Origin of the sequence: Xanthobacter sp. NM-59 (genome assembly GCF_021401125.1) — a bacterium.
Taxonomy (GTDB): Bacteria; Pseudomonadota; Alphaproteobacteria; order Rhizobiales; family Xanthobacteraceae; genus Xanthobacter.
This window is the reverse complement of sequence record NZ_JACBFQ010000001.1, coordinates 1,022,733-1,080,403: the sequence shown is the minus strand read 5'-3', so window position 1 is coordinate 1,080,403 and position 57,671 is coordinate 1,022,733. Positions and strand designations below refer to the sequence as shown.

The following is a 57,671-nucleotide window of genomic DNA, read 5'->3' as shown; positions in this document are numbered from 1 at the left end:
CGGAGGGGGCGGCAGCTTATCTCCGGCGGCAATATCTCACCATCGGCGCGGTGGGTGTCGTCATCTTCGTGCTGGTCGGCGTGTTCCTGGGCTGGCTGGTGGCGGCGGGCTTCGCCATTGGCGCGGTGCTCTCGGCGGCGGCCGGCTTCATCGGCATGAACGTTTCGGTGCGGGCCAATGTGCGCACCGCCCAGGCGGCGATGCGCTCCCTCGGCGGTGGGCTGGATCTCGCCTTCAAGGCCGGCGCGGTCACCGGCCTGCTGGTGGCGGGCCTCGCGCTGCTGGGGGTGAGCGTCTACTTCCTGGTGCTCACGGCGGGCCTGGGCTTCGCCCCCAACAGCCGCACGGTGGTGGACGCGCTGGTGGCGCTGGGCTTCGGCGCCTCGCTCATCTCCATCTTCGCGCGGCTCGGCGGCGGCATCTTCACCAAGGGAGCGGACGTGGGCGGCGACCTCGTGGGCAAGGTGGAGGTGGGCATTCCCGAGGACGACCCACGCAACCCCGCCACCATCGCCGACAATGTGGGCGACAATGTCGGCGATTGCGCCGGCATGGCGGCGGACCTGTTCGAGACCTATGCGGTGACGGTGGTGGCCACCATGGTGCTCGCCGCCATCTTCTTCGCCGCCACCCCGGCCACGCTCCACGTGATGCAGATCTATCCGCTGGCCATCGGCGCGGCCTGCATCCTCACCTCCATCGCCGGCACCTTCTTCGTGAAGCTGGGGCCCAACTCCTCCATCATGGGCGCGCTCTATCGCGGGCTTCTGGCAACCGCCGGGCTCTCGGTGTTCGCTCTGGCGGCGGTCACCTGGCTGCTGCCGGGCTTCGGCGCCATCGAGGGGGCGGCCTTCACCGGCACGGCCCTGTTCCTGTGCGGCATTGTCGGGCTGCTGGTGACGGCGGCCATCGTGGTCATCACCGAATATTACACGGGCACCGGCCATCGGCCCGTGGTGTCCATCGCCCAGGCTTCGGTGACGGGGCACGGCACCAACATCATCCAGGGCCTCGCGGTCTCGTTGGAGGCGACGGCGCTGCCGACCCTCGTGATCATTGCCGGCATTCTGGCGGCTTATGGCTTTGCCGGCCTGTTCGGCATCGCCATCGCGGCCACCACCATGCTGGCGCTGGCCGGCATGATCGTGGCGCTCGACGCCTTCGGCCCGGTCACCGACAATGCGGGCGGCATCGCCGAGATGAGCGGCCTGCCCAAGGAGGTGCGCCAGTCCACCGATGCCCTCGACGCGGTGGGCAACACCACCAAGGCAGTCACCAAGGGCTATGCCATCGGCTCGGCGGGCCTCGGTGCCCTGGTGCTGTTCGCGGCTTATAACCAGGACCTGAAATATTTCATCTCCCAGGCGGGGGAGGGCACCTATTTCGCGGGCGTCACGCCCAATTTCTCCCTCGACAACCCCTATGTGGTGGTGGGCCTGCTGTTCGGCGGGCTGCTGCCCTTCCTGTTCGCGGCCATGGGCATGACGGCGGTGGGCCGCGCCGCCTCCGCCATCGTGGAAGAGGTGCGCCGGCAGTTCCGCGAGAAGCCGGGAATCATGGCCGGCCGCGAAAAGCCCGATTATTCCCGCGCTGTGGACATGCTCACCCGCGCCGCCATCAAGGAGATGATCGTACCCTCGCTGCTGCCGGTGCTCTCGCCGGTGGTGTGTTTCTTCGCCATTTATGTCGTGGCGGGCGGCGGGGTGGCCGGCAAGTCGGCGGCCTTCTCGGCGGTGGGGGCCATGCTGCTGGGCGTCATCGTCACCGGCCTGTTCGTGGCCATCTCCATGACCTCCGGCGGCGGTGCCTGGGACAATGCCAAGAAGTCGTTCGAGGACGGCTTCGTGGACAAGGACGGCGTGCGCCACGAAAAGGGGTCCGAAGCGCACAAGGCGGCCGTCACCGGCGACACCGTGGGTGATCCCTATAAGGACACGGCGGGCCCGGCGGTGAATCCCATGATCAAGATCACCAACATCGTGGCCCTGCTGCTGCTCGCCGTGCTCGGGCACTGACGCCGGGCGTTCTTCCCGCCGCCCCTCTCCCGGTTGCGGGGGAGGGGATGCCCGCGACGAACGCGGGACGCAAGGACGCGAAAGGGCGGGGTCTCGAAGCACCACTGCGCTTGAAGGCTGTGTTTCGCGGAAGGGGCGGTCTTGCTGCCCCTCCCTGATCCTCTCCCGTATGCGGGAAGGGAATGTGCGTTCGACGGATCCCCGTTCCTTGAATGTCCGTCCACAAATGTCGCTGTGTCCGGGGCTCAAGGCCTCGCGTCAGATGCGAGGGGCCGGGATGACGGGCGCGGGGCGGCTGCGCGACCTGCAGGGTTGTTCGGAAGTCGGGCGTGGGGCATCGTGCGCGGCGCTTTGCCCCGCGCCGCCCGGCGCCACGACGGATTCCTGCCATGTCCCCTTCGCCCCGCCCCATTCAGCCCGGAGACCATGTGTTCCTGGTGGATGGCTCTTCCTTCGTGTTCCGGGCCTATTTCCAGTCCATCAACCAGGACCGGAAGTATAATTTCCGCTCCGACCGGCTGCCCACGGGGGCGGTGCGCCTGTTCTGCACCAAGCTGTTCCAGTTTGTGCGCGACGGTGCGGTGGGCATCAAACCCACTCATCTCGCCATCATCTTCGACAAGTCGGAAGACTCCTTCCGCAAGGCACTCTACCCCGCTTATAAGGCCAACCGTTCCGATCCGCCGGACGAGCTCATTCCCCAGTTCCCGCTGATGCGCGAGGCGGTGCGCGCCTTCGGCCTGGTGCCGGTGGAGCAGGCGCGCTACGAGGCCGACGACCTCATCGCCACCTATGCCGACCAGGCCGTGAAGGCGGGGGCGGAAGTGCTCATCGTCTCTGCCGACAAGGATTTGATGCAGCTCATCGGCCCCCATGTGGCCATGTATGACCCCGCATCCGGCGAGAGCGGCGGGCGCGGCGCGCGGCCGGAACGGCGCATCGGCGAGGCGGAGGTGCTGGAATATTTCGGCGTGCCACCGGAAAAGGTGGTGGACGTGCAGGCCCTGGCCGGCGATTCCACTGACAATGTGCCCGGCGTGCCCGGCATCGGCATCAAGACCGCCGCCCAGCTGATCAATGAATATGGCGACCTTGACACGCTGCTCGCCCGCGCCGGTGAGATCAAGCAGCCCAAGCGCCGCCAGTCGCTGATGGAGAACGAGGAATCCGCCCGCGTCTCCAAGCAGCTGGTGGAGCTGGTGCGGGACGTGGCGGTGGAAGTGCCGCTTGAGGACCTGGTGCTGGAGCAGCCGGAGGCCAAGCCCCTGGTCGCCTTCCTGAAGGCCATGGAATTCACCACCATTACCCGCCGTGTGGCCGAGGCCTATGGCATTGACGCGAGCCTCATCGACCCGGACCCCAAGCTTGCTCCCCAGGGCCTGTTCACCCCCGGCGAGGCGCAAGAGGATGCCGAGCCGGAGACGGGCAAGGCCGCCCGAGCAAAGGCTGCCAGCGCGCAGCCCAAGGATGCCGGCGGCGATTCCATTCTGAAGCCCGCCGATCTCGCCCGCGCCCGGGCCGAGGCCGCCCGCGCCACGCCGGTGGACCGCAGCGCCTACAAGTGCGTGACCGATGCGGCCGAGCTTGAGGCGTGGTGCGCCAAGGCCATGGATCAGGGCTTCGTCGCCTTCGACACGGAAACCACCTCGCTCGATCCCATGTCGGCGGATCTGGTGGGCGTGTCCCTGGCGCTTTCGCCCAACGAGGCCTGCTATATTCCTCTCGCCCATGTGGGCGCGGGGGAGGGGCTGTTCAGCGAGCCGCTGGCCGGGCAGATCCCTCTTCAGGCCGCCATCGCCATCCTCAAGCCCATGCTGGAGGACAAGGGCACCCTCAAGATTGGCCACAACGCCAAATATGACGTGCTGATGCTGTCGCGCTACGGCATCACAGTGGCGCCCATCGACTGCACCATGTGCATTTCCTATGCGCTCGATGCCGGCCTCAATGGCCACGGCATGGACGAGCTTTCCGTGCGCCACCTGGGTCACACGCCCATCGCCTTCACCGAGGTGGTGGGCAAGGGCAAGGCGCAGGTGACCTTCGACAAGATCGCCCTGGAGCCCGCCACCCAATACGCCGCCGAGGATGCGGACGTGACCCTGCGCCTGTGGCTGGCGCTGAAGCCGCGCCTCGTCTCGGACGCCAAGACCACGGTCTATGAGACCCTGGAGCGGCCGTTGATCCCCGTGCTCACGCGCATGGAGGCGCGGGGCATCTCCATCGACAAGGCCCTTTTGGCGCGCCTTTCGTCCGAGTTCGCCCAGGGCGCGGCGCGGGTGGAGGATGAGATCGGCGAGATCGCGGGCGAGAAGATCAATGTGGGCAGCCCCAAGCAGATTGGGGACATCCTGTTTGGCAAGATGGGCCTGCCGGGCGGCTCCAAGACCCCGACGGGGGCCTGGTCCACCAAGGCCAATGTGCTGGAGGAGCTGGCGGAATCGGGCCACCCGCTGCCGCAGAAGATCCTGCAATGGCGCCAGCTCTCCAAGCTGCGCTCCACTTACACGGACGCGCTGCCCAATTTCGTGAACCGTGACACGCATCGCGTTCACACCTCCTACGCCCTGGCGGCCACCACCACGGGGCGGCTGTCGTCCTCCGATCCGAACCTGCAGAACATCCCGGTGCGAACGGAGGAGGGCCGGCGCATCCGCCGTGCGTTCGTGGCGGAGGCGGGCAACAAGCTGGTTTCCGCCGACTATTCGCAGATCGAGCTGCGCCTATTGGCGGAGATCGCGGAAATTCCCGCGCTCCGGCAGGCGTTTCAGGACGGGCTTGACATCCATGCCATGACCGCCTCCGAAATGTTCGGCGTGCCGGTGAAGGACATGCCCAGCGAGGTGCGCCGCCGGGCCAAGGCCATCAATTTCGGCATTATCTACGGCATTTCCGCTTTCGGCCTCGCCAACCAGCTGGGTATCCCGCGCGAGGAGGCGAGCCAGTATATCAAGCGCTATTTCGAGCGCTTCCCGGGTATTCGCGACTATATGGAGGTGACCAAGGCCTTCTGCCGCGAGCACGGGTATGTGGAAACCCTGTTCGGCCGGCAATGCCACTATCCGGACATCGCCGCCAAGAATCCCTCCATCCGCGCCTTCAACGAGCGCGCGGCCATTAATGCCCGCCTGCAAGGCACGGCCGCGGACATCATCCGCCGCGCCATGATCCGCATGGAACCGGCCTTGGACGAGGCGAAGCTCTCCGCCCGTATGCTGCTGCAGGTGCACGACGAACTGGTGTTCGAGGTGCCCGAGGGCGAGGTGGAAAAAACCCTGCCTCTGGTGCGTGAGGTGATGGAGACAGCCGCCGCCCCAGCCGTGCAGCTCGCCGTGCCGCTGAAGGTGGATGCGCGGGCCGCAGCCAACTGGGATGAGGCTCATTAAACGACATAATATTGTGAATTATAAAATTCACTTCGTTATGTGTTGAATAATATCTGGTGCTCACATATGCTGTGAAATGTGCCGGCATGGGCCGGTGCGTTTCATGGAGTTGAGAGCCCATGGCCGTGTCCGGCCTCATCCGCAGCCCTCGCGTCACCGCCGCGGCCCACATGGCGCCGTTGGCGCGGTTGCCGCTCTTCTTTGGTCTTCAGGACCGGCGCGTGGTGGTGGCGGGCGAAGGGCCCGGCATGACCTGGAAGGTGGAACTGCTCTCGGCCGCCGGCGCCCGCGTGGAGGTGTATGCGCCGGCGCCGGAAGACTCGCTTCAGGCCCTTGTGGAGGAGCCTCCCCGTGGTCCGATCATCCTCCACCCGCGCGCCTGGACGGCGGAGGATCTGGCGGGCGCGGCCCTCGCGGTGGGCGCTTTTCAGGATCAGGCGCAAGCCGGGCATTTTGCCCAGGCTGCACGCGCGGCGGGCGCACCGGTGAATGTGGTGGACAAGCCGAAGGTGAGCGATTTCACCTTTGGGGCGGTGGTCAATCGCTCGCCGCTGGTGGTCGGCATCTCCACCGATGGCGCCGCGCCCGTGTTTGCTCAGGCTGTGCGGGCGAAGATCGAGGCGCTGCTGCCGCTGGGGTTCCGTGTCTGGGCGGAAGCGGCGCGCTCCTGGCGCGGCTTCATCGCGGGGAAGGGGCTTGCGGCACCCGCGCGCCGCAGCTTCTGGGAGCGCTTCAGCGCCCTTGCACTGATGGAGCCCAACCGGGCCCCCGATGAGGCCGACCGCGAAGCATTGCTACACGCTGCTGCGCCGACGTTCGGCGGATCGGTGGTGCTGGTGGGGGCGGGGCCGGGTGATCCGGAGCTGCTCACGCTGAAGGCGGTGCGCGCGCTGCAATCCGCCGACGTAGTGCTCTATGATGACCTCGTTTCCGGGGCGGTGCTCGATTTCGCCCGGCGCGAGGCCCGGAAGATGCTGGTGGGCAAGACCGGCTATGGTCCCTCCTGCAAGCAGGACGACATCAACGCGCTGATGGTGAGCCTCGCGCGCGAGGGCCGTCGGGTGGTGCGCCTCAAGGGCGGCGAGCCCATGATCTTCGGCCGCGCCGGAGAGGAGATCGCGGCCTGCCGCGCCGCGGGCATTCCGGTGGAGGTGGTTCCGGGCATCTCGTCCGCCCAGGGCGCGGCGAGCCGGCTGGCCGCCTCGCTCACCCATCGCGATCATGCGCGGCGGCTTCAGTTCGTCACGGCCCATGCGCGCAATGGGCGCCTGCCGGAGGATCTCGACCTTAAGGCCCTCAGCGATCCGGTGGCCACCACCGTCATCTATATGCCGCGTCACACGCTGCGGGAGCTGGTGGGGCGCCTGGTGCCTGCGGGGCTCGACCCCGCCACGCCGGCGGTGGCGGTGTTTGCCGCCACACGGCCCGAGGAGCGCATGGTCACCGCCTCCATCGGGACCCTGGCGGAGGCGGTGGAAAGCGCGGTGGCCGAGGGCGCGAGCGGACCGTGCATCGTGCTGTATGGCCACGCGCTTTCGGAAGCCAAGGCATGGAACACTGCAGACGTGGCTGAGGCGCGGCGGGCCACGGCTTGAGGGCCGTGGGCGCCATGTGCACGCCACCCCTTCACTCTGGCGCTCCCAGTCGAGGGGGCAGGGGCGCCATTGCCGGCGGCATTTGCCTACGCCTGCAGCTCGCGTTCGCCGCCCCGCGATGGCGCCCGTGCCCGCCGATGGTGGTGGCGCGGCCAAACTGAGGTGGAGCACAAAAAGGCCGCGCCCGGAGCGCGGCCTTTGTCTTCTTTACCCGGGCCGGCCGATCGAAGGTTGGCTTGAGGCGTCACTGAATCTCGCTCGCATGCGTCATTGGCGCATTGCCCTAATTACGGCGCGCGCCACCTGATAACCGCCGCATTGACCGCTTTCGCAAATAACGTGGCTATCTGGCGCGTCCACGGCGACGAGGATGCAAGGCTTGAGCTCAAGATCAAAGATCTCTTCTCGCATCTGACTGAATATCGGAGGCCTCTTCTTCTATGTCAGACCTGCCCCTTCGGTCCCAGCCCGACGCAGCAACCAACGTGACAGCCTGATCTCCCTCCGCTCCCCATACCGGTGATGCGGCAGAGCCAAACATATCCCCACGGTAGATGGAGCTTTCGGAAAACAACCTTGCGAGCGGAGGTGGGCCTTGTTACCTCTTGCCTCGGTTGTGTCAGGGCGGTCACACATGAAAAGCGAGCGAGATGCGGGCTCCGGGCCGGATTCGGGTCTCGGCGCCCTGCTGCTTATGTTGCGTTTTCACGGCGTAGCGGCCGAAACTCGGCAGTTGCGTCATCAATGCGGTGGCGCAACCGTCGGCCCCGTGGAGATGCTGCGTTGCGCACGAGCATTCGGGCTCAAGGCGCGGGCGGTTTCGTCTTCATGGCGCAAGCTCAGCGGCACACCGCTGCCGGCGATCGCGGCGCGCCGCGATGGCACATTCGTTATTCTCGCGAAGGTGGCAGGGGATTTGGCGCTGGTGCACGACCCGGTGTCAGGCCAGCCGCTGCAAGTTGAGAGAGAGGCGTTCGAGGCGCAGTGGAGCGGACGGCTGGTTCTGGTCGCGCGCCGCGCTCGTTTTTCCGACTTCGCGCGGCGGTTCGACATATCCTGGTTCATGAGGGCGATGCACAAGTATCGCGCCTTATTCGGAGAAGTTCTAGCGGCCTCTCTTTTTCTCCAGGTCTTGGCGCTGATCTCACCATTGTTTTTTCAGGTGATCATCGACAAGGTGCTGGTGCATCGCGGTTTGACAACACTCGACATCCTCGTGCTTGGGCTCGTGATGGTTTCGGTGTTCGAAGCGGTGCTTGGTGCTTTGCGTACGCATGTCTTCGCGCATACCACAAATCGAATCGACGTCGAGTTAGGGGCGCGATTGTACAAGCACCTCATGGGTTTACCCATCGCATACTTCGAGGCCCGTCGGGCGGGGGATTCTGTCGCACGCGTGCGAGAATTGGAAAACATCCGCAATTTTCTGACCGGATCATCTCTAACACTTGTGGTGGATCTTCTGTTCGCCTTCGTCTTCGTAGCCGTGATGTTCATATATTCGGCGACATTGACCTTTATCGTTCTAGCATCATTCCCGATCTCTATCGGCATTTCGGCGGGCGTGACTCCCCTGTTTCGCCGGAGGCGGGAGGACAAGTTCAATAAAGGCGCGGAGAACCAGGCTCTGCTGGTGGAGAGCGTCACGGGTGTCGAGACTCTGAAGGCGATGGCGGTCGAGCCGCAGATGCAGCGTCGCTGGGAGGAGCAGCTAGCGGCCTATGTGAGCGCCAGCTTCAAGGTGCAGAACCTGGGCAATTGGGCGAGCCAGGCGGTGCAGCTGACCGCCAAGCTGGTGACCGTCGGAACCCTCTATTTCGGCGCCCGGCTGGTGATGGAGGGTTCGCTCACGGTGGGCGAGCTGGTCGCCTTCAACATGCTGGCCTCGCGGGTGTCGCAGCCGGTGTTGCGCTTGGCGCAGGTGTGGCAGGACTTCCACCAGACACGCATTTCCATCGAGCGCCTCGGCGACATTCTGAATACGGCGCCCGAGCCCTCCCACCAGCCGGGGCGCTCCGCATTGCCGGCGCTCCGTGGCGCCATCCGCTTCGATCACGTGGCCTTCCGCTATCGCGCAGGCGGCCCCACGGTGCTCCCCGATCTCAGTTTTGAGGTCGGTGCTGGGCAGGTTGTGGGCATTGTCGGTCCGTCGGGATCGGGCAAGTCAACCGTCGCGAAGCTGGTGCAGCGGCTCTATGTGCCGGAAAGCGGGCGGGTCCTGATCGACGGCGTGGATCTCGCCATGGTGGACGTGGCGTGGCTCCGGCAGCAAATCGGCGTGGTTCTGCAAGAAAATGTGCTGTTCAACCGCTCCGTGCGGGAGAATATCGCGCTTGCCGATCCGGCAATGTCGATGGAGCTGGTGGTTGAGGCCGCGCGGCTGGCGGGCGCGCACGATTTCATCCTGGAGCTGCCGCAGGGGTATGACACGCCGGTGGGTGAGCGCGGCAGCGGGCTTTCGGGCGGGCAGCGCCAGAGAATCGCCATCGCCAGGGCACTCGTCGGCAATCCGCGGATCCTGATCTTCGACGAGGCGACCAGCGCCCTCGACTATGAGAGCGAGCGCGCGGTGCAGCAGAACATGGCGCGCATCTGCCAGGGGCGGACCGTCATCATCATCGCCCACCGGCTGTCGACGGTGCGCCATGCGGACCGCATCCTCACCCTGGAGCGCGGCCGGCTGGTGGAGGACGGCAGCCATGATGTGCTGGTGCGCGCGGGCGGTCGCTATGCCACCCTGCACCGGCTTCAGTCGGGAGAAGCATGATGGGAGCCGACACATCGTCCCCCATGGTGCCGCACAAGGAGGCTGCCCGTGGGCGGCAGGAGCTTGAGTTCCTGCCTGCCGCGTTGGAGATCCTGGAAACGCCGCCTTCGCCCGTGGGGCGGGCGATTGGCGCCAGCATCATCGGCTTTTCAATGATCGCCTTGGCGTGGAGCTGGTTCGGCACCATCGACATCATCGCCTCCGCGGAAGGCCGTTTCGTGCCGGCCGGCCGCACCAAGGTGATCCAGCCGCTGGAGACGGGCGTGGTCCGCGCGATCCGGGTGAGCGACGGCATGCGGGTGAAGGCCGGGGACGTGCTGGTGGAGATCGACCCGACGGCGAGCGAGGCCGATGCGCGACGGTTGACCCATGATTTGGCGCAGGACCGGCTCGATATGGCCCGGCTGTCGGCGCTTCTGGCCGACGATCCGGCTTCTTTCACGCCCCCTGAGGGCGTGTCTGTCGACCTCGTGAACACCGCGCGGCGGCAGATGGAGGCGCAGCGGGCGGAGCAGCAGGCGCGGCTCGCCGGGCTTGAGCGGCAGATTGCCCAAAGGGCGGCGGAGCGGCGCTCGGTGGAGGCCACCATCGCCAAGGGGGAGGCATTGTTGCCCCTGCTCAGGGACCAGCGGGATATGCGTGAAGCCTTGATGCAGAAGGGCTACGGCACCAAGGTGCTGTATCTGGAAGCGCAGCAGCGGGTGGTCGAGCAGGAGCAGCAATTGATCGTGGACGGCCATCGCGCCGAGGAAGCGGCGGCGGCGATCGAAGCCCTGGAGCGGCAGCGGGCGGAGGCGGCGAGCGAATATCGCAAGGGTCTTCTCTCGGACCTTGCCAAGGCGCAGATGCAGGCCGTGGAGCATGGCGAGGAAAAGGTGAAGGCGGCGCGCCGGCGGGCGGACCAGACCCTGACCTCGCCGGTGGACGGCACGGTGCAGCAATTGGCCGTGCACACCATTGGCGGGGTGGTGACACCCGCGCAGCAGCTGATGGTGGTGGTGCCGGGCGACGGGCGGCTGGAGATCGAGGCGGAACTGATGAACCGGGATGTGGGCTTCGTGCATGCGGGCCAGGCGGCCGAGGTGAAGGTGGAGGCTTTCACCTTTACCCGCTACGGCCTGCTGCACGCGGTCGTGGAGAGCGTGAGCCGGGACACTGTGGGCGGATCCTCAGCGCCTTCGGGCGCCGGACCCTCCGGCGACGAGGCCCGCCAGGCGCGCCAGCCGGCCTATGTGGCTCGGCTTTCGGTTCAGGAAACGGGGCTGGAGACGGAACAGGGCTTTCGTCCGATCGAGGCGGGCATGGCGGTGACGGCGGAGATCAAGACCGGCCGCCGCCGCATCCTCGACTTCCTCCTCTCTCCACTGCTCAGATATGCGCATGAAGGAGGACGGGAGAGATGAAGCAGAAGAATATAGTTTTCACGAGCGCCGGCGGAGCACGCTACTGCGCAGCGTTGTTCATAATAGCATCTATAATTATAGTAATAAATTTATATATTCGATACGAATGTATATTGTGTTCAATTAAAAATATGTCATTTAAATGTACGCGCGCTGAATGTAATGTATATTCATTTATATATCAGATATTTTGCTTTTGTCTATTTTTTTGTTTTGTTTTTTTCGCAAAAATTGAAAAAAATGTTGAAGTTGGCAGGAGTGGCATCGGCGCTGGCCCGATGGATCCGGAGCAACTAAAATTATTCGTCCGCGTCACTGCGAGCTCTATGGCCTTTTTACTAATAATAATCTCATCTTTTATGTGAAGTAAGCTGACCGTCGGAACTAAATAGAATCAAATGAGCTCTCGGAGGCGAAAATGTCAAATATGGTCATTTCTTTCCAGGCCGGCCGTGGTGCGGTATATGGTTTGCCAGGTTTTTTTGGTATTTCAGGAGCGGTCGGCAAGCAGTTTGATATAAATATTTCGACAGCTGATGTGTGGACCAGCTCATCAAGTTTCGCAGGCGGGTAGTTTAACTATTGGGTCGTTGCGACACAGGGCGCTGTAGGTGACCTCGCTAGCGGGCAATCGCTTTCGTACGATGTCGCTGGAGGTTTGGGTGCTGCCTTGGGCGCTGGAGGAGGTATTGCTGGATTCGCGGGCTTTGGCGTGAATTCGGATCAAGGGCCGGGCCTGTATCTCAGTGCGGCTGCAGCAGTCCCTGGCAATTTGGAAGGAGGGTTTGTGTCAGGAGGAGTATTTATACCTAATGCGTTCATCGAAGAATTTGTAGATGCGCTTAATCCACAAATTTTGTGGGAGAATAAATATTATTATAAGAAATACATGGATGTAGATATCGGAATTAACGGAAGCTCTAATATATCATTTAATAAAAATATTAACAATAAACTTATATCGGATGTAGAGTTATATAAAAAGTTCTCTGTTGTAGAATATGAGTATATAGTACCTGGATATAATTATTCACTTGCAGATAAAACAAATGCGAATTATGATGCGCTTAGCGGATTTATATACATTATTTCCGATGTAATGACATTTAATACATCATCTAATGTAGATATGCCGCTTTCCAAGGCTGTGTACGATTCATATGATTCGCTATTCAATGACGTTATCTCATGGAGCAACGGGCATTATTTTAATAATTCGGTAATTATTGGGTACGATAATTTTAAGAATAATATTTCTTTCTTTGTCGATTCGGCAGATCAGTTTGCGTATGCAGCGGATAGCGCCTCGTATGTCGGGCTTGATGGCCTCTCTCCTGTGGTTTCGGATGCGTCGAAGTTGAGCTTCTGGAGCCCGTTAGGCAACGAGGTGACGAGCAGCATCGACTGGTCGACGCCTGATGTCACCTCCTACATTTCGCAGGACCTCATCAGTTCGGGCCTCGGCTACGGCTCCTTCGCGGACCTCGCCGGTGCGAGCTTCGTCGGGCCGAGCCTGGGGGGCTATATCCCGCCGGCTGTGCCGTCGTTTGGGTATGGCAGTGGTGTGAGCGGATGGGGCTATTTCGACTATGGCTCCGGTGGTGGTTTCAGCGTGTCGGGGGGCGTCAGCTTCTCATTCCCGGTGGTGCTCGACCTCAATGGCGACGGTGTGAGCATTGTCGAAAGCACAGATTCCGACACCTACATGGACATGGAAGGCGACGGCACCGTGCATCGTACCGCATGGGCGGGTGCGGGAGACGGTGTGCTGGTCTATGACCGCACGGGTTCTGGCGATGTGGAGAATCCGCAGGCCTTCCAGTTCACGCAATACAGCCCCGGCGCCGAGAGCGACATGGAGGCTCTCGCCGACGTCTTCGATAGCAATGGCGACGGTAAGCTGAGCGCGGCTGATGACGCGTGGGCTAAGTTCAAGGTGTTGCTGACGACCAGCCGGGGCGGCAGGCAGCTCATGACCCTGGACGAGCTCGGCATCACCGAGATCTTGCTCAGCCCGGACGACAATGAGCAGAATTTTTCCGACGGCTCCCAGATCTTGGGCTCAGCGAATTTCGTGCGCAACGGCAAGACTTATGCCGCAGCGGACACGGTACTCGCCTATGACAGTGAGGGAGATCTTATCCGGCGCACGTCTACCCGGCAGTCGGATGGTTCTACGGTCGTAGATTTGAAGGCCTACGCCACTGACGGCACCTTTGCAACAGAAACCATTACCACCATCAGTGCCGATGGGCTGAGCCGCACCTTGATGGAGGACCTCGACGGCGACGGCCTATTTGAAAGCCGTCAGACCCGCGTCAGTACGAAGGACAGCGACGGCACGCGCACCATGACCGTTTCCAATTTCGACGTCACAGGGGCCTTGACCGACAATGCGGTCACGGTGCGCAGCTCCAACGGCAAGACCACCACCATCAGCACCGACCTCGACGGTAACGGCACCACGGATCGTCTCGAGACGCGCGTGACGGGCGTTGGCACGCGCGTCACGATCACCAACCTGGCACCGGATGGCAGTGTCGTCGGCAACACCGTGACCACCGCGACCGCGGTGACCGCTACAGGGCACACGCGGCTTCAGCGCTCGGACGTTGACGGCGACGGTACCTATGAGCTGACGCGTCGGGATGCGACTGTTGTCAACGCCGACGGAAGCGAGGTGGAGACCATCGAGCTGCGCTCGGGCGATGGCGGCTCCGGCAGCACCTTGCTCAGCAGCACCACCCTGTCGACCCGCGCAGATGGGAAGGTGACCTCAACCGCCATCGACAGTGATGGTGACGGCACCATTGATCTGACCCGCGTCACCGGGCTGTCGGTAAGCGCGAGCGGCAATACGACCACCACGGAAACCACGCGGAGCGCCTCGGGCATCGTTCTTGGCAAAACCGTCACCACTGTTGGCGCCAATGGGCTCACGCGCCTGGAGCGTGTTTTTTCGGGCAGCAGCACCGCCGACCAATATTTGCGCGACGAAACGGTTGTGGCCACAAACGGCTCTTCCACGCGCACGGTCCGCGTGACCGCCGGTAACGACACCACACTGCTATCGCAGCAGACCTTGGTGTGGAGCGAGGACGGGCTCACCCGCACTCTGACCAATGATGCCAACGGCGATGGACGAGCCGAGAGTGTCGAAGCCATCGAGGCCCGCGCCGATGGCACCAAGACCGACACTCTTTCCCTGTATGCCGGAACGACCCTCGTTTCGCTTACGAATACGGTAATTGCAGCTGACGGCAAGTCGCGGATCACCACCCGCGCTTTGAATTCCGCAAAAAACGTCAGCGAGACGGAAGTTGGCCAGACCGTCACCAACGCGGACGGCAGCGTGACCACAAGCGTTTCACTCTATGAGGGCGCCTACTCGGCCAGTACGAAGGATGTCCTGCGCAGCCTAACCACGGTCACCACCTCCGCAAATGGGCTGAAAACCGTGACCCGCTGGGACCTCGATGGCGACGGCATCATTGATGGCGGCCAGACCGACACGCTGGCGACCGGCGGCGACGGGAGCCAGACGGAAACGGTGGAGATCACCAACGCAAATGGCTCGCGGCGTTCGCTGTCAATTGCCAAGGTTAGCGCCAACCGGCTGACCACCAGCCTGTCCGAGGACTTCAACGGAGATCGGGTCGGCGACCGCAATACGGTCAGCACGACCGCAGCCGACGGCAGCGTCACCACCACCGTCGTGAATTACAATCTGAGCCGGAAGGCGAAGGACACCACGACCACCAAGACGAGTGCGGATCGCCTCTCTGCCACCACCAAACAGGACCTGAATGGCGATGGCGTGACCGATGTCACCCGTGCCGACGTGGTCACCCACGCCGCAGATGGCTCGACGGTCGAGACGGTTCGAGACTTCAACGGCACCACACTGACGCAACTCGCTCGTGTCACCACCAGCGGCAATGGTCTGACGCAGACCACGGAGCAGGATCTCGACGGCGACGGCACATTCGACGCCACAATTTTGGACGCCAGCGAGCTGCTAAGTGACGGTTCCACCCGCGAGACCGTGACCAATACGGGCCTCAGCGTGCTGGGCGCTCGCGTGCAGGTCGTGACGACCAGCGCCGATGGCCGCAGCATCACCACGCAAGTCGATGCCGATGGGAACAGAACCTATGAGACGGTGACCAGCGACGTGACCGTTCTCGACGTGGATGGCGACCAGACCCGCACGGTGTCGGTTCTGAGTGGCGAGATGACGCCGAAGTTGATTTCCCGCACCACCACCGCGACCTCTCCCCGTGGAAATGTGAGCGTGCGGGTGGACCTCGACGGCGACGGCGCAACAGACCAGGCGATCTCCACCACGCGCTCGACCGACGGGCGGACCACTGTCACGAGGACCGATTACAACTCTGATCGCACGCAGAAGGGCAGGGTCCAGACCGTCACCAGCGCCAACGGCCTCTCGGTAACGACCCGCTGGTATGACGGGGCGGACACCGCCGTCGATCGTTCTCGCAGCGATGTCACCGCGCGTGCCGCTGATGGTAGCACCACGCGGACGGTGACCGATCTCGACGCCGGTAACCTTGCGACGGCGCAGGCGGTGGTGTGGTGCAGCGGCGACGGGCTGAACGACATCGCCCAATGGGATTTCGACGGTGATGGCGTTTTCGACACACGCAAGGATTATCTCATCGAGGTCGGAACCGATGGCGCGCGGACCGAGACCGTCTCGAACTACAAGCTGGGCAGCGGTGCAACGTCTCCTGCCGTGCTCTTCGCGCGCCGGCAGACGATCATCAGCGCGGACCAGTTGACCACCACCGAAACCTTTGATCGCAATGGCGATGGCAGGGTGGATCAGAAGACTGTGAGCGTGTTGCAAGCGGGCGCGACCAAAGCCGATGACGATCTGATCGTGACGACCGCTCAGGACCTGACCAAGGCCGGGGTTGTGTCCGACCAGCGCATCATCGCCCAGACTTCAACAGGGCAGACAACCACGACGCAGTGGGACTCCAACGGCGACGGTGCCTTCGAGGCGGTGCTGATGGACGAAGTCGTGCTCGCCGCCGACGGCCGCCGGGTCGAGACCATGACTTATGCCGCGGGAGCCTCCAGCAAGGATGTTACTGTGGTCACGACGCAGGCCAGCGGAGCGTCGGTGACGACCCAGTGGAACCTCGACGGTGCAGGGGCCTTCGACAGTGTGAAGACCGATGAGACTGTCGTTTCCGCAAGTCGCACCACACACACTATTTCCTATTTCGATGGTACCGGAAAAGCCCTTAAGGCGGCTTATGCGGAAACCTCCAGCGCCGATGGGTTGACCAGGAGCCGCATCTGGAACGTGGCCGGCTCCGGCGGGGTAAACCAGTCATCGAGCGACAAAACAACGTTGAATGCAGATGGCACCCGAACACGGGTCGCGACCGCGATGAAGGGTGGCAACAAACTGTCCTCTTCGATCACTACGACCAGCGCTTCCGGCCTCAGCACTATTATCAAGAGCGATTTCGACGGCAACGGGACCCTTGATCGGATGCGGAGCATCACCAGCTGCAAGAATGTGGATGGCAGCCTGGAGAGCACACTGGTCGACGCGACAGGCGACGGAAAAACCGTGGTGGGGCAATCCTCCACCTTCACCAGTGCCGACGGGCGTACCATGACGACGAACTGTGATGCGGATGGCGACGGCAAGATTGATCAGAAGATCGTCATCGTCACCGGGGTGGACGGCCGAACCAATAGCACCACCTTCAATTACGGTCGCGATGGCAAGGTTTCCGACACCTCCGCCACGTCCGTGAGCGTCGACGGCCTGACCACAACCACCCAATGGGACTTCGACGGCGATGGCGAGGTCGACCAGACCCGCACCGATGGGGTGGCTGATTATGCTGATGGTCACAGGGTGGAGACCGTGACGGACGTCGCCGCAGACGGCGCCCTCGTCCAGAAAGGGGTCATGACAACCAGTGCCGATGGCCGGACCATCACGCTGAGGAAAGACACAGACGGGGACAAGATCACCGACCATACGGAGACCACCTCCGTCGATGCCGATGGCAGTTCCCGGACCAGCATCATAGATCGACGGAGCGATGGATCACTGAGCCGTGCCATTACCACTGTGAGCGCCGATGGCCTCACACGTGTCTCGGATACGGATGTGGATGGCGATGGTCACGTCGATTACACTGAAACCAGCCAGCAGAATATCGATGGCAGCGTCACAATCATTGGGCACCACCTGAACTATAAGGGAGTTCCACAAGACGAGATCAAAACTTCTGTTACTGCCGACGGTTCGCTCAAAACCGTGCGGTTCGACAAAACCAACGATGGGATTTTCGATCAGGTTGAGGTTATCGAAACTCATCTCGACGGCAGCACGACGACCTCGCTCAGCGGTGCCGACTTCAACAGCGTGGCAAGCGTGAGTGCGAACGGCAAGTCCAAGATCGTGGAGGTCACCTCCCGCAACGGAATGCGGACCTTCGTAGACGGAGATGACAACGCTATCAAGCTCGCCGATGGGACAATTGATACCGTTGTGACTGGAGAAAACAATACCATCACTATAAACAATGGTAGTATTATTGTTGCTTCCGGCGCTTCGGTGACAGTTAAAGGTTCCAATGCCGTGATCATTGCCGCTCACGACGCGACGGTGACCGCGGATAGCAGCGCTCGGGTGTTCCGCGTCCAGGCCAATGTCTCATACATGCGCGGCGCTCCCGTGGATAGCATGGATGTTGTCGGTACCGATCAGGCGTATCTCGCGACCTACATTGATGAGAATGGAGCTGATGCTGTATATTATATTGGTCAGAAGCTAATTTCTCGTGCACAATTTATAAATTCGCTCCAAAGTGCAGAAAAGCACGGGCCATTGCTGCAGGCCACGCATATCTTTCTCAATGGAAGCGAGGCGGCTTATCGTATTGCAGGGAATTTTCCGGTGCCCTACATGAAAATAGGTGTGTATTCAAGCGGTGGACTTTACAATAATTTGACCAGCCTCCAGCTCGACGCCTCCGGTTATGTCGGGGCGACTGATGCATTTGGAAACTGGGTCACGGCCTTTGGGGAAACCCCCGTCTACCTGTCCGGTTCGAACCAAGCCTACATCTCTGACTTCCTGACCGGAGGAGATGGCGACGATACCATTGATGGAGGCCTCGGGAAAAGGGATATCCTGCGAGGTGGTGCGGGGGATGACACGATCTTGTTTGACCAGGCGAGCTACGACGCATCTGGCCAGTGGGACTGTTCGGATTACTATGAAGCGGGATTCATAGCCGTTTCAGGATGGCAGGTTGACGGCGGAGATGGGTACGATACGGCGATCCTGAATTCATCCGTCAACGCGGTTATTGACCTTGCGGATGGCCATTTTGAAGCCTTGATTGCCAACAAGGGAAATGATGTTATCAAAGGCAATTCAGCGGTAGAGGGTTATATAGACGGCGGGGCTGGCAATGATAACATTACCGGCGGCGCGAAAGCGGACGTTCTTATCGGCGGCGATGGTAATGATCTGCTGAATGGCAGTTCTGGCGATGATCTGCTGGAAGGCGGCGCCGGCGACGATATTCTTTCGGGTGGCGCAGGTGCCGATGTTTTGGATGGTGGCGCAGGCGTCGATACGGTGAGCTATGCCTCCTCGACTGCATCGGTGAAAGTCACCCTCAGGTCGGGTGGTGCGCAGACGACGGCTTCGGGCGCGAGCGGAAGTGAAGCTTTGGGTGATGTGATCCGGAACGTGGAGAACATCACGGGCAGCGCATTCAACGACACCCTGACTGGCAACAGTGGAACCAACATCCTTGATGGCGGAAAGGGGGCCGACACGCTGAACGGCGGTGGCGGTAGCGACACTTTGAAGGGGGGTGGCGGCTTGGATACATATATCTTTGGTGCATCCCAGAAAAGCGAGATTATCGTCAACGGTGTGTCTGGCAACACTGGGCCTAGCGGCGAGCTGGAAATCGCTTTCGACTCTGAAAATCTTTGGTTCATTCAATCCGGGGATGATCTTATCATTGACGTTTTGGGCACCACTCGGAAAGTCGTCGTCAAGGACTGGTACGATGGCGCGTCGAGCCGGGATTGGGAGCAGTTGTCCGTTATCTCGGCCAAGGACGGATTGGAGCTGACCTCCGCCCAGCAGGTGAATACGTTAGTTCAGGCCATGGCCAGCTTCGCGAATGACTACCAGGCCGAAAACGGCATTGCGTTTGATCCCACCGCCGCCGCCAATGCGACGATCACAGACGCAACGCTTGTCGCGGCCCAAGGCAAAGCCTGGCATAGCTAACCTGCCCCCCTTTCGACGCCCCTCTTCAACAGGGGCGTCGGCATGAGATGCTTCGGCGTCGATGGAGGGGAGATCCGGGAGGAGTTGTTTGATCCTGCTCGGCTCACCGGAGCTGTGGTGCGGCCCGTTTCTGCCTGTCGAGCATGGCGCGGCCGCGTGCCTCGGGGGATGTTGCCGATGGGCTCCAGGGATCGGAATTGGTCGACGTAAGTCAGGGTCGCGAGCTCGACAGCCTCGACGGCCAGCTGACCTGAGATCCTGATCCTCCTCCAGATTTACGTTGAGTCCATCGACCATGGAGACGGAGGATGCGAGCCACACGGTTCATTGAGGAACAGATCATTGGGATACCAAAGGAGCGGGAGGCGGGGGCGAAGACTGCTGACCTCTGCCACAAGCATGGCAGTCCTCGGCGAACTTCTACAAGTTCGAGGCGAAGTACGGCGGCATGGACGTGTCTGATGCCCGACGCCTGGAGGCGCTTGAAGAGGAGAACGCGCGGCTGAAGAAGCTGCTCGCTGAGCAGATGCTCGACAACGCCATTCTGCGGGATTTCAGCTCAAAAAAATGGTGACGCCCGATGCGAGGCGCAAAGCCGTGGCTCATGCCTGTCCGGCGCAGGGGGTTAGCCAGCGTCGGGCGTGCAAGGCGCTGGGCGTCGAACGCACTAGGTCGGATCGACATTCAGGATTCCCAAGGCTGGAGAGTGCTGATTGCTGGGGTTGCGTGTTTTTGGAGCACGGAGCCCTGCGATGGCCGCGAAACGGTACGAGTTGAGCGATGCCCAGTGGGCGAAGATCGCGTCGTTGCTGCCAGGCAAAGCCACGGATCCGGGCCGGAGCGGTTCGGACAACCGTTTGTGCGTGAACGGCTGTCTGTGGGTTTGGCGCTCCGGGGCCCGTTGGTGCGACCTGCCCGAACGCTATGGCCGCTGGAAGAGCGTTCATAAGCGCTTCAGCCGGTGGTGCCACACCGCGGCATGGGAGCGGGTGTTCGAGGTCCGGACTGCCGATCTCGACAACCAATATCTGATGATCGACAGCACCATTGTCCGGGCTCACCAGCCGGCGGCGAGCAGAAAAGGGGGGCGATCGGGCGCTGGGGCGTTCCCGAGGCGGATTGACCACCAAGGTCCACATGCTGGCCGACGCACTGGGCCGACCTGTGCGCTTCATCATCACGTCCGGTCAGGCGGGCGATGTCACCGTCGCTCCTGCGTTGGTGGACGGCCTGGCCAGTCCCGCCGTGCTCGCCGACAAAGCCTATGACAGCAATGCTTTCCGCCGACACGTGGCGGACATCGGGGCGGCGGCGGTGATCCCATCCAACCGGACGCGGAAGATCCTCATCCCACACGATTTGACCTGAGCCCCATGTTCCCTCCGGCTTTGAGGAGAGTCCTTGGGTTGATGTTCGAGCCTATGCGGCCCGTTTTCGATCTGCCAGTCGTCGTGCAAACTCGTCGGGCGTGAGATTGCCCAGCGAGGAGTGAGGTCTGTTCGTGTTGTAGTCCTCCTTCCATGCGGAGATCCGTTGCCGGGCCTCCTGAAGCGACGAGAACAGCGTCTCGTTGAGACATTCTTCGCGGAAGCTGCCGTTGAAGCTCTCGATGAAGCCGTTCTGCATCGGTTTGCCGGGAGCAATGTAGTGCCAGTCGATCTGCCGGTCCTGGGACCAGCGCAGGATCGCCATGCTGGTGAACTCGGTGCCATTGTCCGAAACGATGACCTCGGGCCGCCCTCGCCGGGCAATGATACCATCGAGCTCGCGCACGACACGCCGACCTGAAAGCGACGTGTCCGTGACCAGAGCCAGACATTCGCGGGTATGGTCGTCGACCACCGTCAAGACCCGGAAACGGCGGCCATCGGTGAAGCTGTCGCTGACGAAGTCCAGGCTCCAGCGACGGTTCGCCCGATCCGGCACAACCATGGGACGCCTCGTCCCCAGAGCACGCTTGCGGCCGCCCCGCTTGCGAACCTGCAGCTTCTCCTCGCTATAGAGCCGCCGCAGCTTCTTGAGGTTCATCGTGATGCCGCAACGCTGCAGCATCACGTGAATCCTGCGATAGCCGAACCGTCGCCGTTCCGAGGCGACAGCCTTCATGGCCTCGCGCAGATCCACGTCCGGTTCCCGAGTGCTGCGGTAGCGCACACTCGAGCGATCGACCTCAAGAGCTTCGCACGCCCGCCGCTGGCTCACCCCGTGCACTTGGCAGGCGTGTGCCACAGCATCTCGCTTTGCGCCGGGCGTCACCATTTTTTTGCTGCGACATCCTTGAGGATCGCATTGTCGAGCATCGCGTCGGCCAGAAGCGCTTCAGCCGGGCGTTCTCGTCCTCCAAGGTCTTCAGCCTGCGGGCGTCCGACACATCCAGCCCGCCATACTTGGCCTTCCACTTGTAGAAGGTCGCTCCGCTGATCCCGTGCTTGCGGCACAGATCGGCCGTCCCGAGCCCCGCCTCCTGCTCCTTCAATATCCCGATGATCTGATCTTCGCTGAACCGTGAACGCTTCATTCGTCCGCCCGTCATCTGCAGCGGACTCTACCAAAATCTGGAGGAGGTTCAGGGGATCAGGTCACCCCGCTCGGTGATCTGAAGGACCGCGTCGCGCCTAAAGTCCTCGGTGAAGTTCGCTTTTCCCATCGGGGCCTCCTTGCCTCAAAATTTAGCGAAGAAGGCCTCCTGGAATCCAGGGGCTACTCAGTGAGCGAGAGCCAATGACGCTTCAGGATCGGCGCCAGAGGCTTCAGGCCGGCATCTGGAAGCTCAGCAGCTTGCGCTGTGGGAAGTCGTAGAGCTTGCCGGTCTCGGCGAAGTCGGGAAGGCACAAGGGCAGGATGGCGGCGGCGGCCTCTTCCGGCGTCGGCAGGGTCATGGGGTCCTCGCCGGGGAAGGCCTTGGCGCGCATCTGCGTGCGGATCGGGCCGGGATTGAAGAGGTTCACCTTGAGGTTGCCGTTGATGGCTTCGGCGGCCCAGGTGCGGGCCATCACCTCGAGCGCGGCCTTGGTAATGGCATAGGGGCCCCAATAGGCCCGCGCCTTGTGGGCGGCGCCGGAGGAGATGACCACGGCCCGCGCAGTGGTGGAGAGGCGCAGCAGCGGGTCAAACGAGCGGATGCAGCGCCAGTTGGCAGTGATGTTGACGGCCACCGTCGCGTCCCAGTCCTTGGGCAGCACGTGGCCCAGGGGCGAGAGCGGGCCGAGCACGCCCGCATTGGCCACATAGACGTCGAGCCGGCCATAGCGCTCATAGAGCGCACCGCCCAGGCGGTCGATGCCCTCGCTGTCCTTCAGGTCCAGCGGCACCAGCGTGGCATTGCCGCCGATGGCGGTGATGGCGTCGTCCAGCTCCTCGAGCCCGCCTTCGCTGCGGCCCACGGCCACCACGTGAGCGCCGGCGGCGGCCAGGGCCAGGGCCGTGGCGGCGCCGATGCCGCGGGTGGCGCCGGTGACGAGGGCGATCTTGTCGGCGAGGGGCTTGCCGCCGGTCGGGCTGATATCGGTCATGGATGCTCCGCGGGCGTTATCGTTGCAGGCGAGATGAGCCGCGTTCGTCGCCAAAGTCCAGCCTTCCGCGGCGCTCTCCCCCGGTTGTGACGCCGCAGGCGCTCGCGGGCGCAATGACGGCGCCTTCGGTCCGTGAGATGGGCTTGAACGGAATAAGGGGCGGCGGGCCGATCCGGCGCTGGAGGTCTCGAACGGGCGCCATGGCCCGGCGCGGAGGGAGGGCTCCGCGCCGGAAAGGCTCAGCTCGCTTCGGCGAGAAGCGAGAGCTGCTGCGCGCCGACGGCGCCGGAACGGTCCGTGAGGGGCGTGGGATAGTCGCCGGTGAAGCAATGGTCGGTGAATTGCGGCCGCACCGGGTCGCGGCCCTCATAGCCCATGGCCCGATACACGCCGTCCACCGTCAGGAAGGCGAGGGAATCGGCGCCGATATAGCGGCGCATGCCCTCCAGATCATGGGTGGCGGCCAGCAGCTTGTTCCGGTCCGGCGTGTCGATGCCGTAATAATCGGGATGGGTGATGGGCGGCGAGGCGATGCGGAAATGCACCTCCTTGGCGCCGGCATCACGCATCATCTGCACGATCTTCACGGAGGTGGTGCCGCGCACCAGACTGTCGTCCACGAGCACGATGGAGCGGCCCTCGACCACCGAGCGGTTGGCCGAGTGCTTCATGCGCACGCCCTGATCGCGAATGGTCTGGGTGGGCTGGATGAAGGTGCGCCCCACATAGTGGTTGCGGATGATGCCCAGCTCGTAGGGAATGCCCGAATGCTGGGAGAAGCCGATCGCCGCCGGCACGCCGGAATCCGGCACGGGCACGATCACGTCGGCATTGGCGGGGGCCTCTTCGGCCAGCACCTGCCCGAACTTCTTGCGCACCTGGTAGACGGAGCGCCCGCCCACCACTGAATCCGGCCGGGCGAAATAGATGTACTCGAAGATGCAGGGGCGCGCCGGCACCTCGGGGAAGGGCTTGTAGGATTGCAGGCCGTCCTCGTCGATGACGATGACCTCGCCGTTCTCCACGTCGCGCACATAGCGCGCGCCGATGATGTCGAGGGCGCAGGTTTCGGAAGCCAGGATGGGCGAGCCTTCCAGGGTGCCGAGCACCAGCGGGCGGATGCCCAGCGGGTCGCGGGCGCCGATGAGCTTCTTGTTGGTGAGCGCCACCAGCGAGTAGGCCCCCTCCAGCCGCTGGAGCGCATCGACGAAGCGGTCGATGAAACGCGGCTTGCTGGAGCGCGCGACCAGGTGAAGAATCACCTCGGTATCAGTGGTGGACTGGGTGATGGCCCCCTCGCGCACCAGCTGCTTGCGCAGGGTGAGGCCATTGGTGAGGTTGCCGTTGTGGCCCACGGCGAAGCCGCCGGAATCGAGCTCGGCGAACAGCGGCTGCACATTGCGCAGCAGGGTTTCGCCGGTGGTGGAATAGCGCACATGCCCCACTGCGGAATCGCCCGGCAGGCGATCGATGACGGCGGCGTCGGAGAAGGCGTCGCCCACGAGGCCGAGCCGCCGCTCCGAATGAAAGCGCCGGCCATCGAAGGAGACGATGCCGGCGGCTTCCTGTCCGCGGTGCTGCAAGGCGTGCAGGCCGATGGCCGTCACCGCTCCGGCGTGGGGATGGTTGTAGATCCCGAACACGCCGCATTCCTCGCGCAGGCTGTCACCGTCGAGATCGAGATCGATCCCGGAGGAATAATGGGTGCCGTCGCCCGCGCCGTTCATGCCGCCCGCGTCCATCTTGTCCATTTTGCACCTCCGCTCGGCGGCCCTAGTGGCCGGTACCGCGCGTGCTCTCCAGCAACTGGTTGAAACCCTGCTGATCCACCTGCGGGTTATTGCCCGAAAGGGACCGTTGGCTTCCTTGGGTTCCCTGGGCGGCGAACGCCACCCTGCCTTGAGCCCCGAGACCCGTGTTGTCGGAACGCTGGCCCCCCGCCGGGGCTGCGGGATTATCACCCTCTTCCGGGGCGGGCTGCTTCTTTAATTTGTTCAAGATGGTGTTTTCAGGGTCATCCGGCAACTGGGCCATCAGCCAATCGCCCGCACTTTGCAAGGCGGGACGCGATTTTGCGTCCACGACCCACGGCGGCTGGCTCTTCGTCGGAACCAGCCAGTTGAAGAAAAGGAAGGCAACGACCATCACGAGTAGGCCGCGCGCCAGGCCGAACAGGAAGCCCAGGCTGCGGTCGAGCGCGCCGATTCGGCTGTCGAGCACCACGTCGGAGATGCGCGCGGTGAGGATGGAAGCGATGAGCAGCGTGCCCAGGAACAGTATTCCCACCGTGGCGGCCGTGGCCGCCGTATCCTGGGAGATGTACTGCTTCACATAAGGCAATGCAGGCTTGTAGAAAAAGAGGGTGACGCCCGCGGCGACAGCCCACGACAGGATGCTGAAGACTTCCCGCAACAGCCCTCGCACCATGGCGAGGATGCCCGAAATCAGCATCACGGAAATGACAATGATGTCCAGTAGGGTGACAGGCATTGGTGCATCGGTCCGTGGTCGGTGGCGCGCGGGACAAGCGCACCCTGCCGCTCCACGCCATGCGGAGCGCGCCGCGCGGGTCATATAGCCCGCGCTTCCCGGCTCGTCATCCTCCCTGTTGGGTCAGTCTTCGTCCTCAGGGTCGCCGGCGGCGGCTACCGCCGCGCGGGAACGGGCGCCCGCCGTGCCTTGAGCGGGGCGCATGGCTGCCTTTCGGGGCGCGCGGGAGGCGATGGAGGCCACCAGCTGGGCCAGGGAGGAGATGGCGTCCACCTCCACCGGAGGCGTTGTGCCATCAAGGCCGCCGGCCGGAATGATGGCGCGGGCAAAGCCGAGCTTGGCGGCCTCCTTGAGGCGGGCCGGAGCCTGCGACACCTGCCGCACGGCGCCGGTGAGGCTGGCTTCCCCGAAATACACAGCATCCGCCGGCAGCGGGGCCCCCGTGAGGGAGGAAACCAGGGCCGCAGCCACCGCCAGGTCCGCCGCCGGCTCGTTGATGCGGAAGCCGCCGGCCACGTTCAAATAAACGTCATGTCCGCCGAGCCGCACGCCGCAGCGCGCGTCCAGCACCGCCAGCACCATGGACAGGCGATTGGGGTCCCAGCCCACCACGGCTCGGCGCGGCGTGCCCAGGGAGGAGGGGGCGACCAGCGCCTGGATTTCCACCAGCACCGGCCGGGTGCCTTCCATGCCGGCGAACACGGCGGTGCCGGGCGCGCCCAGATCGCGGTTGGACAGGAACAGCTCGGAGGGGTTGGCCACCTCCTTCAGCCCGCCGCCGGTCATCTCGAACACGCCGATTTCGTCGGTGGGGCCGAAGCGGTTCTTCTGCGCGCGCAGCACGCGGAACTGATGGCCACCATCGCCTTCGAACGAGAACACCGCGTCCACCATGTGTTCCACCACCCGCGGACCGGCGATCTGCCCATCCTTGGTCACATGGCCGACGAGGATCACGCAGGCCCCGGTCTGCTTGGCATAGCGCACCAGGAGCTGGGCGGAGGTGCGCACCTGGGTCACCGTGCCGGGCGCCGATTCGACGCTGTCGGACCACATGGTCTGGATGGAATCGATGACCACCACATGCACGGGCGGCCCGCCCGCGAGGGTGGCGAGAATGTTTTCCGCGTTGGTTTCGGCCGCAAGGCCCACCTTGGCGCCGGCGAGGCCGAGGCGCTGGGCGCGCATGCGCACCTGGTCCACCGCCTCTTCGCCGGAGACATAGACCACGTTGAGCCCGCGCGCGGCGAGCGCCGCCGAGGCCTGGACCAGGAGGGTGGATTTGCCGATGCCCGGGTCGCCGCCGATGAGGAGGATGGAGCCGGGCACGAAGCCGCCACCGGCCACCCGGTCCAGTTCGCCAATGCCGCAGACGAGGCGGGGCGTCGGGTTGCCCGCGCCCTCCAGGCTCTCCAGGGCGAAGGCCCGGCCCTTGCGGCTGGCCCGCTGGGCGGCGGGCACCGATGCGGCGACGGCGACTTCTTCGGAAATGGTGTTCCAGGCGCCGCAGGCATCGCACTTGCCCTGCCAGCGCGAATAGACGGTGCCGCAGGACTGGCAGACGAATGTGTGGTCGCGTTTGGCCATGAGCATCCCGATCGGACATGCCGGCCGAATCCGCCATGTCCTCCGGGGGAGCTTATATCATTGGCCGGCGGCGCTGGCGGGGATGCCCGCCTTTCAGCAGGCCTCGCGCAGAAGCGGGGCCTGGAAGGTGGCAAGGCCCGAAGAAATGAGCTGCTCGATCTCGCGGAAGGTGGCCTCCATCTCACCGGAGATGGCGTCGTGCAGCACGCTGAGCTTCTCGGCGCGCTCGCGCTCGCGGCCCTCCAGGAGCGCCAGCGCGGCGCCGATAACGGCCTGGGGGCCCTCGAACCGGCCCGAGGCCACGAAACGGTCGATGAGACCGGAATGTTCCGCTGAAAGATCGAGGTGTTCAGACATGAGGGCCTCCCAACGGGTGCGCAGGCGCGAGATCTGGCTGCCGGAAACGCTGTGGGGAGGTTTGAGGCGCGGTGTGCTCCGCGATGCTCCAAGCCCATGTCCCTGGCCGCTTCAGGCACGTGCCCAGCTTTGCCAAACATGGTTAACATCAGATTAATACCACCGGCGCCGGTTTCGGATCGCTGCCGGGTGGGGGCGGCTGAGGTCGCGCGGCGACCTCGCTTGTGGAGGCTCTCCGTCGCCTGCAGGATGCAGAACGGCCGGGGCGGAAGGTCCGTCCCGGCCGTGGCGCGTGAGTGGTCTTGCTGTTCACATGACTTGGCGCAGGACCAGATAGAGGCCGCCCGACAGCACGATGGCGGCCGGCAGGGTGAGCACCCACGCCATCAGCAGATTGCGCACCGTGGACATCTGCAGCCCCGAGTGATTGGCCGCCATGGTGCCGGCCACGCCCGAGGACAGCACGTGGGTGGTGGACACCGGCAGGCCATACATGTCGGCCGCGCCGATGGTCGCCATGGCCACCAGCTCGGCCGCGCCGCCCTGGGCGTAGGTCAGGTGGGTCTTGCCGATCTTCTCGCCCACCGTGACCACGATGCGCTTCCAGCCCACCATGGTGCCCAGGCCCAGCGCGATGGCCACCGCCACCTTCACCCAAAGCGGGATGAACTTGGTGGCTTGGTCGAGCTGCTTCTTGAACGCGCCGAGATTGTCGCGCGCGGTGGCATCCAGCTTCGGCGCCCCGGTCTTGCCCATCACCCGGATGGTCTCCGAGGCGAGGTACATGTCGTTGCGCATGTTGGAGACCGAGGCCGCCGGCACCTGCGCCAGCGTCTCATGGGTGCCCACCATGTCCGAGATCTCGCGGGTCACCTGGGCGAGCGCCGGCAGCACGTCCGCGCCGACCTCGTGGTCGCGCACATAGGCGGTGAGCACCGCGCGCGGATTCGCCGGCGCGGGAGCATTTCCGGCGGCCTGCTGGAGCGAGGCTTCCGTGGCCTGGGCGATGGCACGGAACTGCGCCACTTCCTCCACGTTCACCGCGCGGTTGAGGGCGTAGGCCGTGGGCACGATGCCGATGAGGATCAGCATGATGAGGCCCATGCCCTTCTGCCCGTCATTGGAACCGTGGGCGAAGGAAACGCCGGTGCAGGTAAGCACGAGCAGGCCGCGAATCCACCACGGCGGCGGCTTGTGGCCGTCCGGCGCGCGATAGAGTGAGGGGTTGCGCACGGTCACCTTCAGCGTCAGCAGCAGCAGGCCGGCGGCGATGAAGCCGATGATGGGCGAGAACAGCAGTGAGTAGCCCACATTGGCGGCCTGCCCCCAGTCCACGCCCGAGGTGCCATCGCGCCCCTGCACCAGCTGGTTGGCGACGCCGACGCCGATGATGGAGCCGATGAGGGTGTGGGAGGAGGAAGCCGGCAGGCCGAGCGACCAGGTGCCGAGATTCCACAGGATGGCGGCGATGAGCAGCGCGAACACCATGGCCATGCCGGCGCCGGACCCCACATTGAGGATCAGCTCCACCGGCAGCAGCGACACGATGCCGAACGCCACCGCGCCGGAGGAAACCAGAACGCCCAGGAAGTTCCAGGCGCCAGACCAGATGACCGCGAAATGGGCCGGCAGCGAATTGGTGTAGATCACCGTCGCCACCGCATTGGCGGTGTCGTGGAAGCCATTCACGAACTCGAAGCCGAGTGCGATGAGCAGCGCCACCACCAGGAGGAGGAAGGGCAGGATGGCCAGCGTGCTGGTGCCCGAGTCCACCACATCCCTCCAGATGGAGAAGCCGGTAAAACCAAGGCCCCCGATCAGCAGGGCGAAGAACAGGAAGATTTCCAGGAGCCCATGGTCTCGATCCATGGACGCGCGCCTGGCAGAGGCGTGGTGGCCTGCCGCTGGGGCGTGATGCGGCGTCGCGGCTTGCGACATGAACGTCTCCATTCAACCATCGGAGATCCGTCCTGCTGGACGGCCGCCCGTTGGTTGACAGGAGGGCGTGACACGCGAGTGACGCTTCAGGATACCACTTCGGGCGTTTTTCGACCGAAGTGGATACCGGTGCCCTTGAGCAATGCGCATCAACGCGATGAGCCGGAGCATGCCCACCGCATTCGGGGCGGTGGGCGCCGCTTTCATCCGCCGATATAGTGGCGCAGATAGCGCCCGCCCAAGGCGGTGAGCACCTCATAGCCGATGGTGCCCGCCTTTTCGGCCAGCTCGTCCACGCTGATACCCTCGCCCAGGAACACCGCCTTGTCGCCGCGCGCCACGGTGTCCGGCGGCAGGTCGGTGATGTCGAGGGTGGCGAGGTCCATGGAGATGCGGCCGACCAGCGGGCAGCGCTGGCCCGCCAGCACGGCTTCGGCTCCGCGCCGGGCATCGGTGGAGCCGGCGGCGCGGAAGAAGCCGTCAGCGTAACCGACATGCACGGTGGCCAGGCGGCTGTCGCGGGTGAGGCGCTGGGTGGCGCCATAGCCCACCGTTTCGCCGGCAGGGGCGGTGCCCACCTGGATCACCCGCGCTTCGAGCCGCACCACGGGGCGCAGCGGCGGCACACCAGAAATGGCGACGCCCCCATAGAGGAAGATGCCCGGCCGAACGAGATCAAAGCGGAATTCCCGCCCCATCAGCGTGCCGGCTGAATTGGCGAGGGAGGCTTTCACCTGTGGAAAGCGTCGCGCCACGTCCGCGAACACCAAATGCTGGCGCGCGGTGAGCACATGGCCGGGCGTGTCGGCGCAGGCGAGATGGCTCATGATGAGGCTGGGCGTGAAACCCAGCATCCGATAGCTCTCGGACAGCCGCACCGCCTCTTCCAGCGAAATTCCGAGCCGGTGCATGCCCGTATCCACATGGATGGCCGCCGGCAGGTTCACCCCCTGGTCACGGCAATAGTCGCTCCACTCGCCGATTTCCGGTGCCGAGCCGAGGACGGGGCGGAGATTCGCCGCGGCGAAGGCCGGAGCGGTGCCGGGCAGAAGGCCGTTCAGCGCATAGATGGTGGCCTCGGGCAGCAGGGTGCGCAGATGCTGCGCCTCCTTCAGGTGCGCCACGAAAAAGGTGCGCGCGCCCGCCCGCCAGAGGGCCGGGGCGACGCGGTCGATGCCGAGGCCATAGGCATTGGCCTTCACCACCGCCGCGCATTCGGCGGGGGCGGCGAGGGCGGAAAGGGTACGCCAATTGTCGGCGATGGCGGACAGGTCCACCGTGAGAATCGCCCCCGCATCCGGCTCGGCGGCCGCGAACGCCTCGGCGGCGGCGTCGGCGGCGGCGTCGGGGGCGCCTGTGGCTTGCCCGTCCGTCAACTCCGGGGCGGCAGGTGGTCCTCCCGCGCCAGGTTGGAGAAGCGGGTGAATTGGGGCTCGAAATGCACCTTCACCGTCCCCGTCGGGCCGTGACGCTGCTTGCCGATGATGATTTCGGCCGTGTTCTCGGCCGCCTTCATCTCGATCTCCCACTTGAACCACTCCTCTGTGCCCGGCTTGGGTTCCTTGCTCTTGAGGTAATACTCCTCACGAAACACGAACATGACCACGTCGGCGTCCTGCTCGATGGAGCCGGATTCGCGAAGGTCCGAAAGCTGGGGCCTCTTGTCGTCTCGCGCTTCCACCTGACGCGAAAGCTGCGACAGCGCCATAATGGGCACTTGCAGTTCCTTCGCCAAGGCCTTCAGGCCGGTGGTGATCTCGGTGATCTCCTGCACGCGCCCCTGGGACGAGGACTTGGAAGAGCCGGACAGGAGCTGCAGGTAATCCACAACCATAAAATCGAGCCCGCGCTGGCGCTTCAGCCGCCGGGCGCGCGCCACCAGCTGGGCGATGGAGATGCCGCCGGTGTCGTCGATATAGAGCGGGATCGCCTGCATGGTCTGGGCGGCGGCCGCGAGCTTGGAGAATTCGGATTCCGAGATGTCGCCGCGCCGGATCTTGTAGGAGGCGATTTCCGCCTGCTCCGCGAGAATACGGGTGGCAAGCTGCTCGGACGACATTTCCAGGGAGAAGAAGCCCACCACGCCGCCCGACACCGCCTCGATGGAGCCATCGGCCTTCTGCTCGCCGCGATAGGCGGCGGCGATATTGAAGGCGATGTTGGTGGCGAGCGAGGTTTTGCCCATGGCCGGTCGCCCGGCCAGGATGATGAGATCCGATGGCTGGAGCCCGCCCATCTGCTGGTCGAGGTCGTCGAGCGCGGTGGCGATGCCGGAAAGGTGCCCGTCGCGCTGGAAGGCCTTGGAGGCCATGTCCACCGATTCGCGCAGGGCATCGCCGAACTTCAGGAAGCCGCCGTCATAGCGCCCGCTCTCGGCAATTTCGTAGAGACGCTTTTCCGCCTGCTCGATCTGCTCCTGAGGCGAGGCGTCCACGGCCGCGTCGAAGGCGTCGTTGACGATTTCCTCGCCGATCTGGATGAGATCGCGGCGCACCGCGAGGTCATAGATGGCGCGGCCGTAATCCTCGGAATTGATGATGGTGGTGGCTTCGGCCGCCAGCCGCGCCAGATATTGCGGGCCGGTGAGCCCGGCCACGTCCAGCTCGGCGGGCAGGAAGGTCTTGAGCGTGACGGGCGTCGCGATCTTGCCGGCGCGGATGAGCGCGCTCACCACCTCGTACAGCTTGCCGTGCAGCGGTTCGTAGAAGTGGCGCGGCTCCAGGAAGTCGGAGACGCGGTAGAACGCCTCGTTGTTCACCAGAATGGCGCCGAGCAGCGCCTGCTCCGCCTCCAGATTGTGGGGCGCCTGGCGGTAGGTGGGGACGATTTCCCCCTTGTTCGGAAGATCGAGCATGGTCACGAGTCCACGGCTTGGGGATCTCGTTTAACAGGGTTAGCCCTTACGAGTCCCTTGCCACGATGACTCCGCGGCAAGGGAAATCTTCCACAGGGGTGAACTTCGGGGATAGCGGCGACATCGCTCTCCCTGGACCTTTCAGGCGATGGCCTCAAGGATTCGCACCCAGCTGCGCGTGCCCTTGTGGAACGAGGTGAGATCATACTTCTCGTTCGGCGAGTGCACACGGTCGTCGTCGAGGCCGAAGCCGATCAGCAGGGTATCCACCCCCAGCAGGGCCTTGAACTGGCCGACGATGGGAATGGACCCGCCCGTGCCGATGGTCACCGGTTTCACGCCCCATTCGGCCTCCAGCGCGGCAGACGCCTTGATGAGGTCCGCGCTCTCGGGCGGCACCATGAAAGCGCGCGAGCCCTCGGCCTTGGCCAGCTCCGCCTTGCAGTCCGCCGGCACGCGCGCCGCCACGAAGGCCGCGAAGGCGTCGCGGATCTTCGCCGGGTCCTGGTCCGCCACCAGGCGGAACGAGATCTTGGCCGTGGCCTTGGACGGGATGATGGTCTTCGAGCCTTCCCCCGTATAGCCGCCATAGATGCCATTGATTTCGAAGGTCGGGCGCGACTGGATCTGCTCGATCAGCATGCGGTCGTGCTCGCCCACCGCGCGGGACAGCCCCACCGGCCCCAGGAAGCCTTCGGCGGTAAGGCCGAGCTTTTCCCAGCGCGCGCGCACCTCCGCCGGCGGCTCGCGCACATCGTCATAGAAGCCGGGAATGGTGACGCGGCCGTTCGCGTCGTGCACGTCGGCGATGATCTTGGAGAGAATGTGGATGGGGTTGGCCGCCGCCCCCCCGAACAGGCCCGAATGCAGGTCGCGATTGGCGCCGGTAATAGTGAGCTCGGTGTGCAGGATGCCGCGCAGGGACGTGGTGATGGAGGGTGTCTTCGCATCCCACATGCCGGTGTCGCAGACCAAAGCGATGTCCGCCTTCAGGTCGTCCGCGTGGGCCGCCAGGAAGGCGGGCAGGCTGGGAGAGCCGCACTCCTCCTCGCCTTCCAGCATCACGGTCACGTCCACCGGCAGGCGGCCGGATGTGTCCCTGATGGCGCGCAGGGCGCCGAGGAAAGTGAGCACCTGGCCTTTATCGTCGGCCGCGCCCCGCGCCACGATGGTGCGCCGCCCATCCGGCGTCTCACCCAGGCGGGGCTCGAACGGCGGGGTCTGCCACAGGTTCAGGGGGTCCACGGGCTGCACGTCGTAGTGGCCGTAAAACAGCACCCGGCGCGCCGCGCCCGTGTCGGTGCGGGCCAGCACCACCGGATGGCCCGCCGTCTGGTGCACCTGTGCCGCAAGGCCGAGATCGGCGAGCTGGGCCGCCGCCCATTCGGCCGCCGCAACGCAGGCGGACTTGTGGGCGGGATCGGTGGAGATGGACGGGATTTTCAGGAATTCGAACAGCCGCGCCAGGGACGCGTCGAGTCCCGTATCGACCTTCTCCAATGCCTGATCCACCGCCGTCATCATGTCCTCCATTCCGCAGGGCCTGGGCCAGCCCCGGTTCCGCCGACGAGTCGCGTGCTCGCCTGCCGGCGGCCATAAGGCCCCGGCCTTTCGGCAGAATTGTGCCATCCGGGCCAGGGCGCCGCCGTCACCAGCGGCCGTTCGCGAGGGATGGTTGCATGCCGGTGGAAGGATGCGCCAGGGGCGCGCGACGGTAAAGGGCGGACGCTTTGCGTTTTCCCCCAGGGACCCACGACACGATCGTGACGCACGACGCCATCATATCGAAAGGGGGGGCGCCTGGAGGGCTCGCGCCCGCGCCTTGCGCGGCACGACGCATCCAGCGGGAGCGGGCCAGCGCAAAGGTCGGAGCCGTCGTAGGGCGGGGGCAGTAACGCCCGGCAACGCGCAGGCACGGCGCCGCATTGGCGCCGTGCTTCATGTCAGCTCAAGGGCGCCGCAGCCACATGGCCGGCATCGCCTGAAATCTGATCGGCGGAAGCCGGAGCGGACACCGCGCCGCCACGCACCACCCGACGGGCACGCTGCATGACAGAGCCGATGCGACGATAGAGGAGGCGCGGCAGGCGCGCCGACCGCGGCATCATAGCCGCCACGGGCAGCCGCGCGCATCAGCGCCTGGGTGGGGGCTTCGGCGACCAGGACCGCGGGGGCGCCATTGCCATCGCGATAGGGGTTCTCCGGAATCTGATCCGGATTGTCCGCGTGCACGATCAGCACATCCGGCTGCCCGGTGGCCATGCTGCCGGCCGCCGCTTCAAGGCTGCCGGCTTCCTGAACGCCACCAACGCCGAAGGCGATGAGAGAATTGCGAAGCGCCTCGCGACGCTCCACCTGCGAGTCAACGATGAGAATGCGGGCTGTCGGTAACACCTTCATGAGGCGCTCCATCTGCTGTGGCGCCCATCCGGCTGAACCAGGATGAGACGCACCATTCAGAAAAGGGACATGCGAGACCCCGCAATCTCGCTGTCACAACAGAAGATACCTGTTATGCGTGCATCAGGCAACAGGCTCCCTTACCAGGGTCAGGTGTTAGTTTTTGGCCCTAATGGAACTTTTGCTCTATTCGGTGCGGAATATCAGGAAAATCAACGGCTGATACTTCCCAGAATACCCCTCAGGATCGCACGGCCAAGCTGTGTTCCAACCTGGGTTGCGACCGATCGCGCAACCTGCCGTACAACCAGCTCGGTTGTAGACATGCGGCTCGACGTTCCGCTCTTCGGCACACTGGTGCCGGTGCGGCCCTTGGTGCCGCCGGTCGTCTTCTGCGAGGAGGGCTTGGTCTGGCCGGTACGCTCGGCCTTCACCTCGGGCAGGCCGAGCACGGTGCCCAGCACCGAATCCAGAATCCCACCACCGCCGCTGGACGAGGCGGGAGGGCTCGCCGGGGCCGAGCTTTCGCGCGCATGGTCCGCTGTCTGCTGCTCGGCCCGCTGCTGTAGGCGCTCGAAGGCGGATTCACGGTCGATGGCGGTATCATAAGTGTGGCCGACCGGGCTTTTCGCCATGATGGCAGCCCGTTCCGGCGCGCTGAGCGGCCCCACGCGGGCGGACGGCGGGCGGATCAAGGTGCGCTCGACGATGGAGGGAATTCCGTTGCCCTCCAAGGTGGAGATGAGGGCCTCGCCCTTGCCCAGCTCCATGATGACCTGCGCCGTGTTCAGGGCCGGGTTGGGGCGGAAGGTCTCCGCCGCAGCCTTTACGGCCTTCTGGTCGCGCGGGGTGAAGGCGCGCAAAGCGTGCTGCACCCGGTTGCCCAGCTGAGCCAGCACGCTGTCGGGCACATCCAGCGGGTTCTGGGTGACGAAATAGACGCCAACCCCCTTGGAGCGGATGAGGCGGACCACTTGTTCCACCTTTTCCAGCAGGATTTTCGGCGCCTCGTCGAACAGCAGATGGGCTTCATCGAAGAAGAAGACAAGCTTGGGCTTGTCCGGATCCCCCACTTCGGGCAGCTGCTCGAAGAGTTCGGCGAGCAACCACAGGAGGAAGCATGCATAAAGGCGCGGCGCGCCCATCAGCTTGTCCGCCGCCAGCACCGAAATGGTGCCGTAGCCCGAACGGTCCACCCGCATGATGTCACGGATCTCCAGGGCCGGCTCGCCGAAGAACTTGTCGGCGCCCTGGTTCTCCAGCATCAGCAACTGCCGCTGGATGGCGCCCACGCTCTGCGGGCTCACATTGCCGTATTGGGCACTGATCTGGGAGGCGTTCTCGGACACATAGGCCAGCATCGCCCGCAGGTCCTTCAGGTCCAGCAGTAGCAGGCCCTGCTCGTCGGCGATGCGGAAGACGATGTTGAGCACACCTTCCTGCGTGTCGTTGAGGTTCATGAGGCGCGCCAGCAGCAGCGGCCCCATTTCCGAGACGGTGGCGCGCACCGGATGGCCCTGCTCGCCGAACAGGTCCCAGAAGATCACCGGGAAGCTGTCGGGCGTGTAGGTGATGCCCACCTCGGTGGCGCGGGAGAGCAGGAAATCCTTGGACTCGCCCGGCATGGCGATGCCCGAGAGGTCGCCTTTGATATCGGCCGCGAACACCGGCACGCCGGCCCGCGAGAAGCCTTCCGCCAACACCTGCAAAGTCACCGTCTTGCCCGTGCCGGTGGCTCCGGTGACCAGCCCATGACGGTTGGCGAGCCGCAAGGTGAGGTATTCGTCCGCATCCATGACGGTTGGCGCCGCGCTTTTACGCGCCTTGGCAGCCGTGGCCGGTTCCGGGCCGAGCACCTTACCGAGGAAGATCTTGCCGTCCACGTCAGGGCTCGATGAGGGGGCTTGCGGCGTCATGGAGCTGTCCTCTTGGAACCATTCCTTCCGGAAACTCCCGCTGGCGGGAGGCCCGGAGGGCGAGTCGGATGGGATGTTGTCGCGCGGTTTCACCTGTGGGGGCAAGTTCACCCGTGGCGGCAGGTTCACCCCTGGCGGCAAGCCGGCGGCCGGCCCACCCCGGCGCTCGTGACGCGCCGCGTCTTGCGCCCGCCCGCCGGGGTGGGCAAGCTGCGCGCGCCATCAGGCGGGCTGAGGTCCCCAACCCGGTTCCAGGAGCGCACATGGATGAACTCATCACCCGGCTGTCGCAGCGGCTGGATCTGGACCCGGCAACCGCACGCGGGGTCGTGGGCCTAGTGCTGAAATTCCTCGATCGCGAGGCTCCGCGGGAGGACATGGCCCCCCTTCTGGCAGCCCATCCATGGATTCCGGCGCTGCTGGAAGAGATTCCCGATGAGCCTGCGCCACCGGCCTGCGAGCGTCATTTCGGCGGCATGGCGCGGCTGATGCAAGTGGCCGATCGCATGATGGCGCTCGGCCTGACCATGCCGCAGGTGCAGACGGCCGTTCGCGAAACCGTCGCCTATGCCCGTGAGACGGTGGGGGATGACGCGATCAACCACCTTGTGCGCGCCATTCCAGGGCTGCGCCAGGTGGTTTGAAGGCACAAAACGCGGGATGAAGTCGAGACACGTGGCCTCCCGCAGTCGCGGAAAAGGGGCAGCAGGATGTGGACGGGCGGTCCGCAGGATCCATTTCGCCTCCACCACCCTTGAAAAGGCCCCGCGCAGTTCGTATGAGGAGGGCGTGCCGCGGTAGCTCAGCTGGTAGAGCAACGCATTCGTAATGCGTGGGTCGGGGGTTCGAATCCCTTCCGCGGCACCACTTCACTTTGAAATCACAGCAGAACGCTGGGGCTCATAGCTCCCGGCCCTCGGCTAACCTCGGCGTGGTTTTCCTGGCAGGGCCGCTCCTGCACAGCTTCGCTGGCCTGTTCACCGCCTTGCGCCACGGTCGAAGGGCGAGGGCAGGGGCGGGACGTTGCAGGAACAGGCCCGACCTGCGCGCACCCCACATTCGCCGCCGCCGCATATCGCCGGTGCCGAATTCGATCGGGATCATTGGCGAAAATGACCTAATGGCTGCGCTACTCCCGGCCGGCTCGCGGTTCCAACAGGGCGTGGGCTTCCGTCACCGTCGTGTGAATGTGCTCGCGGCCATGGACTGTCGGTAGGACCGCAGGGGCGGATGAACGGTCGTCAGGATCGGAGCGTAGATGTTCAGATGCGGTACGGCGAGGTGAACCGCCCCGATTTTTCGAGACGCCCTCGGCCTTCGCCTTGTTCTGCCGTTCGAACGTGACGGGCGGCAGCATCCCGCCGCGTATGCTTGCGGCGGATGCGTTCGCGCTTGAGCAGGGCGAAGACGCTCTCGGCCACGGCGTTGTCGTGACCGTTGCCGCGATGGCTCATCGAGGGCTGCAGAGCAAGGCATTTCGGGAGTGAAGCTCACTCCCTGCCCGCGACCTGGCTCGCCTAGTCCGAATGCGCCGGCCGCGACCCTTTGGCTTGCCTCGCCAGACGGCGGACATGTGCGGCCTCTTCATCATCGCGGGCTGCGGCGGCAAGCTTCGCGTGCGGCTTCCTTCACTCGTTGAGCGAGCCTGCTCCTTGCCGCAGCCGCGCAGCCGCCTCCGCGACCGGCTGCTCGGTGAGCTGAAGGGCCGTGGCGCGCGTGAAGTCTTTGGTGCGTTCGCTTTGCCACCGGGGGCCTCCTTGCCTCAGGACTTAGGGAAGAAGGCGGCTGCGAATCTCGCGGCGCTTCACCGATCCGCGCGAAAGCGCGCTATATGTCGGTGCCCTCGAGCTGCTCCGCGAGCGGATATTGGGCGCGACGGAAGGCAGAGGGCGGCTGGCCGAACCAGCGGATGAAGGCGCGGGTGAAATTGGCCTGGTCCTCGTAGCCCAGCGCCAGCGCAATCTCCACCAATGGCCGCCGGCTTTCCATCAAGAGGCCAATGGCGCGCGCGCGCCGCGCCGCGTCGACGACCTCCCGATAGGTGTAGCCCTTCTGCCGCAGGCGGCGTTGCAGGCTTTGCACACTTATGCCCGCAAGGCGCGCGGCGCCTTCAATGTCGGAGGATCCCTCCAGCAGGCGCAGTGCGACGATGGCGGACAGGGCGCGGGCGGGTTCCGGGGCGTCCCGCAGTGCAATGTCGGCGTCGACATCACGCAGGCTGAGCATTCTGCCGGGCGGCCGCGCGGGGGCCGCGCGCCGGTGCGCAAGTTCGTCCGGCCGCAGAACGATGCCGGTGCCAGGGCATCCATAGCGGATGGGCGCCTGCAGCCTGTCTTCGAGAAGGCGGGCATCGGCATCGCGCGCATAGCTCACCTCGATGCGTTCCGGCTGCCACTTTGGCCCGAGATATTGCCTCGCGAAGCTGAGCATTGGTGGAAGTAGGTGGTCGGCATGCTGCACGCCGCTGACATCATAGCGCGGAATGACGAAGCGCCAGATGCGGCGCCCGCGATCGGGAGCCAGTTCCAGGCGTGCGCCCGTGAGGTGGGCGGCGCTGGTGAGAATGATGCGGCGAACGCCATCCGCGAGGGTCTCCCCCTGTGCGCCATATTCCGCCCAAAGCCCATAGGCGCGATAGCTCATCTGCACGCCCACCTCGAGGCCGAACAGGCGATCAGCCAGCAGGTGCGCCGCGCGCGAGAACAGGCCCATCATCGCGGCGAGAGGAATGGGCGTGTCAGGCTGGCTGCGCACGAGCAGCGGCACGCTCTCGCTCTCGAAGGTGCGCAGCACGGCCATTTCGCCGGCCTGCGCCTCGAGCATGTCCGGCAGGGATCCGAAGCCGCGTGCCCGCACAAGGGCGATTGTTCTGGATGAGGGCATATCTGTCCTCGCTGCTGACGCGAAATGACAAGCGCCCAAGGCGAACATTGCCCATTGTCTGCCCCGCGAGCAACCGAAAGCGTGGCTGTTCCTCCTGCGGGGGCACGGGAACAGGCGCTTGATGTGGATCGTTGAGAGCGGTCAGTTCGTCCGGTCAGGGCCGGGTCAGTGGGGCGGGCAGAAGGGCGGATTGCAACTCGCGGGGGCTGCTATCCATCCTGATGTCCGCCTGCGCCCGCATGCTCGATGCGGGGCACAAGGCTGGCGGAACAAGTAAGGCGATGCGATGAAACAACTATTTCTTGCAACCGCGGTCGCGGTGGCCATGGGGACGCCGGCCTTCGCGCAGGAGGCGGCCAAGCCGAACATCCTGTTCATCGTCTCCGATGATACGGGCTACGGCGATCTCGGCGCCTATCTGGGCGGCGAAGAGCGCGGCATGCCCACGCCGAACCTTGACCAGCTCGCCGATGACGGCATGCTGTTCACCTCCTTCTACGGCCAGCCGAGCTGCACGCCCGGCCGCGCCGCCATGCAGACCGGGCGCATCCCGAACCGCTCCGGCATGACAACCGTGGCCTTCCAGGGCCAGGGCGGCGGCCTGCCGCACGCGGAATGGACGCTGGCCTCCGTGCTCAAGCAGGCGGGCTACAGCACCTATTTCACCGGCAAGTGGCATCTGGGCGAGGCGGATTATGCGCTGCCGAACGCCCAGGGCTATGACGAGATGAAGTACGCCTTCCTGTACCATCTCAACGCCTACACCTATGGCGACCCCAATTGGTTCCCCGACATGAGCCCCGAGGACCGGGCCATGTTCCAGCGCGTCACCAAGGGCGCGCTGTCGGGCAAGGCCGGCGAGGCGCCGAAGCAGGATTTCCAGGTCAACGGCGAATATGTGAACACGCCTGAGAAGGGCGTGGTGGGCATTCCCTTCCTCGACGAATATGTGGAGAAGGCCGCCCTCGGCTTCCTTGATGATGCCGCCAAGTCGAAGAAGCCGTTCTTCATCAACGTCAACTTCATGAAGAACCACCAGCCGAACCTGCCGGCACCCGAGTTCATCCACAAGTCTCCGTCGAAGAGCAAGTATGCCGACTCCGTGGTCGAGCTCGACACGCGCATCGGCAACCTCTTGAAGAAGCTGGATGAGCTGGGCCTGCGGGACAACACCATCGTCTTCTATACGGTGGATAACGGCGCTTGGCAGGATGTCTATCCCGACGCCGGCTACACGCCGTTTCGCGGCACCAAGGGCACCGACCGCGAGGGTGGCAGCCGCGTGCCGGCCATCGTGCGCTGGCCCGGCCATGTGAAGCCCTACAGCAAGAGCGCGGCCATCGTCGGCGGCCTCGATCTCATGAAGACCTTCGCCTCCGCCGCCGGCATCAAGGAGCTGCCCAAGGAGGATCGTGACGGCAAGCCGATCATGTTCGACAGCTATGACATGATGCCCGTGTGGACCGGCAAGGGTGAACCCACCCGCAAGGCTTGGTTCTACTTCACCGAGAACGAGCTGACCCCCGGTGCGGCCCGTCTGGGCCACCTGAAGGCCGTGTTCAACCTGCGCGGTGACGACGGCCAGCCCACCGGCGGCTTGGCGGTGGACAGCAATCTGGGCTGGAAGGGGCCGGAGAAGTATGTGGCCACCGTGCCGCAGGTCTTCGATTTGCGTCAGGACCCGCAGGAGCGCTACGATCTCTTCATGAACAACTATACGGAGCGTACCTGGGCTCTGGTCAGCATCAACAAGGCGGTCGCCGATCTGATGAAGACCTATATCCAGTATCCGCCCCGCAAGCTGCAGAGCGAGGTTTATACCGGCCCCATCACGATCTCGCGTTACCAGATGTTCGAGAACGTGCGCGGTCAGCTCAAGGAACAGGGCTTCTCCATCGGCCTGCCCACCGGCAACTGAGGCCCCCGCGTAGGCCGGCTCCCACTTGGGGTCGGGCTTTCCACGACATCAACCCCGCCGGTGCCTGACGGCACCGGCGGGGTTTTGCCTTATCGGAGACCGCTTGCGATGAACATCATGCGCCTGACCCTGCGGTGCCTTGCTGCGGCCGCGACGGTGGCCCTTGTCGGCTTGCCCGCCATGGCCGCCGAAGACCCGCTGCCCTCCTGGAACGATGGCGGCAGCAAGACGGCCATCGTCGACTTCGTGAACCGTGTCACGAAAGAGGGCGGTCCGGACTTCGTGCCGGTCGAAAAGCGTCTTGCCGTCTTCGACAATGACGGAACGCTGTGGGCCGAAAAGCCGGTCTATGTGCAACTCTTCTTCGCCTTTGACCGCGTGAAGGCGCTGGCGCCCCAGCACCCCGAATGGCAGACGAAGGAGCCGTTCGCCTCGATCCTGAAAGGGGACATGGAGAAGGCCTTGAGCGGAGGCGACCACGCCATCGCCGAAGTCGTCGCCGCCACCCACGCTGGAATGACCACGGACGAGTTCGCCGAAATCGTGCAGCAGTGGATCGCTGCAGCCAAGAATCCGGAGAAGGACCGGCTCTTCTCGCGCATGGACTACCAGCCCATGCTGGAGCTTCTATCCTATCTGCGCGACAACGGCTTCGAAACCTTCATCGTCTCCGGCGGCGGTGTCGATTTCATGCGGGTCTTCAGCCAGTCCCTGTATGGCATTCCTCCGGAAAAGGTCGTGGGCAGCACCGGCAAGCTGAAGTTCGAGCTGAAGGATGGGCATCCCGACGTGCTGAAGCTGGCCGATATCGATTTTATCGATGATGGTCCCGGCAAGCCGGTGGGCATCCAGATGAATATCGGCCGCCAGCCGATCTTCGCCTTCGGCAATTCCGATGGTGACCTTCAGATGCTGCAATATACCTGTCTGAAGTCGGGCCCGAAGTTCTGCGGCTATGTGCACCACACGGATGCGAAGCGCGAATGGGCCTATGACCGGGACTCCAAGGTCGGCCGGCTCGACAAGGGCCTCGACGCCGCGGCCACCAACGGCTGGACCGTGGTGGACATGGCGAAGGACTGGAAGACGGTGTTTCCTGCGCCCTGAGGCGAGAGGGGCCGGCAGCCCCATCATCTGTGCGCCGATCGGGGCCCCCGTGTCAGGGGGGCTCCGATCGGCATGTCAGGTCGGGCGGTGCCCTCAGGCGGCCGCCGCGAAGTTCGTCACGAAGTCGTCCACTGCCTTGCGCAGCTCGTGGGCCTGCTCGGAGAGCCCGCTCGAGAGCGTCATCAGCTGGGTCGAAGCCGCGCCCGTCATGCCCGCCGCCTGACCGACGCCGGAAATGTTCTGCATCACCTGATGGGTGCCGCTGGCCGCCTGCTGGCAGTTGTGCGCGATCTCGGAGGTTGCGGCGCTCTGCTGCTCCATGGCGCCCGAAATCGCCTCCGCGATATCCTTGACGGTGCCGATGACGCGGGCGATTCCGGTCATGGACTGCACCGAGGTGTTGGTGGCCTGCTGGATCTCGCCGACCTTGCTGCGGATGTCTTCCGTCGCCTTGGCGGTCTGCAGCGCCAGCTGCTTGACCTCCTCGGCCACCACGGCAAAGCCCTTGCCAGCCTCGCCCGCCCGCGCCGCCTCAATGGTGGCGTTGAGGGCGAGAAGATTGGTCTGGTCGGCGATGGTCTTGATGAGGTTGATGACGTCCCCGATGTCGGATGCCGCCGATGCGAGATCGGAGATCCGGGCATTGGAGGTTTCCGCTTCGGTGAAAGCGGTGTCGGCGATCTGAACGGAGGTCGCCACCTGCCCGTTGATCTCGCGGATGGAGGCGGCCATCTCCTCGGAGGAGGCGGCGACCGTCTGCACATTGGAAGAGGCCTCCTCCGCCGCGCCGGACACCGCCTGTGCCTGGCGCGAGGTTTCCTCGGCCGTAGCCGAGAGGTTCTTGGCTGCGTCCGCCACCTCGCGGGAGGAGCCGGCAAAGCCCGTCGCCAGGCGCTGCATGTGGTCGACGAAGTCCTTCGCCAAACGCTCGCGACGGGCCAGGATGTCACGTTCCGCATTGTCGCGCGCGGCCTGCTGCTCCTTCAGCCGCTCGCCTTCCACCATACGGTCGCGCATGTAGACCACGCTGGTGCCGATGACACCGATTTCGTCGCTGCGTTCCGCGGTCTGAATCTCCACGTCCAGATTGCCGTCGCCGATGGCGCGCAGCTCGGTGGAGAGGCGGTCGAGCGGGCGAAGAATGGACCGGGCGAAGAAATAGGACGCCACGCTGAGGACAGCCATGACAACGACGATAATGCCGATCAGCACCCGCATCTGCGAATAGAAGGCCGCGTCGATGTCGTCCACGTAGACACCGCCGGACACCACCCATTCCCACGGGGCGAACCCCAGTTCGAAGGAGATCTTCTGCCGCGGAGTGGGGTCTGCACCCGGCTTCGGGAAGTAATAGGTGGTATAACCGCCATTACCTCTTCCGTTCGCAAGCTGATTCTGAACGAAGAGGTTGCCGAAGGCATCCTTCTCATTCATCGCATTCACGCCTTCGCGCTCCGGGCGCGCGCCGTGCAGCACCGTCACGCCCTCTTGATTCAGCACGAACAGATAGTTGGTACCGTCGAAGCGGGTCGAGTGGATCATGTCCGCCGCCCGCTGGTGCGCCACATCCAGGCTGATCTTGCCGTCGCGGACCGCCTGATCGAGCCCCTTGAGCTGCGTCACAGCCATCTCCACGATGTTGTGAATCGCAGCTTTGCGCTCATTCATCATGCTTTTGTACAAGTCCACCAGAAATACAGTGGTGATACCGACAAGCCCTATCATAAAAGTTGCAATCAGAATGATGAGGCGAGCTTTCAGCGAAATCGAGCGCATCGTAGATTACCCCTTATTGCGATACGCGAGGTCACTGCAATTAGTGGCGTGATGAACGGCGATGTATAGCCGAAAAATGAAAACTCGCTCCAGTTTGCAAGTGAATGTGCGATTTCAGCCAATTCTGCTACAAAACTGTTCAGTCTATGTAGACGGAAGGCTAATGCGTTGCTGTATCTCGCTGTTTATATGTAGGTACCTTGGTGGGGCATTATCGATCGCGGGTGGAACGATACCTTGGGGGAACGGTGCGCGCCGGCCCCTCCCGCCTCCATCTCTCCTCCTCGCGCGTCAGCGGGCAGCCTGCCGCAGGGCTGGGAGTGCCCTTGGGGGATCTGGTGCCGCCGCCCGCCGTCCTGTCGCTTTCGGGGTGCGGTCGCGCGTTGGTGGAGGTAAGAGGTGGCGCGCTGCCCGCCTCCTCTTTGCCGTGGCATGGTCGAGGCGAGGGCACTTTGGCGCTGAGCTCCCCCGGGGCCGGCTGCCGCAAGGAGACGGGCGAGATGACACCGCATGAGGCCAAGACCCCCGTTGCGGGTGCTGGAGCGACATTGGCAATGGCGGCCGCCTGCGGCATCGCGGCGGGCAATATCTATTACAACCAGCCGATGCTGGAGGTGATCGGGCGCGATATGCCGGGGCCTCTCATCGGCAGCATTCCGACGGCGACCCAGCTCGGCTACGCCGTGGGCCTGTTCCTGCTGGTGCCTCTGGGTGATCTCGTGGAGCGGCGTCGGCTCATCGTCACGCAGTTCTTGGTGCTCGCCATGGCGCTGGTGCTGGCGGCCCTGGCGCCGAGCGCGCTGGCGCTGGCCGTCGCCTCATTCGCGGTGGGCCTCGCCTCCACAGTGGCCCAGCAGATCGTGCCCCTGGCCGCTGAGCTGGCACCGCCGGAGCGGCGCGGGGCGACGGTGGGCATGGTGATGTCGGGGCTGCTGAGCGGCATCCTCTTCAGCCGCACCCTGGCCGGCTTCGTCGCCACCCATGGCGGGTGGCGGGAGATGTTCTGGCTGGCCGTGCCGCTGTCGCTCGGCGCCGCCGGTCTCATGGCGGCGGTGCTACCCCACAGCCGGCCGGATTCGGACCTGGGTTATGGACGGCTGCTGCGTTCCATCTTCGATCTTTGGAAGGAGTTCCCTGCTCTGCGCGTCGCGGCGCTCACGCAGGCGGCGCTGTTCGGAGCCTTCACCATCTTCTGGACCATCCTGCCGTTCCGCCTTGCCTCGCCGCGGTTCGATCTTGGTGCGGATGTGGCGGGCCTGTTCGGCCTCGTGGGGGCGGTGGGCATTTTCGCCGCGCCGCTCACGGGGCATTTAGCGGATCGGCGCGGGCCGGCGCTGGCGGTCATGGTGGGGGTCACCGTCACGCTGGCGTCCTGGGTTCTGTTTGGTGCCTGGGGGGCCATAGCGGGCTTAGTGGTGGGCTGCATCCTGCTGGATTTCGGAATCCAGAGCGCGCTGGTGTCCCACCAGCACATTGTCTATGCCCTGCGCCCGCAGGCGAGGGCGCGCATCAACACCGTCTTCATGGGCACCATGTTCATGGGTGGGGCGCTGGGTTCGGCCCTCTCCCTTCTGGCCTGGCACCAGGGCGGATGGGGCCTGGTGTGTCTGCTGGGCGTCGCCTTTGGGGCGTTCGCCACAGCGCTGCAGGTGCGCGTGCAGCTTCTGCGGCGCTGAAGCCGGCTGCGGACGGGGAGGGGCGAGCGGAGGCGGATTTGTGTCCCCGCTCGCTCCTCGTAGCCTTGGCGCGCGGCTCAGGCCTGTTCAGGGGCCAGCCTCTTCCATTGGCGCAGCGGAGCGGTTTCGTCCGGCCTTCCGGTCTGCTGGAACGATCGCGGCGGCGCAGGTTCATGCGGTTGATTTCGCGAGGGCCTTGCGCCCTGCTGCCGGTTCTCTGTCGCACGCTCCGGGGCTGAGGCCTGCTCCCCTGTCCGCAGCCTTCAGGGCGAGGCGTGGCGCGTTTCCTGCACGCGATCGGCGATCCCCTTCGCTCGAAAATGCCCCAGGCGGACGCTCATGAAGACGCCCTCGCAACGCGCCCCAGAAGCACGCTCAAAGGGGGCCGGTTGCGGCCCATGATCCGGCGCGAAAAATGAAACCGCCCGGGCCGAGGGGCCCGGGCGGTTTCAGCGCAGTGACGGTGCCTGCCCCGCGCCCCTGTGGAGCGCGGGGAAGCCGGATCAGTAACGGGCGTCCGGAGGCCTCTTGCCGTTCGGCCAGTCCTTCACCTTGCCGGGGAAGTCGGGGCGCGGCATGTGGCTGAAGTATTCGGCCACGTCCACCGCATCCTGGTCCGAGAGGCCGCCCTGTCCCAGCGGGAACTTCTCGTGGAAGCCGATGGGCATGTTGCGCTTCACGAACGCGGCAGCGGTGTAGGTGCGGGCCATGCCGGCGCCGATGTTGAAGGACTTGTCGCCCCACAGCGGCGGGTAGATGAAGTTGCCGTTGGCATCCTGCAGGCCTTCGCCGTCGGCGCCATGGCACACGGCGCACTGGGTCGTGTAGACCTGCTTGCCGTTCTCCACATTGGGCTTGATGTTGCGGTCGATCTTGCCGACGCCGCGACCTTCAACCTTGTCCTCAGGCTTCGTGGCGCCCTTCATCCAGTTGAAGTAGGCGACCATGGCCTTCATGTCGTCGCCGTCATTGGCGAGCGGCTTGCCGTTCATGGAGCGCTGGAAGCAGCCGTTGATGCGGTCCTCCAGGGTGATGACGCGGCCCGCCCGAGGCTGATAGCTCGGGAAGAAGGCCGACACGCCCACATAAGGCGAGCCATCCGCCACCGTGCCGGCATTCAGGTGGCAGCTGGTGCAGTTCAGCACGTCGCCCACATTGTTCGGCAGCAGGGTGTGGGTCTCGGTGTTGAGGCGCATGCCCCACACGAGCTGCTTTGCATTGGACTCATTCAGCATGTTGGCGAGGCGCGGCGTCTCGAACTTGGACATGTCGACCTTGGGGTCGAGCAGGGCGCGCGCCTTCTTCACCTGATCCGCGCTCACCGCAGAGGCCTTGTTGCCCCAGTTGCTGCGGATGAAGGTGAGGATCTCGGCCACTTCCTGGTCATCCAGGCGGGCAAAGCCCGGCATGGTGAAGACACGGGGATAGGCGTTGGTCTCCGCCGTCTTCCACCCGGTAAGGGTGATGTGGATCAGCGTCGCCGGGTCATCGGAATTGACGGTGGGGTTGCCCGCGAGCGGCGGGAACACCTTGGGCACGCCCGCGCCGTTCAGGCGGTGGCAGTCCGTGCAGAACTGCGCGTAGGCAAGCCCGCCCCGGGTGGTGAACATCGCTTCCGGCACCGTGTCGTTCTTCGGCAGCGGAGTGACTTCATGGGGATTGGGGGTCGGCAGCGACTTCAGATAGGTGGCGATGGCCACGAGGTCATCGTCGGTGAAGTGCTGGGTGGAGTTGTGGATGACCTCCGTCATGGAGCCGGAGACGGTCGCGAAGCGGTTCTGGCCGGTCTTCAGCAGCTCCACCGTGTCGGGCACGGTCCACAGGTCACGAAGGTTGATGGCGTTCCATTCCTCGACCTTGGCGCCGGAGACGAACTTGTCGCCGTTCGCGCCGCGGTTGGACATCGCCACTTCCTGGAAGCCGATGCCGCGCGGCGTGTGGCAGGCGCCGCAGTGGCCGAGGCTCTCGACCAGATAGGCGCCACGATTCCACACCGCGTCCTTGCTCGGATCCGGCTCGAAGGGCTTGCTGTTCAGGAAGGCGAAGTTCCAGAAGGCGAGGCCCCAGCGCTGGTTGAAGGGGAAGCCGATGCCGATCGCCTTGTTGGGCTCGGAAACGGGCTGAACGCCCTGCATCAGGTACGCGTAAAGGGCGTACATGTCGTCGGGCGAAACCTTCGCGTAGGACGGATATGGCATGGCCGGGTACAGGTGCACCCCGTCCGCCGTCACGCCCTTGCGCATCACGCGGTCGAATTCGCCGAACGTGTACTTGCCGATGCCGTTTTTCGGATCCGGCGTGATGTTCGTGGAATAGAGGACGCCGAAGGGCGTTTCCAGCGGCAGGCCGCCGGCCATGGGGTGCCCGCCCGGGGCGGTGTGGCAGGCCACGCAATCGCCCATTTCGGCGACATACTTGCCACGTGCGATCAGGTCCGCATCAGCGGTCTTGGGCAGCGTGCGGCCCGTGTTCTCGACAGGCGGGGGAGTGACGATCCACCAGAAGACGCCGGCCCCAACCACCGCTGCCGCAGCCACCACCGCGCCCGCGATCCTCCATTTCGATCTGCGTTTTCCTGATACGTCGTTATCCATGACATCGCCTCCGGGTGCGAACGGCAGCGATGGGCCGGAAGAGGCTGGCGCCTGGGGAAATGGTTCCGGCCCCCCCAAGGTGCCGGTCCCGCGCGCCTCTCTATGTTCCGATCAATCCTGCCGTGGCGTACCTATGCCGAAAAACTAGCGAGGGAATTTTGCGCCGCATTGACGTGTCGCAACCGTAAAATATTTCACAGTCTGTGACGAGTTAGAAAAATTCGAAGGCCACAGGTTGTGGAAAGTGTTTTGCCGCGCCAATGATTTAACGCGTTCCAGCTGGGCGCCGCTGCCGCCCTGGATTGCAGGCGGGCCTGCACGGCACACCGCGCTTTCGCGCCGCGTGGGGCACGACGTTTCCCTTAATGGGTGCGGCGCAGCAGGTCGGCGGGCAGCTTGCGGCACACCTCGGCGATCTGCGTCAGCAGCGGCGCCATGGCCGATGTCTTACGCCACAGCAGGCCGATGCGGCGGCTGGGGTGGGAATCGACGAAGTCCAGCAGGTGGATGCTCTCCCCCTGCTGCGGCTGGCCCTTGATGGCGAGCATGGGCAGCAGCGTGATTCCCGCGCCGGCCACCACCATCTGGCGCAGGGTTTCCAGGCTGGTGGCGCGGAACTCACTGGTCTCCCGCGCGCCGGAAAGCTGGCACACTTCAAGCGCCTGGTCGCGCAGGCAATGGCCGTCCTCCAGCAGCATCAGATTGTGCTGGCCCAGCTCCTCCAGATGGAGGCTCTGCCGTTTGGCCAGGGGGTGGTCGCCGGGAACCGCCAGCAGGAAGGGTTCCTCGAACAGGAATTCGCTGTGCAGGTGGTGGTCGTGGACGGGGAGGGCCAGGAAGGCGGCGTCCAGGGTGCCGGCATTCAGCCGCGCAATAAGGTCGGCGCTCTTCTCCTCGAACAGCAGCAGTTCCAGCTGGGGGAAGCGCGCGCGGATCATGGGAACCACATGGGGCAGCAGGTAGGGGCCCAGCGTGGGGAACACGCCCAGCCGCAGGGTGCCGCCTTCGGCCGCCTGGCTGCGGCGGGCCGCCTCCTTCATCTGCTCCACTTCATTGAGAATGCGGCGCGCCCGTTCGACGGCATCGCGGCCGGCGGCGGTGAGCATCACCTTGCGGGGCGCGCGCTCCACCAGGGGCACGCCCAGCTCTTCCTCCAGCTTGCGAATCTGCATGGACAATGTCGGCTGGCTCACCAGGCAGGCTTCCGCGGCGCGGCGGAAGTTGCGGTGATCGGCCAGGGCGACGAGATATTGCAGCTCGCGAAGGGTCATCTCGCATCTGAAAAAGCCACCCGCCGGAGAGGCCGGCGGGTGGCGGGGTTGGGTGAGGCTGATCGCAAGTGCGATCAGGCGGCCTTGCTCTCCGGCTCGCCGGGAGCGGAGGTGCGGATCAGGTAGTCAAACGCGCCGAGCGAAGCCTTCGCACCCTCGCCCATGGCGATGATGATCTGCTTGTAGGGCACGGTGGTGCAATCGCCCGCCGCGAACACGCCGGGAACCGAGGTCTGGCCGCGCTCGTCCACCACGATCTCGCCGCGCGGGCTGAGCTCCAGCGTGCCCTTCAGCCATTCGGTGTTCGGCAAAAGGCCGATCTGGACGAAGATGCCCTCCAGCTCCAGCGTCTGGATCTGACCGGAAACGCGGTTCTCATAGGTGAGGCCGGTCACCTTCTGGCCATCGCCGAGCACCTCGGTGGTGCGGGCGGAAAGCTTCACATCCACATTGGGCAGGCTGTGCAGCTTGCGCTGGAGAACCTCGTCGGCACGCAGCTTCGAGTCGAACTCGAACAGGGTCACATGGGCGACCACGCCGGCGAGGTCGATGGCCGCCTCGACGCCCGAATTGCCGCCGCCGATCACCGCCACGCGCTTGCCCTTGAACAGGGGGCCGTCGCAATGGGGGCAATAGGCCACGCCCTTGGAGCGATACTTGTCCTCGCCCGGCACGCCCATCTGCCGCCAGCGGGCGCCGGTGGCGAGGATGACGGTCTTGGACTTCAGCGCCGCGCCATTGGCCAGCTCGATGGTGATGCCATCATCACCGGGCACGAGCTTCTCGGCCTTCTGGAGGTTCATGATGTCCACGTCATACTCGCGCACATGCTGTTCCAGCGCGGTGGCGAGCTTGGGGCCCTCCGTGTAGGGCACGGAGATGAAGTTCTCGATGGCCATGGTGTCCAGCACCTGCCCGCCGAAGCGCTCGGCCGCGACGCCGGTGCGGATGCCCTTGCGCGCCGCATAGATGGCCGCCGCGGCACCGGCCGGGCCGCCGCCCACCACCAGCACCTCGAACGGGTCGAGAGCTGCCAGGCGCTTGGCCTCGCGCTCCACCGCGCCGGTGTCGAGCTTGGCGACGATCTCCTCGACGCCCATGCGGCCCTGGCCGAACACTTCGCCATTCAGATAGATGGTGGGCACCGACATCACCTGGCGCTCTTCCACTTCCTTCTGGAAGAGGGCGCCGTCGATGGCCGCGTGCTGGATCTTCGGATTCAGCACGGCCATGAGGTTCAGGGCCTGCACCACGTCCGGGCAGTTCTGGCAGGACTGGGAGAAATAGGTCTCGAACTTGAAGTCGCCGTCGAGGCCCTTGATCTGGTCGATGACCACCTGCTCCACCTTGGGCGGATAGCCGCCGGTCTGGAGCAGCGCCAGGATCAGGGACGTGAATTCGTGGCCCATGGGCAGGCCGGCGAAGACGAGATGGATATTCTCACCCGGGCTGTTGAGCGCGAAGGAGGGGACGCGCGCGCCCTCGGCGCCACGGCTCTCGGTGAGGGTGATCTTGTCGGAGAGCGGGACGATGTCGTTCAGCAGGTCCAGGGTTTCCTTGGACTTGGCGCCGTCGTCCACGAAAGCGGTGATCTCGATAGGACGGACCACCCGCTCCAGATAGGTCTTGAGTTGAGCCTTCATCGTGTCGTCGAGCATGGCAATCCTCCGATGAACATCAGGGAGAAAATTCCGGCCGGTGGCGGCAGCCTTCCCCATGGGAGGGGAGGGCTGCCTTGCGCGCGATCAAATCGCGGCGCGACCGGATGTCGGCGTGATCAGATCTTGCCGACGAGGTCGAGGGACGGAGCGAGGGTCTTCTCGCCTTCCTGCCACTTGGCCGGGCACACCTCGCCGGGATGGGAGGCGACGTACTGGGCGGCCTTCACCTTGCGCAGCAGGTCGGCGGCGTCACGGCCGATGCCCTCGGCGGTGACTTCCATGGCCTGGATCACGCCGTTCGGGTCCACGATGAAGGTGCCGCGGTCGGCCAGGCCCTGGCCGGGACGGAGCACTTCGAAGGCGGTGGACAGCTCGTGGGTGGGGTCGCCGAGCATGGTGTACTTGATCTTGGCGATGGTGTCGGAGGTGTCGTGCCACGCCTTGTGGGTGAAGTGCGTGTCGGTGGACACCGAGTAGATCTCCACGCCGAGCTTCTGGAACTCAGCATAGTGATCGGCCACGTCGCCGAGCTCGGTCGGGCACACGAAGGTGAAATCGGCCGGATAGAAGAAGAACACGGACCACTTGCCGGCCAGGTCAGCGTCGCTCACCTCGATGAACTTGCCATCCTTGAAAGCCTGGGCCTTGAAGGGCTTGATCTTGGTATTCACGAGAGACATGACATTTCCTTGGGTCAGGTTGCGATGCAGAAGGGCCGAAAGCCTTCGCGACGCAACATATGGGGATGGTCCGGATAAGGAAAATAGATAAATTCGTCATTTTTGATAGACGCAGCCTATCAATTATCGCCTAAATGGCTCGTGGCAAAGGCTTTTGACGAGGTGTCGCAGGGGCGCAGGGGACCGCCGCGCCGGCCGTTGCGCGGTGCGGCAGAACGGCGCAGCCTCCGTTGCTGCGGCTGTGGCCCCGTGGCGGGCTCAGCCCGAGCGCCGGCGACCACGTTCGCCTCTCAGCTTTCCTGGGGCGGACGGCGATGGGGCAAAAGCACGAGCAGCGCGCCGGTGAGGATCAGCGCGATGCCGATGGCGGCCGCCAGGGTCCAGTGGAAGGCCTCGAACCAGGTGGACAGGGCCAGCGCCACCAGCGGGAAGAGCACGGTGGCATAGCCCGCGCGGCTCGCGCCGATGCGGCGGATAAGGAGGAAATAGACCGCGAAGCCCGACAGGGTCTGCGCTGCCACCAGATAGAGCAGGGCGCCCACATAGCGCGTGGTCCACTCCACCATGAAGGGCGCGCCGCGAGCCAATGCCATCAGCACCATGATGACGAGGCCATAGAAGAAGCCCCAGGCGGTCATGGATACCAGCGGATAGCCGCGCCGCCCGGCAACGCCGGAAACCAGGCTGCCGACGGAAAAGCAGAAGGTGCCGGCCAATGAGAGGGCCAGGCCTTCGCCCGCCCCGTGAATCCCTTCGCCCGAGGCCAGGGATGGGCCGAACACCAGCGCCAGCCCCACGACCCCGACCACGGCGCCGGCAATCACTTTCGGGTGCAGCGGCTGGCGCAGGACGGCGGCGCCGATGAGGGGAATCATCACCGCCGCCAGCGCGAACACCACCGACAGCAGACCCGAGGGCAGATGGTAGCCGGCATAATAGAAGGTGATGAAATTAAAGGAGAAGAGGCTTGCGCCCAACAGCGCGAACACCAGGTGATCGCGCCAATGGAACAGCACCCGCTCCCGCCGCACGGCGAGCAGGACGAACATCACCACCGTGGCGATGAGGAAGCGCCAGACCAGGGAGACTTCCGGCGCCACCACGCCGAGCTGCATGCGCAAAGGCAGCCAGCCACTGCCGAAAATGAGCACGGTAATCGCATAAAGCACCAGGTCCACGGGCCCGAAGGCGGTGGGCTGGTGCGCGCGGGCCGACGGCATGGGCTGCTCCAGGAAGCCTTCCGGAGCTGGGAGGCTTCGGCGTTTGGTGGGAGGGGCCTCGTCCGGCCCTGCCCATTGAGAGGGCGCGCACCGCCGACGCGAGTCATCCCTATCCTAAAGGCGAAGCTCGCGCCGTCTGCCGTCTTCGCCATGCGATGAGTGCATGGCTGTTCAGCGTAAGGGACGGGGTCAGTAGGCGAGGGCTGAGAATGCGGGCTCCACCGAGCCGGCCCAGTCGCCATGGAAGTGATCCAGCAGCGCCTCTGCCGGTGAGCGGCCGGAGAAAGCGGCTTCCTCGAGGGGGGCCAGGAAGCGGGTTTCATCCCGGCCCTGGCGGTCCAGGTGCCTGCGCCGCGCGAGGCCGGCGCTGGAGAGGGCCAGGACCTCGCGAGCCACTTCCCGCAGCTTGCGCCCGCGGATTTCCGCATGGAGCGCGAGACGGGGCACGTCATCCCGCAACTGCTGGCGTTCCTCGGCGGTCCAGTCCTTCACCAGCTCCCAGGCGGCGTCGAGGCTCTTGTGATCGTAGAGCAGGCCGGCCCACAAGGCGGGCAGCGCGCACAAGGTGGCCCAGGGGCCCGCATCGGCGCCACGCATCTCCAGGAAGCGCTTCAGCCGCACCTCGGGGAAGATGGTGGAGAGGTGATTCACCCAATCCGAAAGGGTCGCGGTCTGGCCCGGCAAAGCAGGGTGCCGGCCGGCCAGGAGATCGCGGAAGGAGCTGCCGGCCACGTCGATATAGCTGTCGCCGCGCTTTACGAAATACATGGGCACGTCGAGGGCATAGTCCACATAGCGCTCGAAGCCGAACCCGTCCTCGAAGGCGAAGGGCAGCATGCCCGAGCGGGCATTGTCCGTGTCGCGCCAGATCTCCGAGCGGAAGGACAACAGGCCGTTGGGCTTGCCCTCGGTGAAGGGGGAGTTGGCGAACAAGGCGGTGGCCACCGGCTGCAAGGCCAGGCCCACGCGCATCTTCTTCACCATGTCGGCTTCGCTGGAGAAGTCGAGATTCACCTGCACGGTGCAGGTGCGGAACATCATGTCGAGGCCGAGCGTGCCCACCTTGGGCATGTAATTGGCCATGATCTTGTAGCGGCCCTTGGGCATGACCGGCGTCTCCGCGCGGGTCCATTTGGGGCTCATGCCGATGCCGAGGAAGCCGATGCCGAGGGGCTGCGCCACTTCCCGCACCTGGGCCAGGTGGGCGTTCAGCTCGGCGCAGGTCTCGTGAATGGTGGTGAGCGGCGCGCCGGAGAGCTCGAACTGCCCGCCCGGCTCCAGCGAGATGGCGCCGCCGCCGGTCACGTCCGCGAGGCCGATGATGTGCTCGCCCTCCATGATCGGCTCCCAGCCGAGCAGGAGGCGCATGCCCTCAAGGAGCTTGCGGATGCCCTTGGGCCCCTCATAGGGCACCGGCTCGTGGCGGGCGAGGGTGAAGGGGATCTTCTCGTGCTCGGTGCCGATGCGGAAAGCGCTTTCCGGTTTGTTGCCCTGTTCCATCCAGGCGATCAGTTCGTCGCGGGAGGTTATGGGAGTCGCGTCGAGCGTATCGCGGGCCATATGGGCATCTCTTCAGCACGTCGGGGCGCGCCCTGGGCGCGCTTTGGGGCGCGCGACCATACACGGCTGTCTCGTGGAGGCAAACGGGGGCGATGCCGGGCGCGGCGCCGCAGGCCCCCGCCGCTCACGCTCGCGCTTGTTCCGCCGGCGTGCGCAAGGCCCGTGGGCGTGCGCCGCGCCTCATTCGGCGCGCTGCGCGCCCGGCTCGCGGAAGGCGGCGAACACCAGCACGGTGAGCGGGGTCGCCAACAGTACCCCGAGAGCGCCGAACAGACTGCCGAACACCACCACCGCGAACAATGTCACCGCCGGCGGCAGCGACACCATGCGCTGCTGGAGCAGCGGCGTGATGATGTTGCTCTCGGTCTGCTGAACCGCGACGAACATGGCGAGCGTCCACAGGGCCGAATCCAGGCCGAGCGTCAGCGCGATGAGCAGGGCCGGGATGGCCGACACCACGGGTCCCACCATGGGCACGAATTCGGCCAGGGAGGCGAACAGGGCGAGGGCCAGAGCGGAGGGAATGCCCAGCACCGTCAGCCCGATGAAGGTGAGCACGCCCACCACCAGCATGGCGATGACCTGCGCCTTCAGGAAGCTACGCAGATCATCGGTGATCAGCGTCAGGCGCTGCAGCACGCGCGGGCGTTCCGCCTCTCGCCAGAAGGCCAGGAACAGCTTGCGGTAAAGCTTTGGTTCCACCGCGAAATAGAGCCCGCCGACCACGACCAGGAACAGGCCCACCAGCACCTGTGCCAGATTGCTGGTGAAGTTCTGCACGGCGGTGAGGATGACCGAGCTGGACGGCGCCGCCGCCTCCGCCCGCTGCAGCAGCTCGGGCATCATCTGGCTGAGGTGGAAGCGCGCCTCGAACACCGCCCAGGCCGTCGGCAGGTCCTCGATCAGGGCGCTCACCTGGGTCTGGATGGTGGAGCCGAACTGGTAGCCCACCAGCCCCAGGGCCCCCAAAACGAGCAGCGCCACGGGAAAGACGGCATATTGCTCGCGAATGCGAGTCAGCCGGGCGAAGGGCACCGCGAGGGTGTGCAGCGCCAGGGCCACCAGCAGCGCCGCGAAAACGGTGAGAAACACGCTGGCGAGCTGCCATGCAAAGTAGAAGCCCGCCACCACAAGCACGGCGATGGCGGCCATCCGCGCCACGTCCCGGTCCGACACCATGAGCTCTCCCCCCAGCCGCCCCAGAGGTAGCGTAATTGGCGGCATTTCCATAGGGCGTGGGCGCGCCCGGCTTCCGCTACGCACAGCCCCCTTCACCGCTCCCTTCATGGCGGGCGGCTGATTCTCTCGGTGCGGGGGCGGATGGCCTGCCAGGGCGTGCGCAAGCTCCCGGCCCCGGATGACCGCTCAAAGGCTTCACAGGCAGGGCCATGGCTGAGCCCGTCGACGCGCCCCCTTCACGCAAAGCTCGATTCGCCTTCGCGCGCAGGGGCACGAGGCTGCTTCAGTTTTTCATGGAAATGCAGAAGCCAGCTATTCGCGTGTTTCCGGGCGTTTCCTTCACGCGCGCCGGTGCCCCCGTCGCGTGGAAACGCCCTAATGCACGCTCAGCCGGAACAGCAGGTCGCGCACGGCTTCGCGCAAGGGCCGTGGGGCCAGCTTGCCGAGGCCGATCAGGGCTACCAGTGGCCATGGGAAGTCCACCCGTCCGCGTCCGCGGGCGGCGGCTCGGGCGATGTGGCGGGCGGCCTTGTCGGCGCTCCATTCCAGCGGGCGCCAGCCTTCATAGTGGTCGCTCATGCCGGTGGTGAGGAAGCCGGGGCAGGCCACCGTGACGCAGATGCCGAAGCGCCGCAGCCACGGCCGCGCCGCCTCACCCCAGGCGAGAAGTCCGGCCTTGCTGGCGCAATAAGCGGGCTGGTCGGCCAAGGGTTCCAAGGCGGCCAGGGAGGACACCAGGATGATGCCGCCGCGCCGCCGGGCCTGCATGGCCGGCAGCAGGGGCACGACGGTGGCGAGTGCCCCGGAGAGATTAGTTTCGATCTGGGCCAGGACCGCGTCGAGGGGTTCGGGCGCGCCATCGGGGCCGACGCTGGCTTCCACGCCCGCATTGGCCACCACCAGGTCCACGGGGTGGGCGGCATCGTGCACGGCCAGCGCGGCCGCGAGGCGCTCACCGTCGCGCACGTCGCATGCGAGTGCCGTGACCTGGGCCCCGGCGGCGATGCAGGCGGCGGTGGTCGGCTCCAGCCGCTCGGCGCCGCGGGCGATCAGCAGCAGGTGCACGCCGGGGGCCGCATAATGCCGGGCGAAGGCCGCACCCAGCCCGCCTGAGGCGCCAGTGATGACGATATGACGGGGGGCCGGGGGGGCACTCATCGGGGGCTGTCGGCCGGTGCCGGGGCGGGTGTGGAGAGGATGCGCCGCGTCGCGCCGGCGATGGCGGCGGCGATGCCGTCGTCGCAGAAGAAGCGGCCGTTGATCTGGGTGCGCTCCAGCAGCACGCGCTTGTACGCCGCCCACAGCTCCGGGTCCGGCGGTTCCGCCTTGGTCCAGAAATCGTCCAGGGAGCCCTGGAAGGCGAGGCCGGGAATGTCGTAGGTCGCGCGGCCCAGCACCTTCAGCGGCACCCCCTGGTTCAACGCGAAGGTGGCCGAGGTGGAGTTGATCACCAGCGTGCCGGAGGAGGTCGCGATCAGGGGCACGATATCCCCGCTCTCCACGAAGACGAGGCGGTCGGCGAAGCCGTGGCGCGCCGCGAGCTTCTCGATCTGGCGGCCCCGGTCGCGCAAGGGCACGTCGAAGGGATGGCGCTTCACCAGCAGGCGCGCATGGG

34 protein-coding genes, 1 tRNA gene and 4 pseudogenes (2 of these 39 cut by a window edge) are annotated in these 57,671 nt (G+C 64.9%); 15 read left to right on the top strand and 24 right to left on the bottom strand.

Annotated features, from left to right (window positions below):
* The 10 genes and pseudogenes from L0966_RS04985 to L0966_RS22445 form a co-directional block, all read left to right on the top strand.
* A protein-coding gene (locus L0966_RS04985; protein ID WP_234050704.1) for a sodium-translocating pyrophosphatase crosses the window boundary here: on the top strand, positions 1–2,015 show its 3' portion. The gene continues 127 nt to the left of window position 1, outside the view; 2,015 of the gene's 2,142 nt are visible here — the last part of the coding sequence; its start codon lies off the left edge, out of view; the stop codon is at positions 2,013–2,015.
* A gap of 389 nt (positions 2,016–2,404) precedes the next feature.
* Entirely contained in the window at positions 2,405–5,401 is a 2,997-nt protein-coding gene (gene polA, locus L0966_RS04980; RefSeq protein ID WP_234050703.1) for a DNA polymerase I, read from the top strand.
* A 119-nt stretch (positions 5,402–5,520) separates the two neighbouring features.
* Positions 5,521–6,996 carry a siroheme synthase CysG gene (gene cysG / locus L0966_RS04975; protein WP_234050702.1) on the top strand — a complete coding sequence of 492 codons (1,476 nt, stop codon included), beginning with the start codon at positions 5,521–5,523 and terminating at the stop codon, positions 6,994–6,996.
* A gap of 634 nt (positions 6,997–7,630) precedes the next feature.
* Positions 7,631–9,763, top strand: coding sequence for a type I secretion system permease/ATPase (locus L0966_RS04970; RefSeq protein WP_234050701.1), 2,133 nt, complete (start codon positions 7,631–7,633; stop codon positions 9,761–9,763).
* Complete coding sequence (locus L0966_RS04965; RefSeq protein WP_234050700.1) at positions 9,760–11,166, top strand: HlyD family type I secretion periplasmic adaptor subunit; 1,407 nt, start codon at positions 9,760–9,762, stop codon at positions 11,164–11,166. The genes L0966_RS04970 and L0966_RS04965 overlap by 4 nt, the downstream gene beginning before the upstream one ends.
* A 418-nt stretch (positions 11,167–11,584) precedes the next feature.
* Entirely contained in the window at positions 11,585–11,740 is a 156-nt protein-coding gene (locus L0966_RS04960; RefSeq protein WP_234050699.1) for a hypothetical protein, read from the top strand.
* Between the two features lie 138 nt (positions 11,741–11,878).
* A complete protein-coding gene (locus L0966_RS04955) occupies positions 11,879–19,477 on the top strand; it encodes a hypothetical protein (RefSeq protein WP_234050698.1) in 7,599 nt (2,532 codons plus the stop codon).
* Between the two features lie 308 nt (positions 19,478–19,785).
* Positions 19,786–20,143 (top strand): annotated as a pseudogene (locus L0966_RS04950) (transposase); the annotation flags it as partial.
* Positions 20,144–20,229: 86 nt separating this feature from the next.
* A pseudogene (locus L0966_RS04945) lies at positions 20,230–20,625 on the top strand (IS5 family transposase); the annotation flags it as partial.
* Positions 20,525–20,845, top strand: coding sequence for a transposase (locus tag L0966_RS22445; RefSeq protein WP_370640625.1), 321 nt, complete (start codon positions 20,525–20,527; stop codon positions 20,843–20,845). The pseudogene L0966_RS04945 and the gene L0966_RS22445, both read left to right, overlap by 101 nt.
* A gap of 51 nt (positions 20,846–20,896) precedes the next feature.
* Here L0966_RS22445 and L0966_RS04940 read toward each other — a convergent pair.
* The 12 genes and pseudogenes from L0966_RS04940 to L0966_RS04885 form a co-directional block, all read right to left on the bottom strand.
* Positions 20,897–21,995, bottom strand: a pseudogene (locus L0966_RS04940) (IS3 family transposase).
* A gap of 232 nt (positions 21,996–22,227) precedes the next feature.
* Complete coding sequence (locus L0966_RS04935; protein WP_234050697.1) at positions 22,228–22,989, bottom strand: SDR family NAD(P)-dependent oxidoreductase; 762 nt, start codon at positions 22,987–22,989, stop codon at positions 22,228–22,230.
* Positions 22,990–23,228: 239 nt separating this feature from the next.
* The gene (purF, locus tag L0966_RS04930; protein WP_234050841.1) at positions 23,229–24,716 is read right to left on the bottom strand and encodes an amidophosphoribosyltransferase; all 1,488 of its coding nucleotides are present in this window, start codon (positions 24,714–24,716) and stop codon (positions 23,229–23,231) included.
* A gap of 46 nt (positions 24,717–24,762) precedes the next feature.
* The gene (locus L0966_RS04925; RefSeq protein ID WP_234050696.1) at positions 24,763–25,479 is read right to left on the bottom strand and encodes a CvpA family protein; all 717 of its coding nucleotides are present in this window, start codon (positions 25,477–25,479) and stop codon (positions 24,763–24,765) included.
* Between the two features lie 123 nt (positions 25,480–25,602).
* Positions 25,603–27,066, bottom strand: a complete 1,464-nt coding sequence (gene radA / locus L0966_RS04920) for a DNA repair protein RadA (RefSeq protein ID WP_234050695.1) — start codon at positions 27,064–27,066, stop codon at positions 25,603–25,605.
* A 93-nt stretch (positions 27,067–27,159) separates the two neighbouring features.
* Positions 27,160–27,423 (bottom strand): type II toxin-antitoxin system ParD family antitoxin, encoded by a 264-nt coding sequence (locus L0966_RS04915; RefSeq protein WP_234050694.1) that lies wholly within the window; start codon positions 27,421–27,423, stop codon positions 27,160–27,162.
* Between the two features lie 309 nt (positions 27,424–27,732).
* Positions 27,733–29,292, bottom strand: coding sequence for an inorganic phosphate transporter (locus tag L0966_RS04910; RefSeq protein ID WP_234050693.1), 1,560 nt, complete (start codon positions 29,290–29,292; stop codon positions 27,733–27,735).
* Positions 29,293–29,564: 272 nt separating this feature from the next.
* Positions 29,565–30,737 (bottom strand): alanine racemase, encoded by a 1,173-nt coding sequence (gene alr / locus L0966_RS04905; RefSeq protein WP_234050692.1) that lies wholly within the window; start codon positions 30,735–30,737, stop codon positions 29,565–29,567.
* The gene (locus L0966_RS04900; protein ID WP_234050691.1) at positions 30,734–32,215 is read right to left on the bottom strand and encodes a replicative DNA helicase; all 1,482 of its coding nucleotides are present in this window, start codon (positions 32,213–32,215) and stop codon (positions 30,734–30,736) included. The genes alr and L0966_RS04900 overlap by 4 nt, the downstream gene beginning before the upstream one ends.
* Before the next feature lie 141 nt (positions 32,216–32,356).
* The gene (locus L0966_RS04895) at positions 32,357–33,736 is read right to left on the bottom strand and encodes a dipeptidase (protein ID WP_234050840.1); all 1,380 of its coding nucleotides are present in this window, start codon (positions 33,734–33,736) and stop codon (positions 32,357–32,359) included.
* Positions 33,737–34,153: 417 nt separating this feature from the next.
* Positions 34,154–34,615 carry a hypothetical protein gene (locus L0966_RS04890; protein WP_234050690.1) on the bottom strand — a complete coding sequence of 154 codons (462 nt, stop codon included), beginning with the start codon at positions 34,613–34,615 and terminating at the stop codon, positions 34,154–34,156.
* A 212-nt stretch (positions 34,616–34,827) separates the two neighbouring features.
* Positions 34,828–36,531 (bottom strand): helicase HerA-like domain-containing protein, encoded by a 1,704-nt coding sequence (locus tag L0966_RS04885; RefSeq protein ID WP_370640624.1) that lies wholly within the window; start codon positions 36,529–36,531, stop codon positions 34,828–34,830.
* Between the two features lie 263 nt (positions 36,532–36,794).
* On the opposite strand from L0966_RS04885, the gene L0966_RS04880 reads away from it, so the two are divergent.
* Positions 36,795–37,175 carry a hypothetical protein gene (locus L0966_RS04880; protein ID WP_234050689.1) on the top strand — a complete coding sequence of 127 codons (381 nt, stop codon included), beginning with the start codon at positions 36,795–36,797 and terminating at the stop codon, positions 37,173–37,175.
* A 147-nt stretch (positions 37,176–37,322) separates the two neighbouring features.
* A tRNA-Thr gene (locus L0966_RS04875) sits at positions 37,323–37,398 on the top strand.
* Positions 37,399–37,880: 482 nt separating this feature from the next.
* On the opposite strand, the pseudogene L0966_RS22440 reads toward L0966_RS04875, so the two are convergent.
* A pseudogene (locus L0966_RS22440) lies at positions 37,881–37,997 on the bottom strand (IS3 family transposase); the annotation flags it as partial.
* 361 nt (positions 37,998–38,358) lie between these two features.
* Positions 38,359–39,414 (bottom strand): AraC family transcriptional regulator, encoded by a 1,056-nt coding sequence (locus L0966_RS04865; RefSeq protein WP_234050687.1) that lies wholly within the window; start codon positions 39,412–39,414, stop codon positions 38,359–38,361.
* A 286-nt stretch (positions 39,415–39,700) separates the two neighbouring features.
* On the opposite strand from L0966_RS04865, the gene L0966_RS04860 reads away from it, so the two are divergent.
* Together L0966_RS04860 and L0966_RS04855 are read left to right on the top strand one after the other, a co-directional pair.
* A complete protein-coding gene (locus tag L0966_RS04860; protein WP_370640623.1) occupies positions 39,701–41,332 on the top strand; it encodes an arylsulfatase in 1,632 nt (543 codons plus the stop codon).
* A gap of 117 nt (positions 41,333–41,449) precedes the next feature.
* On the top strand, positions 41,450–42,439 hold the full coding sequence (locus L0966_RS04855; protein ID WP_234050837.1) for an HAD family phosphatase: 990 nt from the start codon (positions 41,450–41,452) through the stop codon (positions 42,437–42,439).
* 93 nt (positions 42,440–42,532) lie between these two features.
* On the opposite strand, the gene L0966_RS04850 is transcribed toward L0966_RS04855, so the two are convergent.
* Entirely contained in the window at positions 42,533–44,110 is a 1,578-nt protein-coding gene (locus tag L0966_RS04850; RefSeq protein WP_234050686.1) for a methyl-accepting chemotaxis protein, read from the bottom strand.
* A gap of 605 nt (positions 44,111–44,715) precedes the next feature.
* On the opposite strand from L0966_RS04850, the gene L0966_RS04845 reads away from it, so the two are divergent.
* Positions 44,716–45,891 carry an MFS transporter gene (locus L0966_RS04845; RefSeq protein WP_234050685.1) on the top strand — a complete coding sequence of 392 codons (1,176 nt, stop codon included), beginning with the start codon at positions 44,716–44,718 and terminating at the stop codon, positions 45,889–45,891.
* 503 nt (positions 45,892–46,394) lie between these two features.
* Here the strand turns inward: L0966_RS04845 and L0966_RS04840 are convergent.
* The 9 genes from L0966_RS04840 to L0966_RS04800 form a co-directional block, all read right to left on the bottom strand.
* Positions 46,395–48,485, bottom strand: a complete 2,091-nt coding sequence (locus L0966_RS04840) for a c-type cytochrome (protein ID WP_234050684.1) — start codon at positions 48,483–48,485, stop codon at positions 46,395–46,397.
* Between the two features lie 362 nt (positions 48,486–48,847).
* The gene (gene oxyR / locus L0966_RS04835) at positions 48,848–49,756 is read right to left on the bottom strand and encodes a DNA-binding transcriptional regulator OxyR (RefSeq protein ID WP_234050683.1); all 909 of its coding nucleotides are present in this window, start codon (positions 49,754–49,756) and stop codon (positions 48,848–48,850) included.
* A gap of 74 nt (positions 49,757–49,830) precedes the next feature.
* The gene (gene ahpF, locus L0966_RS04830) at positions 49,831–51,414 is read right to left on the bottom strand and encodes an alkyl hydroperoxide reductase subunit F (RefSeq protein WP_234050682.1); all 1,584 of its coding nucleotides are present in this window, start codon (positions 51,412–51,414) and stop codon (positions 49,831–49,833) included.
* A 119-nt stretch (positions 51,415–51,533) separates the two neighbouring features.
* Positions 51,534–52,097 (bottom strand): alkyl hydroperoxide reductase subunit C, encoded by a 564-nt coding sequence (gene ahpC / locus L0966_RS04825; RefSeq protein ID WP_234050681.1) that lies wholly within the window; start codon positions 52,095–52,097, stop codon positions 51,534–51,536.
* Between the two features lie 290 nt (positions 52,098–52,387).
* Positions 52,388–53,317, bottom strand: coding sequence for a DMT family transporter (locus tag L0966_RS04820; protein WP_234050680.1), 930 nt, complete (start codon positions 53,315–53,317; stop codon positions 52,388–52,390).
* 189 nt (positions 53,318–53,506) lie between these two features.
* Positions 53,507–54,877 (bottom strand): glutamate--cysteine ligase, encoded by a 1,371-nt coding sequence (locus tag L0966_RS04815; protein WP_234050679.1) that lies wholly within the window; start codon positions 54,875–54,877, stop codon positions 53,507–53,509.
* Positions 54,878–55,057: 180 nt separating this feature from the next.
* Entirely contained in the window at positions 55,058–56,056 is a 999-nt protein-coding gene (locus L0966_RS04810; RefSeq protein ID WP_234050678.1) for an AI-2E family transporter, read from the bottom strand.
* Positions 56,057–56,431: 375 nt separating this feature from the next.
* Positions 56,432–57,214 carry an SDR family oxidoreductase gene (locus L0966_RS04805; RefSeq protein WP_234050677.1) on the bottom strand — a complete coding sequence of 261 codons (783 nt, stop codon included), beginning with the start codon at positions 57,212–57,214 and terminating at the stop codon, positions 56,432–56,434.
* Positions 57,211–57,671, bottom strand: partial view of a capsule biosynthesis protein gene (locus tag L0966_RS04800; protein ID WP_234050676.1) — the 3' portion only. It continues 835 nt past the right edge of the window; only the last 461 of its 1,296 coding nucleotides appear in the window; the start codon falls outside the window, past its right edge; the stop codon is at positions 57,211–57,213. The genes L0966_RS04805 and L0966_RS04800 overlap by 4 nt, the downstream gene beginning before the upstream one ends.

What these genes read in the sequence shown, in the direction of transcription:
- polA (WP_234050703.1), top strand. Translation starts at nt 2,405, where the DNA reads ATGTCCCCTTCGCCCCGCCCCATTCAGCCCGGAGACCATGTGTTCCTG.
- cysG (WP_234050702.1), top strand. Translation starts at nt 5,521, where the DNA reads ATGGCCGTGTCCGGCCTCATCCGCAGCCCTCGCGTCACCGCCGCGGCC.
- L0966_RS04970 (WP_234050701.1), top strand. Translation starts at nt 7,631, where the DNA reads ATGAAAAGCGAGCGAGATGCGGGCTCCGGGCCGGATTCGGGTCTCGGC.
- L0966_RS04965 (WP_234050700.1), top strand. Translation starts at nt 9,760, where the DNA reads ATGATGGGAGCCGACACATCGTCCCCCATGGTGCCGCACAAGGAGGCT.
- L0966_RS04960 (WP_234050699.1), top strand. Translation starts at nt 11,585, where the DNA reads ATGTCAAATATGGTCATTTCTTTCCAGGCCGGCCGTGGTGCGGTATAT.
- L0966_RS04935 (WP_234050697.1), bottom strand. Translation starts at nt 22,989, where the DNA reads ATGACCGATATCAGCCCGACCGGCGGCAAGCCCCTCGCCGACAAGATC.
- purF (WP_234050841.1), bottom strand. Translation starts at nt 24,716, where the DNA reads ATGAACGGCGCGGGCGACGGCACCCATTATTCCTCCGGGATCGATCTC.
- L0966_RS04925 (WP_234050696.1), bottom strand. Translation starts at nt 25,479, where the DNA reads ATGCCTGTCACCCTACTGGACATCATTGTCATTTCCGTGATGCTGATT.
- radA (WP_234050695.1), bottom strand. Translation starts at nt 27,066, where the DNA reads ATGGCCAAACGCGACCACACATTCGTCTGCCAGTCCTGCGGCACCGTC.
- L0966_RS04915 (WP_234050694.1), bottom strand. Translation starts at nt 27,423, where the DNA reads ATGTCTGAACACCTCGATCTTTCAGCGGAACATTCCGGTCTCATCGAC.
- L0966_RS04910 (WP_234050693.1), bottom strand. Translation starts at nt 29,292, where the DNA reads ATGGATCGAGACCATGGGCTCCTGGAAATCTTCCTGTTCTTCGCCCTG.
- L0966_RS04900 (WP_234050691.1), bottom strand. Translation starts at nt 32,215, where the DNA reads ATGCTCGATCTTCCGAACAAGGGGGAAATCGTCCCCACCTACCGCCAG.
- L0966_RS04895 (WP_234050840.1), bottom strand. Translation starts at nt 33,736, where the DNA reads ATGACGGCGGTGGATCAGGCATTGGAGAAGGTCGATACGGGACTCGAC.
- L0966_RS04890 (WP_234050690.1), bottom strand. Translation starts at nt 34,615, where the DNA reads ATGAAGGTGTTACCGACAGCCCGCATTCTCATCGTTGACTCGCAGGTG.
- L0966_RS04885 (WP_370640624.1), bottom strand. Translation starts at nt 36,531, where the DNA reads ATGACGCCGCAAGCCCCCTCATCGAGCCCTGACGTGGACGGCAAGATC.
- L0966_RS04880 (WP_234050689.1), top strand. Translation starts at nt 36,795, where the DNA reads ATGGATGAACTCATCACCCGGCTGTCGCAGCGGCTGGATCTGGACCCG.
- L0966_RS04865 (WP_234050687.1), bottom strand. Translation starts at nt 39,414, where the DNA reads ATGCCCTCATCCAGAACAATCGCCCTTGTGCGGGCACGCGGCTTCGGA.
- L0966_RS04860 (WP_370640623.1), top strand. Translation starts at nt 39,701, where the DNA reads ATGAAACAACTATTTCTTGCAACCGCGGTCGCGGTGGCCATGGGGACG.
- L0966_RS04855 (WP_234050837.1), top strand. Translation starts at nt 41,450, where the DNA reads ATGCGCCTGACCCTGCGGTGCCTTGCTGCGGCCGCGACGGTGGCCCTT.
- L0966_RS04850 (WP_234050686.1), bottom strand. Translation starts at nt 44,110, where the DNA reads ATGATGAATGAGCGCAAAGCTGCGATTCACAACATCGTGGAGATGGCT.
- L0966_RS04845 (WP_234050685.1), top strand. Translation starts at nt 44,716, where the DNA reads ATGACACCGCATGAGGCCAAGACCCCCGTTGCGGGTGCTGGAGCGACA.
- L0966_RS04840 (WP_234050684.1), bottom strand. Translation starts at nt 48,485, where the DNA reads ATGGATAACGACGTATCAGGAAAACGCAGATCGAAATGGAGGATCGCG.
- oxyR (WP_234050683.1), bottom strand. Translation starts at nt 49,756, where the DNA reads ATGACCCTTCGCGAGCTGCAATATCTCGTCGCCCTGGCCGATCACCGC.
- ahpF (WP_234050682.1), bottom strand. Translation starts at nt 51,414, where the DNA reads ATGCTCGACGACACGATGAAGGCTCAACTCAAGACCTATCTGGAGCGG.
- ahpC (WP_234050681.1), bottom strand. Translation starts at nt 52,097, where the DNA reads ATGTCTCTCGTGAATACCAAGATCAAGCCCTTCAAGGCCCAGGCTTTC.
- L0966_RS04820 (WP_234050680.1), bottom strand. Translation starts at nt 53,317, where the DNA reads ATGCCGTCGGCCCGCGCGCACCAGCCCACCGCCTTCGGGCCCGTGGAC.
- L0966_RS04815 (WP_234050679.1), bottom strand. Translation starts at nt 54,877, where the DNA reads ATGGCCCGCGATACGCTCGACGCGACTCCCATAACCTCCCGCGACGAA.
- L0966_RS04810 (WP_234050678.1), bottom strand. Translation starts at nt 56,056, where the DNA reads ATGGTGTCGGACCGGGACGTGGCGCGGATGGCCGCCATCGCCGTGCTT.
- L0966_RS04805 (WP_234050677.1), bottom strand. Translation starts at nt 57,214, where the DNA reads ATGAGTGCCCCCCCGGCCCCCCGTCATATCGTCATCACTGGCGCCTCA.